Source organism: Paraburkholderia rhizosphaerae, assembly GCF_004366595.1.
Taxonomy (GTDB): Bacteria; Pseudomonadota; Gammaproteobacteria; order Burkholderiales; family Burkholderiaceae; genus Paraburkholderia; species Paraburkholderia rhizosphaerae.
This window is the reverse complement of record NZ_SORE01000001.1, coordinates 403,412-461,082: the sequence shown is the minus strand read 5'-3', so window position 1 is coordinate 461,082 and position 57,671 is coordinate 403,412. Positions and strand designations below refer to the sequence as shown.

Here is a 57,671-nt window from a genome sequence, read left to right as displayed (position 1 = left end):
TGACCGCACCGCCGACTCCGCCCGAGGCGCCGATTACCGCGATGGTCTCGCCCGCGGCAAGCTTCGCGTGTTCGACTGCACCCAACCACCCGACGACGAAATTCACGCCAATCGAAGCCGCCTGCTCGTGGCTCAAGTTCATCGGCTTGCGCGCGAGCGCCGCCACCGGAATACGAATGAACTCAGCGTGAGTGCCATCACGCGTAAAGCCGATATCGCCACCGGTGCCCCATACTGCCGCACCGATCCACTCCGCCGGACCGTCAACGACGACGCCGCTAAAGTCACGTCCCGGCACACGCGGTGGCACCGTATGTCCAAAATGCCCGGATACGTTCTTGACGTCGCTCGGGTTAACCGACGCCGCCTTCACACGCACAACTGCGTTTTCCGCATCGGCATGCGGCGTGTCAAGTTCGAGATACTCGAGTACGTCCGGCATGCCAAACGATTTGAATTGAACGGCTTTCATTCCTGCTCCTTGCATGATGGCCACAGTGGGAGTTGAACGATCAGGCGTTGATTCCCCCGTCGATGCCGAGGTTCGCGCCGGTCACGAATGCAGCCTCCGGGCTCGCCACATATGCGACCATGCCCGCGATTTCTTCCGCTGTGCCGTGACGTTGAATCGCCATCAGCCCATGAAGAACGGGTGCGAACTCGCCGGCCTCCGGGTTCATATCGGTGTTGACCGGTCCCGGGTGAACATTGTTGACCGTGATGCCCTTCGGCCCCAGATCGCGCGCGAGCCCTTGGGTCAGACCGATCAGCGCCGACTTGCTCATCGCATACACGCTACCGCCCGCAAACGGCATACGGTCCGCGTTACAACTGCCGATATTGATGATGCGGCCGCCCTCACCCATATGCGGCAATACCGCCTGGGTGCCGACAAACACCGCGCGCACATTGACAGCCAGCGTCTTGTCGAAATCCTCGAGCTTGAACTCGCCAATCGGCGCCATAAACAGCACGCCCGCGTTGTTGACAAGAATGTCAATCTTCCCCAATACGCGCGCCGCTTCGTTAACAGCGCCGGTAAGCGCGATGGGATTCGCGACGTCGGCATGCAGCGCCAGCGCGCGGCCGCCCCGTTCTTCAATGCTCGCAACGACATCCTGTGCGCTCGCAGCCGAGCTTTGATAGGTAAACGCGACCGTTGCGCCCTCGCTGGCCAGACGCCGGACAATCGCCGCGCCAATCCCTCTGGCACCGCCGGTGACAAATGCAACTCTTCCCGAAAGACGTGAATTCATGACGAAATCCTATTAATCCCAACAATGGACGGAACAGCGAAGCGGATCCTCACGCGGCCTTCTTTTCATATGAACGGATCGGTTCCAGCCATTCGAAGCGGCGCTCCGACTTCAACAGGTTTCCAAGCTTTTTCTCATAGTCCACACGATAGGACTTCTTCAGATGATGGTTCTGGAAATACTCCGCGCTGCAGGCCCACGTTTCATAGAGGACGAGCGTGTCGGGGTCGTCCGCCGAGCGATGTAGATAGGTATTAACGAAATCGGGTTCATGGGACATTTCGTCGAGCACGTTGAGAAGGCTAGAGTAAAGCGCTTCGCGGGCTTCCGGCTTCCCCGGCAGATGGACGATGAAGGAAATCTGCTGACTCATATTCGGCTCCTGCGATAAATGCGTTGGACCATGATTCGGAATATGTGTCGCCTCACGCGACATGCAGCGTATTATGTGCTGCCCGGTTCCCAATGTTGTTCGATGCCGTTCGACCTCACGTTCGATACCGTCGAACGAGTTGCCAGCGCGCGTTGGCTGACGTCGCGTTGCGCCCCCTTTGGCCTGAACCGCCAGCCCCTGAATAAACGTCAATATAAATGCGGCGGCGTCGTGACTTCGCATCGCGGGAAGAGCGAATCGGGCCTTCGTCGGCTTTCCTCTGCTTAACTGAACAAACGCTTCGGGTGGGTAGTCCCTCGCACCGCCTGAACTGTGGTTTACTTGTCGATCGTCCGTCATTGGCAAGCGGCCCACCATGAGCACCCGACTTTACAGAACCGTCTTTCGCGCGCCCGCTCGCATCCGTCAACCGTCCGAAAGCCAACTCGACGAAGCGATCGCTCAGAACGACACAGGCAACGACCTGCGTCGCGCGGGCCAGCTTCACGAGGCCGAACAGCACTACCGGAACGCACTGCGGCACTGGCCGGACTGCCCTGAGTTTCATGCGAATCTCGCTGATACGCTCGAAGCGCTTGGCCGCCTCGATGAAGCAGAAGCGGCGTATCGGAATGCGATCAGATTCAATCCGGAGCTGCATGAAGCCCGCTTCAATCTGTCGCTGCTGTTGCTCTCGCAAGGTCGATATATCGACGCGTGGCCACTTTACGAAGCGCGTGGTCCGCTGTTCCAGGAGCACGGCACGCTGCCCTTTCCCAAATGGGCGGGCGAGGCGCTAAGCGGCAAATCTCTACTGTTGCTACCCGAACAGGGGTACGGCGACACGATCCAGTTCGTTCGCTATGCTGCGCTCCTGAAGGCGCTAGGCGTCGCGCAACTGACGGTCGCATGCAAGCCTGAGCTGGGTCCGCTGCTGCGCACGGTCGAAGGCATCGATACCGTCGTCACCGATCCCAACGAATTGCGCATGCACGACTACTGGGAATCGTTGACGAGTCTGCCGCGCCATTTCGGCACGACGCCGCAATCGATTCCGGCGCGTATTCCGTATGTCGGCGTCTATACGCAGCGGATGGACCGATGGAAAGCGCGCCTTCCCGATAGCCCACTTCGAGTGGGACTTGTGTGGAAAGGCAACCCCGGACACGAGAACGACGCCGCGCGCTCGCTGCCGCACTTCGCCACACTCGCGCCATTGCTGTCAGTCGATGGCGTTTCATTCGTGAGCCTGCAGACCGGCGATGCCGAACTCGAAGTCGCGGCAAGCGGCAATCATCAACACGTCGTTTGTCTGGGCAAGGACATCCACGATTTCGCCGACACCGCTGCGATCGTTGCGCAACTGAACCTTGTCATCGCCGTCGATACCGCGATCGTCCATCTCACCGGCGCACTCGGCGTCGCGTGCTGGCTGATGCTGCCGAAGAGCGGCGTCGACTGGCGTTGGCATCGTGCAGGCGCTCAGTCGTCGTGGTATCCGCAAGACATGTACGTCTTTCGGCAAATGTCGGGTGGCTGGCCCGAACAGATCGCGTCGATTCGCAGCGCGCTCGACGAAATCGCGCATGCCCGACGCCAAGGCTAGGGAAGCGATATGAGATCGAACAACGAGAATCTATCGAGTGGAATAGGCGTATTTGCCGCGGTCGTCGACGCGGGGACGTTCGCAGCCGCATCCGAACTACTCGAGATGACGCCGCCTGGCGTGAGCCGCGCGATCGCCCGCCTCGAAAAGAGGCTGAAAATCAGGCTCTTTCATCGAACGACGCGCTCCGTTTCGCTTACCGAAGAAGGCCGGCGCTTCTACGAGCAGGTAATGCCGCACTTGCGTGGCATGGAGGAAGCCGCGGCTGCAGCGGCAGGCGGTACCACAGCCGTACGAGGCAAGCTGCGCGTCAATCTGGATGCGGTGATCTCGCGGATCATCCTCGGACCGCATCTTGACACCTTCATGGACGCGCACCCCGACCTCGATCTCGAGTTGGTCACACGCGACCATCTTGGCGATCTGGTCTCCGACGGTTTCGATCTCGCACTGCGATTCGGCGAACCGCGCAGTTCGAGTCTGGTTGCACGCAAACTGCTCGACACACCGGTCATTACGGTCGCTGCACCTGCCTATCTCGCGCGTCATGGGCGACCAACGGAACCGCAAGCGTTAAACGAACGCCACCACCGCTGCCTCGAATTTCGCAACCCGGAGACGGGCAGACCATACCCGTGGGAATTTCACCGTAAACGTAAAAAGCTCGTTATCCAAACGAATGGCCGCCTGACGGTCAACGAGCCGGGCGCGTTGCTCCACGCGTGTCTGGCTGGCTCCGGCATCGCGCAAATGCTGCTGCTCGCCGCCGAGCCGCTGATACGGGAAGGTCAATTGATCAATCTGTTTCCGGATTGGTCTGACGAGCGTTTCCCGCTGTATGCGTACCATCCGTCGAGACACCATGTGCCGGCGAGGACACGCGCATTCCTCGACTTCGTCGTCGCTTTGACGCGAAGCGAGTCAGTCTCGCGACCGTCCGCAGCCAGCCTTCGTTAGCGATTGCGAATGCGCCAGTGCTTAAAAGGTAGTCTGCTTTGCACTACCATTCTGTGAACGAGCCCGAAAGGAGAGCGACGATGGCCAATCCTCAAATTGAAGCCATTCGCGAATGGCTTGCTTCAAAGCCGCGCCCGACGGTGCTGGCTGAACGGCGTGCACGTCTGCTGTCGTTAGTGGACCGGTACACAGTTCCGTCTGACGTGCAGATCGACGCGGTCGACGCCAGTGGCGTTCCCGCCGAATGGACGCTGACACCGGTAGCCGATCCAAAGCAAGTCGTGCTGTTCCTGCATGGCGGCGCCTATATCTCCGGCGGTATCGCGACTCATCGGCACATGGTTGCGCAGATCGGCCGCGTCGCACGAACGCGCACGCTCGCACTCGACTATCGGCTTGCGCCCGAGCATCCGTTTCCCGCGGCACTGGAAGACGCGCTTACTGGCTATCGCTTTCTGCTGTCGCAAGGCTACGAGCCCGCGAACATTGTGCTCGCCGGAGAGAGTGCGGGCGGCGGACTTGCATTGGCGATGCTCGTCTCACTGCGGCAGATAGGCGCCGACCTTCCCGCGTGCGCATGGTTGAGTTCGCCGTGGACAGATCTCGACATGAGCGGTGAATCGATGGAATCGAAAGCAACCGTGGACCCGTTGATTCAGAAGCCGTATCTGCTCGAAGCGGCGGGAGCGTATCTGAACGGCGCAGCGCCGCGCACGCCGCTCGCGTCGCCGCTGTATGCGGATCTAAGCGGCCTTCCGCCGATGCTGATTCAAGTCGGCACCGCGGAAACACTGCTCGACGATTCAGTCCGGCTCGCACGCCGCGTCGCACAAGCGGATGGACGCGTGGTGCTCGATATCTGGCCGGAGATGATTCACGCGTGGAGTCTGTTTTATCAGCAACTCGATGCGGGACAGCAATCGCTTGAAGCGATGGGGGCATTTGTACGGGCGACGCTTGACGCGCAGTAGTGATTGATCAGGTCTCCCTCCGCAATACCACCGGATCGATCTCGCGCTCGGTCAAGCCAAATCGCGCCATCCGTTGCCGATGCTCCGCGGAACCTAGATAAGCCCGCAACTGCTGGTTCACCGCATCGACCAGCGCGCGATTGCCTCTTCTGAATGAAAACGCGCCCATCGGCGGTTTGTCATCGGCACGCGCATTCGATTGATGTGCAACCGCCTCGATGCGCACAACACCAACACGCTGCGCAACAATCCGATTGCCCAGCGCAGTGCTCGCATACGCATCGATCTCCCCTGACTGAAGCGCCGCGATTGCTTCGGCCTGTTGATCGAACAAGCGGATCTGCTCGTCCCGCACACCCTTTGCCCGCGCGGACAAATGCTGAACTTGCCCGGCTATGATGCCAAGCCGCGCGTTGGCATGTCGCGCGACCGACTCGTAGCTATCCAATGATTTCGGATTGCCGGCCTGCACGAGAAACCCATCTTCGATTGCCCACACCGGCACGCTGAAATCGACTTCGATATCGGCACCCTGTCGTCGATTTATCCGCGCCGGTTCAGCCGAATGGAGGTTCTTCGATGTAGGCAACGGTAATTTTCACGAGCTGGCCTCCTCGGACGATGTTACCTCACCGAGCCGTGACCCTAATCGCTGGACTAATCCCCGTCGCCGCGTGTTATCGAAAACAGGGACCGCTCCCCCGCCTCGTCGACGCTCTGTTCAAGTAAGGAGTTCCTGTCATGCAAAAAAGCCCGGCCAACCCATCCGCTTACCTATCGAATCCGCTGCAAAAACCGGCAGGTATCACGCTCGGAATCGGCGTTACGTCCCCTTCGCCCGAACTGGTGCAGATGTTCGCTCATGCGGGCTTCGACTATGTGCTGATCGATATGGAACACGGCCCGATCTCGATCGAAACGGCCTACCGAATGGTTACCGCAACAATCGGTACGCCTGCCGAAGCGTGGATTCGCGTCACGCACAACGATGCCGCGCAAATCAAGCTCGCACTCGACACCGGTGCAAAATCCATCATCGTGCCGATGATCACGTGCCTGAAAGACGCTGAAGACGCGGTGTCCTACGCGAAATATCCACCACAGGGCATTCGCGGCTGGGGCCCGTTCCGCGCGCAATATCAATGGCAAACCAATATGCTTGACTACGCAAAGCGAGCCAACGAAGAAACCAGCCTATACGTGTTGATCGAACATCCTGGCGCGGTACGCGACCTCGACGCGATCCTTGATCTCGAAGGCGTCGCCGGCGCAATTCCTGCGCCGTTCGACCTTGCGGTCAACATGGGCTTCACCGATGGTCCCAACCACCCTGAAGTGCGAAAAACGATCGAAGAAGTGATCCGCAAAATCAAGGCAAAGCGCGCGCGGATGCCGTCGTTTGCGATCACGCCCGAACAGGCGGCCGAAGCGATACGCCTCGGTGTGAACGACCTGTTCCTCGGTTTCGATCCGATGTATATCCAGGCATCGGTACAATTGTTTATGGCCACGCTCGCGAAACTGCGCGACGGCGCCTGAATTCAACCGCAAATTGCCGCGCCGTGCGGTCGGATTCGTTGTCGAAAAAGAACGCCCAGGCGCGCGCGAAACCCGCTAACAATACGCGTTGACGCCTATGAACCCGAATCTTCCAACGACGGCCGGCATCAAACTTCTGCATACGCCGGGGCCCACTCATGTGCCGGACCTCGTGCGCAACGCGATGAGCGCGCAGCCGTTCGATCTGAACGACCCGCGCCTGACCGCGGTGGTCGAAAACTGCGAGCGCGGCCTGCAACGGCTGCTCAACACGAAGCACGCCGACGTGATCATGTACACCGCAAACGGCCACGGCGCGTGGGAAGCCGCGATCGTCAACCTGCTGCCGCCAGGCGGCAAGGTGCTGGTCGCGGGTACCGGCCACTTCAGCGAAACGTGGGCGCAAGCGGCGGAAGGCTGCGGCGCACACGCGATTCGCACCGAAGCGCGCGCCGGCTCGCCGATCGACCCGAGCCTGATCGAAGCCGCGCTGCGCGAGGACAAGGCGCACGAGATCATCGCGGTGTTCGCGGTTCAGACCGATACGTCGACTGGTGTAACGAGCGATATCCGGAAGGTGAGGCAAGCGATGGACCGCGCGCAACACCCTGCGCTGCTGGTCGTCGACGTAGTCGCGTCGCTTGCCGCGACACCGTTCGAGATGGATGCGTGGGGCGTGAACGTCGCGATCGGCGCGTCGCAAAAAGCGTTGATGCTGCCGCCAGGCATGTCGTTTACCGCCGTCGACGAAAAAGCGCTGAACGTCGCGCGCGATAACCGCACCCCTCGCGTGTACTGGGACTGGATTACGCGCAAGAGCCCGATCGGCTACCGCAAATTTGGCGGCACGCCGCCCGAAAGCCATCTGATGGGACTTGAAGTGGCACTCAGGCTAATCGAAAGCGAAGGCTACGAAGCGGTGTTCGCACGGCACGCGCGTATCGCGCGCGCGGTCCACGCGGCCGTCGAACGATGGAGCGAGCATGGCGCGCTTTGGCTGATGGTGAAGGACCCGTCCGCACGCTCGACGTCGATCACCGCGATCGGCGTGCGGGAAAACATCGATCCGGCTGAAATCTATACGGTCGCACGCGAGCGCTTCCATATCGGCCTCGCGGGCGGCCTCGGACCGCATGCGGGCAAGCTCTTTCGCATCGGGCATCTGGGCGACATCAACGAGGCGATGATTCTCGGCTGTCTATCCGGCGTTGACGCGACGCTTCGTCTGCTGAACGTGCCGATCGGCAATGGTGCAATCGAAAGCGCGATCGCGGTGCTTAACGAGCACCTGTTGCCCGCGCGATAACGGCTGATTTCAGGTTCGCAACGAAAGCCGACGATGAACTCAGACGATCTTGAACTCTTCGCGCACGTCGCCAAGGCGGGCAGCATTTCACGCGCGGCGATGGAGATGGGCGCCAACCAGTCGACAATCAGCCGCCGCATCGGCATGCTCGAAGCGGAGCTTGGCGTGCGCCTGTTCAGACGCAGTGGCCGCGGTGTATGGCTGACCGAACACGGCGAACAACTGCTCGGCTACGCGACCACACTGGAGCGCACGCTACTCGAAGCGCGCAATGCGATGCGCAACACGGTCGGCTTGGGCCCCTCGCGCTTTTGCATCGCTGCACAGCCTACTATCGCGCGAATCATGTTCGGCAGTCTTGGCCATACGCTGAAGGCGCATTATCCGCACACCCGTGTGCGCTTTGTTGAAGGTTTAGCGAGCCATATTCTCGGCTGGCTTGCGGACGGCGAAGTGGATCTCGCGATCATGTATGTGCCCGAGTATCCGGGCGCGATGCAGTTCGACCCTCTGCTATCGGAGCAGGTCTGCCTTGTCACGCCGCCTGATTTCCCGCAACCCGAAGGCCCGATCGATGTGCGTACGCTCGCCACGGTCCCACTGATTCTGCCGAGCACGCATCACGGCTTGCGCGTGCTGGTCGAATCGATTGCGGCGAAGCACGGTTTTACGCCGGACATCGCGCTCGAATGCGACGGTTCGATTTCGATTACGAAGCGCCTCGTGCTTGCGAATTGCGGATGCACGGTGTTGCCATCCGCATCGGTGATCGAAGAGGTCGCGGCGAAGCGGCTCAAGTGTTATCCGCTGCGGAACCCGGTTATCAAGCGCGATGTCGCGCTCGCGTGGCCGCGGAACCGTGTGATGCCGGATGGACTGTGGGACGTCGCGCATCTGATTCGCGTGCAGGCCGAACAGTTGGTCGGACGTGGCGCATGGCCGGGCACAACGTTGCACGCGACGACCGGCGATCAGAATGCGCGCGAGGGATTGCATACAAGCTAACGGCCAAGGCCACAAGGAGGCGGCTAAACCAAGCCGCCTCGATTGAGCCTTGGACGTAACCTCAGCCGTTCAACCGATTGGTCGGCGTAATCTGCCGCGGGTCCACACGCAGTTCGATCAACGCGGCCACCCCTGCCCGCTGCGCACGTTCAAACGCAGCCGGAAAATCCGCCGTCCGTTCGACACGCTCCGCATGAGCGCCAAAAGCCTTTGCAAACGCAACGAAATCCGGGTTAGCGAGATCGGTGGCCGACACGCGCCCCGGATACTCACGCTCCTGATGCATCCGGATTGTGCCGAGCATGCTGTTGTTCACGACGATCACAATCAACGGCGCGCCGAACTGCACGGCCGTCGCGAGTTCCTGCGGGTACATCATGAAGCAGCCATCGCCGGCGAACGCGACCACAGCCCGCGACGGGTCGCGTAGCTTCGCCGCGATCGCCGCCGGGAACCCATAGCCCATCGCGCCGTTGGTCGGCGCGAGCTCGGTGGCGGGTTGCCTATAGCGATAGAAGCGATGCACCCACACCGTGTAATTGCCCGCGCCGTTCGCGATCACCGCATCGTCGGGCAGCACGTCGTTCAGATGCGCGACCACTTGAGCGAGATCGACGCCATCAATGTCCGCGCTCGGCAGCGACGTCGAATGCGCGACATAGTCGGCACGCGCCGCTTCGGTCCATACGCGCCACGGCGCGATAATTGGATCGAGTTTGTCGAGCGCATGCGCAAATTCACGCATACCGGCATTGATCGGCAAACGCGCCTGATACGTGCGCCCCAATTCCTGCGGGTCCGGGTGAATATGAATCAGCGTCTGCACGGGCACCGGGCTTTGCACGACGGTGTAACCGGACGAAGTCGTTTCAGCGAGCCGCGATCCAACCACAAGCAGCAAATCCGCTTCGCGCGCGCGCTCCGCCAGCTTCGGCGACACCGCGAGCCCAAGCTGCCCGACGTAATGCGGATCGCGATTGTCGAACAGATCCTGACGGCGGAACGACGCGGCCACCGGCAAATTGTTCGCGACAACAAAGCGCTTGAATGCCGCGCTCGAATCCGCATCCCACCCTGTACCACCGACCACGACAAGCGGCCGCTGCGCAGCCGCGAGCAGCGCACGCAATTCCTGCATCGTGTCGGCAGCCGGCGCGGCCTGCGTGACGCGCACCGCCGGCGCATCGTTAACCGCCGCGGACCCGAACAGCACATTCTCCGGCAACGCCACCACCACCGGCCCCGGACGCCCGGACAACGCCACGCTAAACGCCTTCGAAACGATTTCCGGAATCCGCTCGATGCTGTCGATCTCGGTGACCCATTTCGCGAGCCCGCCGAACATCTGCCGGTAGTCGACTTCCTGGAACCCGCCGCGCCCGATAAACCCGCTCTCGACCTGGCCGACGAACAGAATCATCGGCGTCGAATCCTCGCGCGCGGTATGCACGCCGTTGCTCGCATGCGTCGCACCCGGCCCGCGCGTGACGAAGCAGATGCCGGGACGGCCGGTCAGCTTGCCGTACGCGTCGGCCATATTCGATGCGGCGCCCTCGTGACGTGTAACGATCGTACGCACGCGATGGGCGTCATGCAGCGCATCGAGTACCGGCAGATAGCTCTCGCCGGGCACGCAATAAACGGTGTCCACGCCGTTGCGAACGAGCGCGTCGACGAGAATCTTGCCGCCGTTGCGCGTGACAGCTGTGTCAGACATGAACTTCAAGCTCCTTGTTACGGGTTTCCGGAAGGAAGATCGCGACGATAAACACGACCACATACGATGCAGCCGCCCATGTGCCAATCGACGGTGCGAGCCCGAGCGTCAAACTCGTCATGCCGACCGCAGCGGGCACCAGCGAGCCGATACCGCGGCCGAAGTTGTACGAGAAGCCGCCGGCCGTCGCGCGGATATGCGTGGGAAAAAGCTCAGTGAAACACGCACCCATGCCGGACACGATGCCCGACTGGAACAGCCCGAGCGGAAAGCCGAGCACGAGCAGCGCGGACATCGGCAAATGCAGGCGCGTGTACGCGAGCACGGTCAGCGTCGCGCCCGCGGCGGACAGAGCGAACGTCGCACGCCGCCCGATGCCGTCGCTCAGATACGCCATGCCGATATAGCCGCAGAACGAGCCGAAGATGTTCACCGCGAGGTACATCGTCGTCAGATTCACGGTCAGGCTTTGCGTCTCACGCAGGTACGTGACGAGCCACGTGAGGATCGTATAGTTGCCGCCGAGTGCACCGGCCGCCATCAGCGATGCAAGCATGGTGCGCGTGAACATCCCTTGCGAGAAGATCAGCCCGAACGTCTTTATCGTGTTGCTCTTCTCGCGGTAGTGCGCGGCGGCGTCGAACGCGTCGGATTCTTTGATGTTCCGGCGCATCCATAGCACCAGCAGGCCAGGCGCAAGGCCGAGCAGAAACAGCGCGCGCCATGCCAGATGCTCGGGCAGCAGCGTATACAACGCCCAGTACGCAAGCGCGGCGAGCGCGTAGCCGACTGGCCATCCGCTCTGCACCGAACCGACCGCACGGCCGCGAATGCGCTTGTCGACCACTTCGCCGATCAGAATCGCGCCGGCCGCCCACTCGCCGCCAAAACCGATGCCTTGCAAGCTGCGCGTAAACAGCAGCTGATGAAAGCTGTTCGTGAAAGCGGAAAGTCCAGTGAACAGCGAGAACCACAGAATCGCGATCTTCAACACGCGCACGCGGCCAATGCGGTCAGCCAGCAACCCGGCGATCACGCCACCAACCGCGGATGCGACAAGCGCCGAAGTGCCGATCACTCCAGCCTGCGCTTTCGACATGCCCCACGCGCCAAGCAGCGTCGGGATCACGAATGCGAACAGCTGGACATCCATCGCGTCGAGCACCCAGCCGAGAAAGCAAGCCCAGAAAGTGCGGCGCTGGGCGGGCGCCATAGTGCTGTACCACGGCTGCATCAAGTATCTCCGTTGCAAACTGGTTTGCTTATTGTTGTGGTGGGTCCCTCGACGCTACGCGTTTGCAGTTGGCCGCTGCGCGTGCGTTAAGGTGCTCGAAAGTATGACCGCGAATAGCATTCCGGCTCACGGCGCGGTACGCATAGCAGCTATGAATTCTGTGCAATAAGCGGGAAAAGGGCGCGACGGGGCCATCGGAGTGGATGGCCGCCGCGTGGAGATGAGTCGTGAGAAAAGAAAGAGACGGCGAATTCGCCTATGGCCGGATATGGTCGATCGGATTGGACCAGATCAACTCAACCGCAGGTTGACCTGCTTACTGCGCACTCGAAGAAGAAGTCGCGTTTGTCCCGCCTGCACTTGCCATCGCGTGCAGATACTTCAGCAGCGCATCGATATCGGCGTCCGATATCACTGACGATTGAAACCCGATCATGCGCTGCTCTGGCCACGTCCGTACCTTGTGCGGATCGCGAATCAACGCACGCAAGCCGGCATCCTTGAAGTACTGCGTGACGTTCATCGGTTGCCCGAGATCCGGGCCGACGTTGCCGACACCGCCACCGTTCATCTTGTGACACGCGATGCATTGCACGGCAAATACATCGTGGCCGCGCTTGACCTGAGCATCGCCCGCAAACTGCGCCGGCACCGCCAGTTGCGGCCAGCGATGATCTGGGCTTTCAACCAGCGCGATGCGCGTGACCTTATACGGCCATTGCTCGCGACTCACGCCGGAGCGCTCGGGGAATTGCCAGACCAGATAGAACGGGCCCGCCGATGCAGTCTCTTTCGGCAACGCAGGCCAAGGATGCGCAGGATCTTCGACGGCCAACCATGCAACCGCGCCGTCTTTTGCACCACGTTCGACCAGCTTCAGCGGGATCTCGCTGACAAAGCCATCGCTCGCTTGCAGTTCAACGGTATCGAAGTGCGACTCCGGACGATTGCCGAGTAACGCCAGCAGCGGCACCGCATGGTATTCGACCTTATGGTGGTAGATATCGCCGATCACCGTGCCGGTCAACGTGACGTTCCTGTTATCGGGTCTTGCCAGCAAGTCAGCGGCAGTGAAGCTGTGTTCGCCGTCACCGGCCTTCACAACGAGCGTCGGCGCATCGGCATAAGCCCGCGTGCCCATGCCGACGCTGGCCCCAACGCAACACAGCGCAAGCGCTGCAATCTTCACTATGTTTTTCATGGCATTCGGCGCATCGACTGAAAGTGGGGGTTTTGTCGCGCAGCGAGAACACGTCTTCGCGAGATCAACGCGCGTGCACCACAGCGCGGACCGCAACCGATGCACAAGACTCGCGCATCGCAGACAGACAGGCATCAAGCGTGATCGCTTTTCGCCGAGGCGTTTCTTTTAAACGCTTGATGCCAATGTTTATTCCGATGTGACAGGCAGCGCGTAACCGTTCGGCGCGCTTCACGACGCTTCGCGCACGGCCGTTGTCGAGCAGCCGCTCACGGTAGGCTATCCGCACCGTTGTTGCAGCGAACCGCTGTGACGATAGCGTCCTCACTGCCGGTCAGCGCATCGACCACCGCGTTGATACCAACCGGAGCCTCACCGGTGTCGACACGGCCGCCCCACACCTGGTCGCGCAGCGACAACGCGGACGATGCCTCGATGCGCGCGGCGCGCACTTCATGCCAAAGCGCCGCGGTGCCCGCCACCGTGAGCACGACTGCACCGGCCGCACCCCAACCAAGCAAACGCTGAATACAGGTCTTGCCCTTCTGCCGCAAAACCGGACTGACTTGATAGATCAACATTTCCCGACTCCACTGCAACGCAATTGACTGGCAGGCAACGCGCCCGCCGCCATGCATTTGCAAAAAACGGGCGAGGGGTGGCCAATTTGAACGGGTGCGTTACGCGGCGGGCGTGAGCGGCGACATGAAGGAGTTCGACCGAGGTGACAGCGACCGCAAACCGTCTTGTGTTCAACAACAGTCCGCAATGCAGTGTTGGGGCGCTGCACACACACCTGACCGTTGAGGTTAGCCCGCGTCGCCGCACGGCGATGTTCAGTTTCACCGGCCGTTGAGAAGCCCGTCCTGACATGCAATTGCGACATCCAGCCGGGGCGCGAACTGTTTCAATCCGGTGTTGAACGTCCGCGTATGACCGTGGTGAAAAACGCGAATACGGACGAATCCGCGTCAAGGAGTGCAGGGTGAACCTCAACCAGCATGCGACCGCAGCTGCAATCGCAGCAGTGCTATTCGCCGCTTTGCCCGGCCATGCATACGGTCAGGCGTCGCGCGACGACGGTGCGTCGCTACCGGAAGAACGTTCGATCGGGCACATCGAGGCGGTCCACGAGTTCTACGGCGCGATGCCGTCAGGCGTCGCGAAGGCGCCGAACGGGCGGCTCTTCGTCAACTATCCGCATTGGGGCGACGATGTGCCCTATAGCGTCGGGGAGATTGTCGGCGGTCACGTCGTGCCGTATCCGAATGAGCAGATCAATCGGCCCGACCCGACGCATCCGGCCACGAGCCTGCTGAGCGTGCAGAACATCGTCGCGGACTATCGCAACCGGCTGTGGATTCTCGATACCGCCGCGCCGAAATACACGCCGCCGGTACAAGGCGGCGCAAAGCTCGTCGCGGTCGATATGACCACCAACAAGGTTGTGAAGACAATCATCTTCAAGCCGAACGTGTTGCTGCCGATGTCGTATATCGACGACGTGCAGTTCGATTTCCGCTACGGCAAAGAAGGCTTCGCATACCTGTCCGATTCATCGCCGTCGGGCCCCGGCGGAATCATCGTTGTCGATCTCGCGAGTGGCGACGCGTGGCGCACACTCGAAGCGCATCCGTCGACCCAGGGCGACCCGTCGTTTGTTCCCGTCGTGGAAGGCATCGAGATGATGGAAGACGGCCCTGACGGCAGGCCACAACCGGTGCGTGTCGCGGCAGATGGACTTGCGCTTTCCCCGGACGGCGACATTCTCTATTTTTCGCCGATGACGAGCCGTCACCTGTATTCGGTCGCAACCAGGTTTCTGCGGGACCGCAACGCAGAAGACGGCGAAGTGGAAGCGAGCGTGCGCGACCTCGGCGAAAAAGGCGCATCGGACGGCATCACCTCCGATGCGAGCGGCGCGGTCTACGCCGGTGACTACGAGCGCAACAGCATCCGTAAGATGCTGCCCGATGGTACATGGGTGACGATCGCGCATGACCCGCGCATTCTGTGGCCGGATACGCTATCGATCGGCACCGACGGCTATTTGTATTTCACCGCGAATCAGTTGAACCGGCAGGCGCAGTTCAATCATGGCCGCGATCTGCGCAAGAAGCCGTACACGCTGTTTCGCATCAAGATCAACGCACAGCCGCTGGAACTGAAGCCTTAAAAACGCATGCTTCATTCTTCTTCAGTAGCGGTTGCGGTTTCTTTCGTCGAATCTTAGTCAGCGGGCAGCGCGCGGTCTGCTCGTCATGCTGATGCTTGAAATACCGATGCCCGCGCCGCTGGTGACATCGGCATGGCGGCCGCCTGGGCAAACCATGTTCGCGTGCCCGCAAGGCGCGTATCGATTTGTTTGTCGTCAGTCAGTGTCGGCACTTCAAAGCCCGCTGCGCATCTTTTTGGTGAATGTGGTCGGACCACGTGCACCGCCGCTTTGCGTATGCATCGCGCCAGCCGTTTGCCTCGTATGCATCGCTTGCTCATGTCGAATCGGTGAAATGCAGTCGCGGGTCCGGACTACCCAATGCCGGCTCCCCGCGCCCGCAAAGCAGAACCCTCGAATTGCAGCTGAACTTAGCCGATTCATGTGGCGAATCGGTGTCGGGTTGTGAGTACCTTTTTGTCACGCCGTTTCGCGTGCTCGCGTCACCGGCCACTACATCGCCGCATCCCGAATCGGCTCACCTTTCCATTGGCATGCCGCCATCTTTGACTGGCGCGTCATCCTTTCATCCGTTCAACAACTTCACGTTCTGACGCGTATTTCGTTTCCTCGGAATAAAGCCTCCCTTGATGCTGTTTTCGAGAAGCTGAGCATTTGCAGAGATTTGCTAGGAATGCACAGCATGTGTGTCATCCCCCGGTGCCGACGCAGTTGGTTAGGCATACATGCAAGCCATTGCGCTGCAAAAAATGGCCGTAATAATCAAAACACTTCAGAACAGGAGCATCTCGTGATCAATAAAAACACCCTTCGCGCTGCCGCCTTGGCAGCATCGTTAGCGCTTGGTCTTGCTGCGTGCGGCGGCAACGATGACCACCACGACAACAACTCGTCACAAGTGACGACCTTCAACGAAACGCTGCTCGACTCGGATGGCAGCGTCGCTAACACGAAACCGGATCCGGACCTGCAGAACGGCTGGGGCGTGACCTTCAACCCGACCGCGACGATGTGGGTCTCCGATAACAATGCTCATAAATCGTCGCTGTTCGATGGCAACGGCAACGTGCAGTCGCTGGTCGTGTCGATTCCGGACGGCGCGGCCGGCCCCGCGGGTCCGACAGGCATCATCTTCAACCCGACGACCGACTTCTCGATCACCTCGAACGGCGCAACCAGCAACGCCGTCTTTATCTGGGCCACCGATGCAGGCACGATTGCCGCGTGGTCGCCGAAGGTGCTGCCGACCGAAGCCGTGACAGCGTTTGACGATGCCGTCAACAACGGCGGCGCGAACTATAAAGGCATCACGATGGTGACCATCGGTGGTGAGAACCGGTTGTACGCAACGGACTTCCACAACGCGAAGGTCGACACGTTCGACGCGCAGTTCAACAAGATCGCACCGGCTGCCAATCAGTTCGTCGACCCCAATATGCCGGCAGGCTTCGCGCCGTTCGGTATCCAGCACATCGGCAATAGCGTGTTCGTTACTTATGCGCAGCAGAATGCAGCGAAGAATGCTCAGGTGGTCGGCGACGGCCTCGGCGTGCTTGACGAATTCGATCTGAGTGGGAACTTCGTGCGCCGCATCGTCAGTAACGGTGGCGTGCTGAATGCGCCGTGGGGCATCGTGCTCGCGCCGGCTAACTTTGGGCCGCAATCGGGCATGCTGCTGGTCGGTAACTTCGGTTCGGGCTTTATCGAAGTGTTCAACCCGACCACCGGCCAGGATATGGGCAAGCTGATGCTCGGCAATGGCCAGCCGTTCCAGCAGTCGGGTCTGTGGGGCATGAGCTTCGGCAATAACGTCGATAACCAACCGAGCAACACGATCTTCTTCGCCGCAGGACCGAGCAAGACGACCGGCGTGTTCGGCCGGATCGATCCGGTCACCACCACCCACTAAGCATCGCGCGCGGCGGCCATGCTGCCGCGCTGACGCTCAATCTGCAAATGAGTAGTTGGCGCGCAGCAGGGTCTCCAGATGTTCGCCGTATGTCTTGGGCTGCGGCTTGCAAGCGCACATCGGCTCGGTCATCGACGCGACGGGCATCACGCGTGTGTTCAGTCCGCAGTCGTAGAAGAAGCCGACCGAATAGCGTGATTTTTCTGGATGATTGATTACGCGGTGCGGCGTCGCCTTCAGTGTGCCGCCGCTCCATGCTTCCATCACTTGCCCGGTGTTCAGCACAAGTGCGTGCGGGATGATGGGCACGTCGAACCAGCTACCGTCAGCGGCCTTGATCTGCAGGCCGCCGACGTCGTCTTGCGCGATAAAGGTCAGGCAGCCGTAGTCGGTGTGCGGCGCGGAGCCGAATTGATTTGCGTCACGCGCAGCCAGCGCCGGATAGTGCAGCAAGCGCAAAATCGGGTTCGGCATTTCGTAGTAGCGGTCCAGACCGTCACGCGGCAAACCGACCATGCATGAGAAGCAGCGGACAATCGCTTCGCCGACCCGCGTCATTGCCGCGCGGTAGCGTCGCACTGCAATCTCGAACTCCTTGGGTTCCGTCGGCCATACCTGATAGCCACCCATTGCGGAACCGGACCACTGTCTCCACAAGCTCTCATCGAGTTCGTTCAGCACGATAAACGACTCGCTGTAGTTTGGCTTGCGCGCGGAACCCAATGTCGAGCGGATCAACGTCGACGTGTTAAGCGGCAAGTAGCCGCGCAGATTCGCGCCGTAGCGGTATGCGAGTTTCTTTTCGAGCGGCAGCGCGTAGAAACGCGCCGATGCCGTGAACAGATCGTCCATCATCCGCGCCGGCACGCCGTGGCCGGTCAGAATTGAAAAGCCTACCGTCGAGTGCGCGTCGTATAGCTGCTCCATCACCTGATCCCATCCGTTGGGGTCGTCTTCGTAGAGCGCTGAAATATCGATAACAGGTACCTGCATGATGACCTCCGTCCAGTGACGCTTGTCTTGGATTTAGCGTATGCGCGGAAAGTGAGGAAAGAATGAGGGATCCGTCCGATGCTTTGTAAGTTCGTGAATGCCCGACCGTGCTTCGCTTGCGCAGCCAGGCGAAGCCTTACAAGAAGGATAACTACTTGCACGCGCTTTCCAACGGTATGGCGCTTTACCGCTACGACAACCTGTCGCGGCCTGGCCAATTCAAAGGAGCATTCATGCCTGGAATTCTCAAGCACGCCGACGGCTCGATCGTTGAACTGCGGACCTTCAAGCGGTTTATCAACGCATTCGCGCGCGAAGTGCTGCTTCCGGGGGACGCGGGCTACGATTTCGCGCGCACGCTGTGGAACGCGAGTATCGATAAACGCCCGGGGTTGATCGCTCGATGTGCGTCGACGGCTGATGTCACGCGCGTTGTTACATTCGCGCGTATCAACAATCTATCGCTTGCTATCATGGGTGGCGGACACAACGTTGCAGGCCACGCGCTTTGCGACGATGGCATCGTGATCGATCTGTCGCCGATGAAGCAAGTTACCGTTGATGCGCCGTCGCGTACCGTTACTGTTCAGGCGGTGAATGTCGTCAACGTGTACACGCCGATCGGAAACGTGAAGCCCCACCAGCCCATGTTCCACGCGGGCTTGCAAACTGTACGCAAGTATTAGATGGGTCTGCCCATTCTCTTTGCAGTTGCTATGCAATGCGCGGCGCAAGCGTCGCGTTGTACGCGCTGTCGTCATCCACCTATACTGCTTCGGACAGACTCAGACTCGAGACTCGCCCGATGGAGGACACCTGATGGAACGCGAAACATTCGTCGCAGCGCTCACGCAAGAAGGATTCACCGAACTCGTCACCGTACGGCGTGACGCAGGCGCGCTCGAAGACCATGCGCATCCTTTCGAAGCGAAAGCATTGATTCTCGCCGGCGAAATTCAGATCCGTACTGGCGGTGACGAGCGGCTTTACCAGATCGGCGATGTGCTTCATCTGCCTGCTAATATGACGCACGCAGAGCGCTACGGTCCACAGGGCGTCACTTACCTGGTAGGGCGAAAATAACGCGGATTCTTTTAGAATAACGTTCGATTCAATCTCAAGGAGACCCCGGCATGGCATACGGCGAACACAAATACAAAATCACAGTGGAATGGACCGGCAACAAAGGAACCGGCACATCAGGCTACCGCGACTACAGCCGCGACCATATCATCCGCTCGGGCAGCAAACCGGACATCCCCGGTTCATCGGATGCCGCATTTCTCGGCGATGCGGCGCGGTGGAGTCCCGAAGACCTGTTCGTTGCGGCAACCTCGGCATGTCACAAGCTATGGTATCTGCACCTGTGCGCGGAAGCGGGCATCACCGTGCTCGCGTATGTCGACGAAGCGCAAGGCACGATGCTCGATAGCCGCGAAAAAGGACACTTTACGCAGATCGTGCTGCGCCCACGCGTAACCATTCGCGCCGGCGACGATCGCGAGCGCGCAGAGAGCCTGCACCACACCGCACATGAGAAATGCTATGTGGCGAACTCGGTCAACTTCGCGATTTTGTGCGAACCGACAATCGAGTTTTCTTCTTCGCGTTGAACAAGCGGGCGGCGGCAATGCGCAATCAACCTCACATTGCCGCCCTTTTCACCCGGTTGCACGAACAACCAATGGCTGGCTACCCGCCAGATCAGTCGTTCGAGTGATGCGGACCATTATGGCCATGGTCATGATGACCATGATCTTGATCATCGTCATCATCACCGCCGGTCACAAAGCTGCATGAATTGGCTTTACCGTGACCTTGACTGTTCCCATCTTCGAAGCGGTCGCGGCCAGTGAAATGCTGCGGCACAAAATCCGGCAGATCGCTCTTATCCACCGCGAACACAAAGAACTGGTTCGGATTGGCAACACCGTTCGGATGCAGGCTGTCAGTGACCGTGCCGACGAAGTCGTTGTCGTTCGCGATCAGCAACGTATGCTTGCGCACGCCCTTAACGGTAATATCCGGACCGAACGTCAGGCTCTCGAGCTTCGCCGGAATATCGTTCGCGTTGATGCCGTGCTGGTTTAGCACCGTCACTACATCGAGAAACAGCGTCTTTTGCAGCGCGAGCGCCTTCAGGTTGTCATTGCCGCTCGTGTTGCTCACATCCGCCGCATCGTCCAGATCGATGCGAAACACCTTCTTGAAAGCCGCAGCCGAACCGTCGCCGAGACCGTGCCCATCGCGTTCGTCCATCAGCAGCACATGGTCGTTGACCGCAACCACATCGCTGATCGTTGGGAAATTCGGCTTTGCCGCCGTGCCGATATTCGTGAGCGGATACGCGAACTGCTGCGCCTTGCCGGTGCGCAAATCGATACGCAGAATGCGCGTGAACCCACCATTGGTGCCGCCGTCCTGCAGCAGCGGGCTTTGCATCGCACCGAACAGCGTCTTGCCATCCGGCGAGATCGCGAGCCCTTCCATCCCCTTGTTCGCGACGCGGCCCGACATGTTCTGGCTGATCTCCGTACTGCCAACCGGGCTAAGCGTCGACACCGCAAACGCGCTCGGCACCTTGATCACGTCGACACGCTGGCCCGTCCGGCGATCGAAGCGATAGATGTATGGACCGTACTCGTCTGAAATAAACACGCTATCGCCATCGTTCGCGACGCGAATGCTCTCCGGATCGAAGCGCGCATCGAGCGGAAACGTCGACACGTGCGCCGGATCGAAGTTGTCCGAGCGGCCGGTGAAGTAATTCGTGTGATGTGTGCGATTGAGCTTCGGTGCGCCCGGCGGCACGTTTTCCGCTGCGCCGCTGCCGTACACGAGGTGGTCATCCGTATGCAACAGCGTCGTGTCGGTCAGCGTCGGCGTCAGCACGAACGGCAGATCCGCGTTGGCGGGTGCCGCCGCGAGCTGCAGCCGCAGCGTCTGGAAGCGATTGATGTACGACGCTGTGTCGTCGATCGCTGCGTTATACGAAATCGCATTCGGGCCGCGATCGGGGACCGCGACGAACGTATTGCAGCCGGCATAGCTCATGCCCGAACCGATGCCGCCCAACAGGTTGCCGGCCGCGCCATTTTCGAGCGGCGCCGCGGTTTCGCTCGACAGGTCGCCGATCAACCCGCTGATCTGGCCTTTCGCAATGAGATCGACGCCGGCGTGGGCCGTCGATGCTGCGAACAGTGAAGCGATGAGAGTGAACGCAAACGGTCTGGATTTCGACATCCGGTATCTCCTTTGGGGGTGGATCTGCTCGAGGTTGCGGCGCCGCAAAAACGGCGCCGTGCGAACGGAAGACCTTTATTGATTGCCCCGGAAATACTCAGTAACTTTCGTGTCACGAAGGTGACATTGCAGGCACGAAAAAAGCTTGTAGCGCGGGTTTTCGCACAGACCGACACCAGTTCGTCAGATCGATCAAACCGGAAACGAAGTGGTCGACAGGATTTCGCGCAACGCGATGAACGATCGTATTTGGCGCACGCCCGGCAAATAGAGCAGCTTCTCCGCATGCAGCTTGTTGAAGCTGTCGTTGTCCCGCGTGCGGATCAGCATGAAGTAGTCGAATTCACCGGTTACGACATGGCACTCCATGCAGCCGGGCACCTTCTGGGCAAGGCGCTCGAATTCCTCGAATGATTCGGGCGTTGACCGGTCAAGCACTACGCCAATCCACACCAGCATGCCCGCATCGAGCCTTTTCGGATCGAGCAGCGCTACCGTCGAACGGATGTAGCCGGTGCTCTTCAGCCGTTCGACACGGCGCAAACACGCCGGCGCACTCAGGTTCACCTTAGCCGCGAGTGCGACATTCGAGATCGACGCGTCGCGCTGCAACTGCCGCAAAATCGCGCGATCCACGCGGTCGATCTCAAGGCTTTCCTGCTGGGACGCTGCGCGGACTGACGGTTTTTTCATTGCGTGAAAGCGCCATTTGAAGAAATATAGTTAAGCTGGTTACGGCTTTCTCGCTTTAAAACTACGCAAGGCGACTCATCTTTGCAAGCTCATTTTCGAGATGATTTCCTAGCATGTAGCCCATCATCCCGAGAGGAAGGAGTCCGGCAATGGACTTGCGACGTTTCCCGCGTTATTCGCTGACCTTTGGTCCGACGCCGATCGTTCCGTTAAAGCGCCTGAGCGCGCATCTCGGCGGCAAGGTGTCGCTATACGCGAAGCGCGAGGACTGCAATAGCGGTCTCGCATTCGGCGGCAACAAGACGCGCAAGCTCGAGTACCTGATTCCGGAAGCGCTCGAACAGGGCTGCGACACACTGGTGTCGATCGGTGGCATTCAGTCGAACCAGACGCGCCAGGTGGCCGCGGTCGCCGCGCATCTGGGCATGAAGTGCGTGCTGGTGCAGGAGAACTGGGTCGACTATTCGGACGCGGTATATGACCGCGTCGGCAATATCCAGATGTCGCGCATCATGGGTGCGGATGTGCGGCTCGTGCCGGACGGTTTCGACATCGGCATTCGCAAGAGCTGGGAAGACGCGATGGACAGCGTGCGCGCCGCGGGCGGCAAGCCGTTTCCGATTCCCGCCGGCTGCTCCGAACATCCGCTCGGCGGACTCGGCTTTGTCGGTTTCGCGGAGGAGGTGCGACAGCAGGAAGAGGCGCTCGGGTTCAAGTTCGACTATATCGTCGTCTGTTCGGTGACCGGCAGCACACAGGCGGGAATGGTGGTCGGGTTCGCGGCCGACGGTCGAGCACGCCGCGTGATTGGCATTGACGCGTCGGCGACCCCTGAAAAAACGCATGCGCAGATCACACGCATTGCGAAGCATACGGCGGAGTTAGTCGGTCTCGCGCAGCCGATCCATGAAAACGACGTTATTCTGGATACACGCTTCGCGGGACCTGCGTACGGCTTGCCGAATGAAGGCACGCTGGACGCGATCCGGCTGTGCGCAAGAATGGAAGGCGTGCTCACCGATCCGGTTTACGAAGGCAAATCGATGGATGCGATGATCCAGATGGTGCGCAATGATGAATTCGCTCCAGGGTCGAAAGTGCTATACGCGCATCTGGGCGGCGTACCCGCACTGAATGCATACAGCTTTCTGTTCCGCAATGGTTAAGCCCCATCAGAACGCACTGTTTAACAGCACCAACTTTCGTTTTTCTTGCATTTAAAGGCCGGCTTGACGAATCAAGCCGGCCTTTGGTGTATCGATAGCCGTCAATCACGTCTTAACGTGACAACACCAACGTATCCCTCCCCCATACGTCGTTTCGCACCTGTCGGGACGTTTGTATAGCTATTCCGCGGTTATCCCGTGCTGTATCGTCAATTGGTCTTTTGCACCGGGTTCACGCGCGCCAGTCAGCCGGTCAATCGCGCGTTGCGATCGCGCACTCAGCAGTCGCTTCATCCGGTCTTCCCACCCGACAGCCAATTTCCGTTGAAAGGAGCTAGACGATGAGCAACGTTCGAACCGAGTCTGACAGCATGGGCGAAGTCGCCGTGCCGGCCGACAAGCTATGGGGCGCGCAAACGCAGCGCTCGCTCGAACATTTTCATATTGGCCACGATCTGATTCCGCGCGAAATGATCACCGCGTACGCGACGCTGAAAAAAGCGGCCGCGAATGCGAATCTCGCCGGCAAGCGGCTCGACCCGGCCGCACACAAGCTGATTGCACAGGCATGCGACGAAATTCTGGACGGACAGCATCACGACATGTTCCCGCTGCACGTGTGGATGACCGGCAGCGGCACGCAGTTCAACATGAACGTCAACGAGGTGATTTCGAACCGCTGCTGCCAGCTCGCCGGCACGCCGCTCGCCAGCAAGCATCCGGTGCATCCGAACGATCACGTGAACATGTCGCAGTCGTCGAACGACTCGTTTCCATCGGCGATGTACATTGCCGCAGCCGTCAATACGACGGAGCGGCTGATCCCCGCGGTTCGTCAACTGCACGATGCGATCGACGCGAAGGCCACGGAATGGGTCGACATCGTGAAGATCGGCCGCACGCATATGCAGGATGCAACACCGCTGACGCTCGGGCAGGAATGGTCCGGCTATGCGGGCATGTTGCAGGACAATATCGACAGGCTCGATGCTGCGCTGCAAAGCGTCTATCACCTCGCGCTCGGCGGCACCGCAGTGGGCACCGGCATCAACGCCGCGCCGGGTTTTGCGGAAGCGGTGGCCGACGAGATCGCGAAGCTCACCGGGCTGCCGTTCGTCAGCGCGCCGAACAAGTTCACCGTTCAGGGCGCGCACGATGCACTTATCCATCTTTCCGGCGCGCTGCGAACGCTAGCCGCATCGCTGTACAAGATCGCGAACGATATCCGGCTGATGTCGTGCGGTCCGCGCGCGGGCTTTGCGGAACTGCTGATTCCGGAGAACGAACCCGGCTCGTCGATCATGCCGGGCAAAGTGAATCCGACCCAGGCAGAAGCATTGACGATGATCGCCGTGCAGGTGATGGCGAACGACGTCGCAGTCGGCTTCGGCGGCGCAGGCGGCTACCTCGAGATGAACGTGTACAAGCCGCTGATGATCTACAACATCGCGCAATCGATCACGCTACTCACCGACGGATGCACGAACTTCCGGCGCTTCCTTGTCGAAGGCACGCAGCCGAACCTGAAGAAGATCGGCGAATACGTCGAACGCTCGCTGATGCTCGTCACCGCGCTCGCGCCGGTGATCGGCTACGACAAGGCCTCGAAGATCGCGCACCACGCGATGGATCACGACCAGACGCTCAGGCAAGCGGCGCTTGAACTCGGTTTCGTGACCGAGGAGGAATTCGACCGCATTGTCGATGCGCGCAAGATGGTCAAACCTTATGTCGCTACTGAACAATAAGGAGACTTCGATGAGCACCCAGCAAAGTACGCTTACCGGTTACGACCTTCTGCACTCGCCTCACTTGAACAAGGGCACCGCGTTCACCGACGAAGAGCGGCGCACGCATCACCTGGAAGGACTATTGCCGCCGGGGCATCGCACACTGGAATTGCAGACCGCGCGCGTGCATTCGGAGCTCGCACACCTTGAAACCGACCTGCAGAAGTACCTCTATCTGTCCGATCTTCAGGCGCGCAACGAAACGATGTTCTATGCGACGTTGATGTCGGACCCATCGCGCTTTATGCCCATCGTCTATACGCCGACGGTCGGCGAGGCGTGCCAGAAGTTTGATCACATTTATCGCGGCTCGCGCGGTATGTATCTGCCGATCTCCGCGCGGGGTCGCATCAAGGAACTGCTGCAAAACTGGCCGGAGAAAGATGTGCGGTTTATCGTCGTGACCGACGGCGAACGCATTCTCGGCCTCGGCGACCTTGGCGTCGGCGGGATGGGCATTCCAATCGGCAAGCTGTCGCTTTACACCGCTTGCGCGGGCGTGCCGCCGCAATACTGCATGCCGGTGACGCTGGATGTCGGCACGAACAACCACGAATTGCTCGAAGACCCGCTTTATCTCGGCCTGCGGCATGAGCGCGTGCGCGGTGACCCGTATCACGCGTTCGTCGGCGAATTTATCGATGCGGTGCAGGAGCTATTTCCGAAATGCTGCGTGCAGTGGGAAGACTTCGCGAACTTCAACGCGGTGCCGCTACTTGCGCGCTACAAGGACAAGCTGTGCACGTATAACGACGACATCCAGGGCACAGCCGCAGTCGCGTTGGCCGGCATATTCGGTGCGCTGCGAATTTCCGGTCAGAAGCTGACGGACCAACGCTTCCTGTTCCTGGGCGGCGGATCGGCGGCAACCGGCATTGCCGAATTGATCAGCGAAGCGATGACGCTTGAAGGATTGACGATCGACGAAGCGCGCGCTCGCCACGCGCTATTCGACGTAAACGGGCTGATGGTCAAATCGCGCAGCGACCTTGCCGATTTCCAGAAACCGTTTGCGATTGAACATGCGCCGGTGAATGTTTTCGCCGAAGCGATCAAGACGCTAAAGCCCACCGGCATCATCGGCGTCAGCACGGTGCCCAAGCTGTTCAACCAGCAAGTGATCGAAGCGATGACGGAGATCAACGAACGACCGATCATCTTCCCGTATTCGAACCCGACTTCGCGCTCCGAGTGCACTGCGGAAGAAGCGTACGCGTGGTCGAACGGCAGCGCGATTTTCGCGAGCGGCAGCCCGTTTCCGCCGGTGACGCTTCACGACGGCCGCACATTCGTGCCTGGGCAGGGAAACAATGTCTATATCTTCCCGGCAATGGGCATGGCGGTGTACGCGACCGAAGCGACCCGCGTCACCGAGGAGATGTTTATCGTCGCGGCCAAGGCAGTAGCGGAGCAGGTCTCGGAGGAAAGCCTTGAGACCGGGTTGATCTATCCGCCTCAGGCGAAGATTCTCGATGCGTCGCTGCACGTCGCCGCACGGGTCGCCGAACACATCTTTGACAAAGATCTGGCCCGCGTTCCGCGCCCCGCGGACATCGAAGCGTATATCCGCGAGCGCGCCTATAAATCCGCGTATACAGCGTGATAAAAGCGGCGCCCCTGAGGCGCCGCCGCCGTTTTTCGGATTATTGAAGCGACAGTGAAACGTTAAATATCCTGATAAAAGTCACTGTTGCTTCTCCACATGCTATTTGGGCAATTCATATCCCGCCCTTGAAGTATTCGACTTCATCTACCAGAATGATTTACGAACACTTCGTCTCCGATGGCAACAATTGCTGGCAAGCAGGATCGCGATAGCCAGGGTCCGGCGCTCTACTTCTGTCAGCCCGTCTCTCTTATTTAGCATACGGAAATAACTAGCTGAATTGCACATGTCCTGGTGCAGGTTCTGCGTCCAAGCAATGCCCATAAGGCAAGGGGTCGACGCGGAACCCGCATGCGCGAGCCGCAGGGAGGAGACATGAATGAAGCAACGGGCGTCACTCACGCCGAGCCCACCACGCATAAGCTGCGGCTCGGTGCACTCACTGCGCTGGTTATCGGATCGATGGTCGGCGGAGGCATTTTCTCTTTGCCGCAGAACATGGCCAATAGCGCCGATGTCGGCGCCGTGCTGATCGGATGGGTGATCACCGGCATTGGCATGCTGATGCTGGCTTTCGTTTTCCAGACACTCGCGATTCGCAAACCCGACCTCGATGGCGGCGTCTACGCGTATGCGCAGGCCGGCTTCGGCGATTACATGGGTTTTTCATCCGCGTGGGGTTACTGGATCAGTGCGTGGCTCGGCAATGTTGGCTACTTCGTTTTGCTGTTCAGCACGCTGGGCTACTTCTTCCCGGTATTCGGCGAAGGCAATACGGTCATTGCGATCGTCTGCGCATCGGTGCTGCTGTGGTGCGTACATGCGCTCGTGTTGCGCGGCATCAGGGAAGCGACCTTCGTCAATCAGATCACGACCGTCGCGAAGATCGTACCGATCGTGCTGTTTATCGTGATCTGCTTCTTCGCATTCAGGCTCGACATTTTCACCGCGGACGTCTGGGGGAAATCCAATCCGCAGTTGGGCAGCGTGATGAATCAGGTCCGCAACATGATGCTGGTGACAGTGTGGGTATTCGTCGGCATCGAAGGCGCGAGCATTTTTTCCGCGCGTGCGGAAAGACGCAGCGACGTCGGTCGCGCAACCGTGATCGGCTTCCTGACCGTGCTGCTCGTGCTGGTGCTGGTCAACGTGCTGTCGCTCGGCATCATGACGCAACCCGATCTGGCCAAGCTGCAGAATCCGTCGATGGCCGGGGTGCTCGAACACGTGGTCGGCCACTGGGGCGCGATTCTGATCAGCGTCGGGCTTGCGATTTCGCTAGCGGGTGCGCTGTTGTCATGGGTGCTGCTCTGTGCGGAGATTCTGTTCTCCGCCGCCAAAGACCATACGATGCCCGCGTTTCTGCGCAGGGAGAACGCGAACAACGTGCCGGCCAACGCGTTGTGGCTGACCAATGCGATGGTGCAGGTTTTTCTGGTCATAACACTGTTTTCAAAGGGCACGTATCTGTCGCTGATCTACCTCGCGACATCGATGATCCTCGTGCCCTACCTCTGGTCTGTCGCCTACGCGTTTCTGATCGCGATACGCGGTGACGGCTACCAGAAGCTCGCCGCATCGGTGCGCACCAAAGACATGATCATCTCGGGCATCGCGGTGATCTATGCGGTGTGGCTGCTCTACGCGGGCGGCGTGAAATACCTGTTGCTGTCGGCGTTGCTCTACGCACCGGGTGCCATTCTGTTTGCGAAAGCCAAGCGCGAAAACGGCCGCCCTGTTTTTACATCGATCGAGAAAGTGGTGTTTGCCGCCGTCGTGATTGCAGCGGTCGTTGCGGCATTCGGACTGTACAAGGGCTTCCTGACGCTTTGATTCCGTAATGGGAGAAATGCGATGAGTACCGAGGTCAACAAGCTTGGAGCTTATTCCGAGGTCGGCAAGCTGCGCAAGGTAATGGTGTCGTCGCCAGGACTCGCACATCAACGGCTGACACCGAGCAATTGCGACGAATTGTTGTTCGACGACGTGATGTGGGTCAGCCAGGCCAAGCGCGACCATTTCGACTTCGTGACCAAGATGCGCGAACGCGGTGTCGAAGTGCTCGACGTGCACAACCTGCTGACGCAGACGCTGGACAACCCGGAAGCACGCAAGTGGGTGCTGGATCGCAGGATCAACGACGATACCGTCGGCATCGGCTTGAGCAATGAAGTACGCGCGTGGATGAACGAACTCGAGTCGCGCAAGCTTGCCGAGTTTCTGATCGGCGGCGTGTCGATCGACGATATCCCGGCTAGCGATGCGCCGGTTATCAAACTGTTTCGCGAATACATCGGGTATTCGAGTTTTCTGTTGTCACCGCTGCCGAACATGGTGTTTACCCGCGATACGACCTGCTGGATCTACGGCGGTGTCACGCTTAACCCGATGTATTGGCCGGCGCGCCGCAAGGAAACGCTCCTCGCCGCCGCAATCTACAAGTTCCACCCGAGCTTCGTGGGTCAGGACTTCGAGATCTGGTACGGTGACCCCGACAAAGATCACGGTGCGTCGACGCTGGAAGGTGGCGACGTGATGCCAATCGGCAAAGGCATCGTGTTGATCGGCATGGGCGAGCGTACGTCGCGCCAGGCGATTGGCCAGGTCGCGCGCTCGCTGTTCGCGAAGGGCGCCGCTGAACAGGTGGTGGTCGCGGGGCTGCCAAAGTCACGGGCCGCGATGCACCTCGATACGGTGTTCAGCTTCTGCGATCGCGATCTCGTCACGATCTTCCCCGAAGTGGTCCATCAGATCGTCACGTTCACGCTCCGGCCCGATGAGAAGAGCGCATACGGGATGAGCGTGCAGCGCGAGGACAAGCCGTTCGTCAAGGCAGTCGGCGATGCACTGGGCCTGAAGGAACTACGCGTCGTCGAAACCGGCGGCAACTCGTTTGCCGCGGAACGCGAGCAATGGGACGACGGCAACAACATGGTCTGCGTCGAACCGGGCGTAGTGATCGGCTACGACCGCAATACGTTTACCAACACGCTGCTCCGCAAGGCAGGCATCGAAGTGATCACGATCACCGCCGGCGAACTGGGCCGCGGACGCGGCGGCGGTCACTGCATGACCTGCCCGGTTCAGCGCGACGCGGTCGATTATTGAAGCAAGCGTTAGCGCGTTAACTCATTCGACGGAGACGACTCATGGCCTTCAATCTGCGAAATCGTAGCTTTTTGAGCCTGATGCATCACAGCACCCGTGAGCTGCGCTATATGCTCGATCTATCGCGCGACCTTAAGCGCGCGAAATACGCGGGCACCGAGCAGCAGCATCTGAAGCACAAAAACATCGCGCTAATTTTCGAAAAGACATCGACACGCACGCGTTGTGCGTTTGAAGTCGCCGCGCACGATCAGGGCGCGAACGTCACATACATCGACCCGACATCGTCGCAGATCGGGCACAAGGAGAGCATGAAGGATACGGCTCGCGTGCTCGGCCGCATGTACGACGCGATCGAGTACCGCGGTTTTAGCCAGGAGATTGTCGAGGAGCTCGCACGCTTTGCCGGCGTGCCGGTGTTCAATGGTCTGACTGACGAATACCACCCAACGCAAATGCTCGCCGACGTGCTGACGATGCGCGAAAACGCGGACAAACCGCTGCATGACATCAGCTATGCGTATCTCGGCGATGCGCGCAACAACATGGGCAATTCGTTGCTGCTGATCGGCGCGAAGCTGGGCATGGATGTGCGTATCGGCGCACCGAAGTCGCTCTGGCCGAACGCCGAACATCTGGCGGCCTGCGAGCGGTTCGCGAAGGAAAGCGGCGCGCGGATGAAACTGACTGAAGACCCGAAAGAAGCGGTCAAGGGTGTCGATTTTATTCACACCGACGTGTGGGTCTCGATGGGCGAGCCGGTCGAAGCATGGGACGAGCGCATCAAGGAACTGCTGCCGTACCAGGTGAACATGGCCTTGATCCAATCGACCGGCAATCCGCGCACGAAATTCATGCACTGCCTGCCCGCGTTCCACAATAGCGAGACCAAGGTTGGCAAACAGATCTCCGAACGTTATCCGCACCTCGCGAATGGCATCGAAGTGACAGAGGACGTATTCGAATCCGACTACAACATCGCATTCGAACAGGCGGAAAACCGGATGCATACGATCAAGGCGATTCTCGTCTCGACGCTGGCCGACATCTGATCGCGTCGGCGCCGCCGGGGCGTCGCTCCAGTCTGTGCAGCCGCACGGCGCTCCGGCACCCGCGGCTGCGCGTTATTTGGGAGGATCTATCGTGCGCCTAGTGATTGCTTTAGGCGGCAACGCGCTACTGCAGCGTGGCCAGCCGATGACGGATAGCCAGCAGCGCGAAAATGTAAAAATCGCCGCGGCGCAAATCGCAAAAGTCGCAATTGGCAATGAGCTCGTGATTGCGCACGGCAATGGCCCGCAAGTCGGTCTGCTTGCGCTGCAAAGTGCGGCTTACAAGGAAGTCACGCCGTATCCACTCGATGTGCTCGGCGCGCAGACCGAGGGCATGATCGGTTACATGATCGAGCAGGAATTGGGCAACCTTCTGCCCTTCGAGATACCGTTCGCGACGATCCTGACGCAAGTCGAAGTCGATCCCGACGACCCGGCGTTCAATCATCCGACCAAGCCGATCGGACCGGTTTACACGAAGGAAGAAGCGGAACGCTTCGCGAAGGAGAAAGGCTGGAGCATCGCACCGGACGGCGATAAATATCGTCGCGTGGTGGCCAGTCCGCGGCCGCAACGGATCTTCGAAATCCGGCCGGTCAAATGGCTGCTCGAGAAAGGCACGATTGTGATCTGCGCGGGCGGCGGCGGCATTCCGACGTCGTATGGGCCGAATCGCCAGTTGCACGGCGTGGAGGCGGTGATCGACAAGGACCTGTGCTCCGCGCTGCTCGCGCAGGAGCTTGAGGCCGATCTGCTGATCATTGCCACCGATGTCAACGCCGCGTATGTCGACTGGGGCAAGCCGACGCAGAAAGCCATTTCGCGCGCGCACCCCGATGAGCTAGAAAGGCTCGGTTTCGCGTCCGGATCAATGGGGCCGAAGGTGCAGGCGGCCATCGAGTTCGTGCGCAACACGGGAAATGACGCGGTGATCGGCGCGCTGCCCGATATCGTTGCGATTGTCGATCGCGCCGCCGGCACGCGCGTCAGCACGCGTGAACATGGGATGCAGTTTTATCCGCCTGCATAGCGTTCTGGTACGCCATGCGCCATACGCCCGCCCGGCTCGCTCGCGGCGCCTAACGTCCCGGTGCCCCGCCGGGCGGCTGCGCGGACGCCGGTGACGGCGCCGCGGGCCGCGCTTCGGACGGTGCCGGGTCGCCAGCCTGAGTCTTCGCCTGTTCGCCGGACTGCAGAATGCTGATCAACAGAATGTAGTCGCGCCCCGGGTCCGGCATCGACAGAATCGCGTGCATCGTCACGCGCGTGACCCAGCACGCGTCGCTGGGCGTGGCCTGCGCAGGATGCGCCGAATAGTGCTGAAAGCGCGTGATATCCGACTGGTCCCCGCTCAGCTGCACAAATAGCGCATCGGCAAACTGCTGTTTCGCCGCCGTGTACTGCTCGCGCGTCGGCAGAACGATCGGCGCATCGACCGCGTCGCTCACCAGCACCTTGGAAAGCAGGTTGAAATATTGCGCGACGTCCGAGTCCGACATCTCGCGCAGCGAGATCCGGCTCATCACGTCGTTCATGTTCAACAGGCCGAAGCAATCGACTGGAACCAGTTCGTCGAGAAACTTCGATAGAAGCTGCACGTAGCTGAGCCGGTCCGCCGCGGAAAGCCGCACCAGCCCATTCAGCAACAGGCTTTCGCGCGTCTGGGTATCGAGAAACAGCCGGCCGATGCCTTTTGCGCCGCCCGGCACCGCGGCCGCGATAATCGGGTCCTGCCGGATTTTATTGATCCACGCGCGGACGATTTGCGCCTTGTTCGAGTCAGGTTCGATGCCCTGCTCACGAAACATCTGATCGAAGTAGCGCTGCTCGGATTCCCGCGATAGTTTCGGAAACACAGCGGCTTGCGGGAGTAAAACCTCGTCCCAGTCGTAGCGCAGCGCCGCGTTAGCGAACGTCGCGGCGAATAGCGTAACGATGACCGAGCCAACGCAAACGGCGAACCGGTTCATGTTGCCTCCCCGATACGAACGAGGCGACACAGAGGCCTGTCGCCGCGCGCCGTTCGCATCAAGGCGAGACTTTCGCCCAACCCGGTCCGGGATCGAACGACTTCATCGCGCTGGCGATGGCCGCGCCATCCGGGCCCAGGTCCCGTTCGTAGACCTGCCCTGCATGACTCACCATAAAGGTCTTGATGCCGGTTTCGTCGTATTTCACCGGCCATGCGATCACCGCGAAGCCACCGAACAGCCGGCCATGCGTCATGTAGTCGTAGGCACCGCCCGGTGCGTGTGAGCCCTGCGACGTGAGCAGCTTGTAGTGGTAACCGTGATATCCGGAGCCGTCCATTTTGGGCGAGCCGGCCTTGATAAACGCGGGACCTAGTGGACTGGGCGCTTCGTCCGGCGCCGTCGGCCAGTACAGGCCGTCCTGCTTGCCCGGCGTGCTGCGTAGCTTCGATGCGTACGCATACAAACCGTCCGCGCTGTGAGTGGTCGATGCGTATTCGCGCTGCGCGTCGTAGATCGCGAGCATCGTCTGGATCACCGCGAGCTCGTTACGTCCGATGCGGCGTACCCGCATTTCCTCGGCGCCCGCGCGCATATCGAAGTGCCACCCCTGCGCGGATTTCACGAGCGGAATCGGAAACGTCCATCCGTCGTTGCCGACCGCAATTCGCGCATGCGTGTCGTCTACAGGCTGCACCGTGTGCGATACGCCCCATTCGTCGACAAAGCGATTGCGTACGTCCGCGCCGACCGGCGGAATCAACTGACGGAAGTCGCGGCCGAAGATCGCCTGCAGCGCGCTTTCCTCATTGTTGGCAACCGCCTCGCCCAACGCGTCCATCGCGGCTTGCGGCGTACTGAAGTCCTTTTCCGCGTGAGCGTTGGGCAGTGCCGCGGCGCCAAACACGCAGACGGCGGCGACGGCTCGAAGGGCGCCGGCGAGCGAGACGGAGGGGAACCGTAACCAGAGCTTCATACTGTCGTCTCCTAGCGTCTGCCACCGCCGCGCATGCCACCACCACCGCCCCGCATGCCACCACCGCTCGGACGGCTGAAGCCCGAGCTTTGCATGCTGGAACGTCCGCGATCCGCGCTGCGTTGAGTCGCACCGCCGGCGCCTACGCCCGAGAACGCACTGTCGCGCCCGCCGCCTCCATAACCGCCACCGAAACCGCCGCCGCCTACCTGGTCGCTGGCGCGGCTGATGTTGCCTGTGCCTCCACGGTTCGATGCACCACCGCGATCGCCGATGTTGCCGCGGTCCGCTGTCGTCGCGCGATTGCCCGCGCCTGCACCGCCACGGTCCGCTGTCGTCGCGCGATTGCCGACACCTGCACCGCCACGGTCCGCTGTTGTCGCACGATTGCCCGCGCCTGCGCCTCCACGGTCCGCCGTTGTTGCGCGATTACCGGCATTTGCACCGGCGCCTCCGCGGTCCGCCGTTGCCGCACGATTACCAGCACCAGCCCGATCGGCCGCAGCAGCGCGATTGCCCGCTCCCGCACGATCCGCGACGCTCGCCCCCTGATTCGCACCGTTATTGCGCCCGCGGAAATCGGATCGGCCCTCCGCGCCAGGAACATTGCCCGCATACTTGTTGCGCGTCGCATTGTCGCGATACGCGACGCCCTGCCGATGGCTCGCATCATGCTGCCAGCGGTTGCCGTTGCCTTGCACCTTCGCGCTATTGAAGTTGCGGTCGATATTGGCCGCCTTGTTGACGTTGATATTGACGTCGCTGCCACCCCAGTTGCAGTTGCTGAAAATCGCACCGGCAGCGGCAAGGCCGACGCCCCACGCAAAGCCAGTCGCGAGCGCCGCACCCGGATAATAAGCGGGCGGTGGCGGCCAGTAGTACGGCGGGTAAGTCGGATAGCTCCACGCGCCATAGACAACCGTCGGGTTATACGCGGGAACGTAGATCACCTGCGGATTCGCGGGCTCGATGCGCACAATGGTCTGCGTCGCGGGCTGACCTCCACCTGCGGGAGGCGGCGCCGGCTCGACGACCACGTTTTGCTGTTCGTTTGACTTAAGATTGCCCGCCTGTTGCGCACGCGCGCGCAACCGCTGGATCGCGGCAAATACGTCTTTTTCCTGTGATAAAAATGCGTCGCCCAGCTTTTGCGTCCAGTCGAGCTTGTCATTCATCGGCTCAAGGATTTGCGGGAAAGCAACGAGCGATTTCACGCTGACGTCCCACGGCTCATTCTCGACAGCCTTGATTGCCGCATCGCCCGTCACTTTCGGGTTGGCCTTGACCCAGCGCGCCGCATGCACAATTTCAAGCGGATACGTCGAAGCCATCAGCACTTGCGATAGAACGGAGTCCGGATAAAGCGCGATCGGCGCGACCAGCGCTTCGATTTCTTCGGGCTTGAACGGGACAGGCGGAGCAGGTTGAGCGGCCTGGGGAGGCTGCGGCTGCGCGGCGGGATCGGTTTGGGCACGCGCGAAACCCGCGGCTGACGTCAGCATGACGAACAGCCCCACGCGCACGGCTCTGGCCCATCGTTCATTTCGCGAGGACATGGCCGCTCCTTGATGGAAGCGTCAACTCACTATGATGTTAGGTCATTCACACTGGTTTTGTAGCACCGTACTTGCAAGCAACACGCTCAATGCATCGGTAAAAGCCCTCAGGGAAAACCAGCGTCACTCGCATTTGCGCTTGAAACCCCGGTGCAAGCCGCAGTGGACTAACGCCTATTTCGGCGTGCACGCACCGAACATCACGAACGTGCTGTCGCGGTTCACGATCGTCGAGGTCATCTCGCCGGTGGCCGAGTCGATCACCATCGTCCAGCCAAAACCCAACTCGTTGCCCTGCATCAGGACTTGTCCCGGCGTCTTGTCGATGGACTGGATCGGAGTCGTGCGCGACGTGCCTTCGATCGTCTTCTTCGCGAAGTCGACTCGCATGAACTGCGGCAAGCCGATATCGCCAGGCAACGCGCGCTCGCATAGCACGCCGGGGTCGCACGAATGCGCATCGTAGGTAGCACAGATCAGCGGCGTTTTGCCGTCGAAATCCGCAGCAACGCTCCACGTCGGCACAAGCGCGCTGGCAACGGCGCAAGAGATTGCTGTTAGTGTTCTCTTCACGGTCGTCACCTCCGCTAGCGTGGAAGCTAGTTGATTGTGTAGCCTCGTCCACTCATGCACGCCGATAGCGCGCGGTTGAAAACAGCCAGTTGCTGCGATGTATCTTGCGCGACAGCCTGTTGTTGCTGCGCGGCGGCGGACGCATTGCGGCGTTGGCGAATGCCGCCTCCCACCGTGCCGGTCACCGCGCCGATCGCCGCGCCCTTACCCGCGTCGCCCGCGATCGCACCAATCGCCGCACCCATCGCTGCGCCGCCCGCGGCGCCTCGCACCCGTTCGCCTTGCGGCCCGGGTGGCGGAGGCTGGTTCGCCGCGCGCTGAGCAAGCGCCGCAGGGTCGACGCCGGTCGTTTGTTTCGCCCACGCCTGGCATTGGCCCATATCGCTCGCCTGCTGCTGCGGGCTCTGGCCCTTCGCGGGGTAAATGATCGGTTGCTGCGCATGCGCACTGCCGATCAGCAGCATGATCGCCAGTGCCGGCGCAAGTCGTATCGTTCGAGTCATGGATCGAGAACCTTTTGACAACCCGCTTCACGCATTGCGGGCGTTTCCTGTAATAGCCGCGGCGCGTGTCGATTGGTAACGTTGTTTGAAAAAGTTGCGGTATGCCGCCATCGCGCGGCGCGCCCGTTTTCAATCGATGTGCCGCCACGATCGAGTATCGGACGCCGACGCGCAAAACGATATTGGACCTTGATCCAATACCGGGGGCGATATCGGTGTAATAAGCTTGTTGGTCACTCGTGAGTCGGCATCAGGTCGGCCTATTCCATCGGGATACTGAGTACTCTGACACGACCCGACGCAGCCCGCCGCGACCGCCGAAGGGAGAACGATGATGAGCAGGCGTTTCGCCTGGCTGCGTGCTTGCGCGTTAATTCTGGTGATATCCGCGTGTGCGCAGCCGCATCAGCAAATCCAGCCTGGCGCCGATGAAGCGTCGGTCATCGCACGACTGGGTCCGCCGCGCGAAACCTACAATCTGCCGGATGGCGGCCGGCGGCTGATGTGGCCGACGCAGCCGATGGGCACGACTACCACGGCGGTCGACATCGATGCATCCGGCAAGGTCGTCAGCGCGAGGCAAGTCCTCCAGGCGAGTGAGTTTGCTCGCGCGCAGGTCGGCGTGTGGACGCGCGACGACGTGCTGGTCAATTTCGGCCGTCCGTTCGAGACGTCCTACTTCAGGCGCATGCAGCGCGAGGTCTGGTCGTATCGCTATCAGGAAAACAACATCACCAACCTGATATTCAGCTTCTACTTCGACGACCAGGGAATTCTGCGGCTCACGCAGAAGACGCCGGATACCACGCGCGATCCGAGCATGCGCGGCAGGTTCTAGAAACGTTAGAGGCAGCGATGAAGAAATCCGAAAGACGAGTGGCGATTGCGCTGGTGGGCGTCATGGTCTGGCTCGGCGGACTTTATTCGACGATTCACGGGTTGCTATACGACCGGATCACTGAGTTTCGCTACGGCGCCCTCGCCATATTTGTCGGCGTCGCGATAGCGGTGATCGCGCTGAACCTGATCTCGTTTCGACGATCGTCGGAGAAGAAAAACAAAAGCGCGCTGTAATAAGTGTCACTAACGTGACGAGGCCGGCGCATCGCGGCAACTTCGATTGCGGTGGGAGAGCCTGACGCTACGACGTGCATTCAATGCGCATCGGAGGCCGGCGCGGGCGGCGACATTTCCTTTTGCAGTTTCGTCTGATTTTGCGCGGCGCCGTTTGCGGTACCGCTTGCAGCCCCACTTGCAGCCCCACTTGCACCTCTTGCTGCACGAGCCTTTTCGTGCGCGGACCGTTGCGCATTCTGCATATGCCTCGTTACGCCGCCACCCGTTTGCGCGGACGCGTAATCGACTGGCGCGATGCTCAGCGCAACGCAAGTTGCGACAGCTAAAACGGCTGAGAACGAGTTGTTCATAACGTGTCTCCTGAAGCCGGCTAGCAAGCGCGACGCACGCGCAAACGGGCCGGAATCGCGCCTTGCTTTCTACGAATAGTAACGTATGCTGCGTTGTGGTACGCCCTTGGGGCTAGCGAACGTAAATGGCATCGAGCGTGTCCGCCGGCAGGCGCGACGCGGCCCGGCGAAACCGGAACAGCGCCTGCGCGGCATACAGTCCGCGCTCGGGAAAACGCTGCAACAACAGCAGACGTCGGCATCATCAGGCATCCCCAAACGGGCTCTCAGCAAGCCGCGCTTCGGCGGCAACGAACGCCGGTTTATTCCGCGCATACGCGCGATCACGCGCATGCAATGACCTGTCGGTCGGCACGATCTACCTGCTCGACAGCAAGGACAAGGACTGCCCATGGACGAAGCCCTCTCCCTCACGTCAGCGCCCAGCGCGGAGCCCGCTCGCAGTGGTCTTGGCATTGATGCGCTAAAACGCGACATTGTCGATAACCTGATCTGTCTGCAAGCGCGCTATCCGGAGATTGCGACGACGTACGACTGGTATATGGCGCTCGCGTATGCGGTACGCGACCGGATGATGGCTCGCCGAGTCGCCAGCATGTACACCTACGTCACGCGCAATGCGAAGGTAGCGTGCTATCTGTCCGCCGAATTTCTGATCGGACCGCAGCTCGGCAACAACCTGATCAACCTTGGCATTGAAAGTAATGCGCGCGACGCATTGCAGGCGCTCGGCATCAATCTTGAAGCGCTGCTCGCAATCGAGGAAGAACCCGGGCTTGGCAACGGTGGGCTGGGGCGCCTGGCGGCTTGCTATCTCGACTCATTGGCGACGCTTGAAGTTCCCGCTATCGGTTATGGCATCCGCTATGAATTCGGCATCTTCGACCAGAAAATTTGTGACGGCTGGCAAGTCGAAGTCACCGATAAGTGGCTTCAAAAAGGTAACCCGTGGGAAATCCTGCTTCCTGATGTCGCGTTCTATGTGAACTTTGGCGGCCGTACGGAACAGCAAACCGATGCACAGGGGCGCCTTCGGGTACGCTGGATTCCGGCATACACAGTCAAGGGCGTAGCTTGCGATACCCCGATACCGGGCTATCGCGTCAACACATGCAACACGTTAAGGCTTTGGAAAAGCGAGGCTGTCGAATCGTTTGACTTGCAGGACTTCAATGCTGGCGATTACTACGAAGCCGTACACGAAAAGGTCAAATCCGAAACGCTGTCGAAGGTGCTCTATCCGAACGACGAACCAGATGCCGGCAAGCGCCTGCGGCTCGCTCAGCAGTACTTCTTCGTCTCGTGTTCGCTACAGGACATCCTACGTTTGCTCGAGCTTAAAGGCGAGCCGGTCGGCCGCCTTGCTGATGTATTTACCGCGCAGCTGAACGACACGCATCCGTCGATCGCGGTCGCAGAGATGATGCGTCTGCTGGTCGACGAAAAGCTCATGCCATGGGACGAGGCATGGGAAATCACGCGGCGCGCACTCGCCTACACGAATCACACGCTATTGCCCGAAGCGCTCGAAACCTGGGGTTTGCCGCTGTTTCAAAACTTGCTGCCACGGTTGCTTGAAATCGTCTACGAGATCAACCGGCGGTTTCTCGATGAAGTCCGCCTGCGCTATCCTGGCGATGACGCACGTCTCGCGCGTATGTCGCTAATCGATGAGAGCGGCGCAAAGCGCGTGCGCATGGCGCATCTGGCCACCGTCGGCAGCCACGCGGTCAACGGGGTGGCCGCGCTCCATACGCAACTGCTCGAACAAACCGTGCTGCGCGATTTCGCCGACCTGTGGCCCGAGCGCTTTCATAACGTTACCAACGGCGTTACGCCGCGCCGCTTTATGGCGCTCAGCAATCCGTCTCTCACGAAGCTGCTGGACGAAACCGTCGGCGACGGCTGGATCACCGATCTCACCCGACTGCGCAAACTCGACACCTGTGTCGACGATGCGGCGTTCCAGGACCGCTGGCGCCGCGTCAAGCGCACCAACAAGGAGCTGCTTGCCGCCAATATTCGCAACGCGACAGGCATTGTGGTCGACCCGGCCGCGCTATTTGACATACAAGTCAAACGCATTCACGAGTACAAGCGGCAACACCTGAACGCGCTGTACATCATCACGTTGTACCAGCGCCTGCGGCGCGATCCGCATCTGACAGTTCCGCCGCGTTGCTTCGTGTTCGGCGGCAAGGCAGCGCCTGGTTACGCGATGGCGAAGCTGATCATCCGCCTGATCAACGGCGTGGCCGAAGTCGTGAACAACGATCCGGCCGTCAACGGGCAGTTGAAGGTCGTGTACTTTCCGGATTTCAACGTCAAGAACGCGCAATTCATCTATCCGGCCGCGGACCTGTCCGAACAGATTTCAACAGCCGGCAAGGAAGCATCCGGCACCGGCAACATGAAATTCATGATGAACGGGGCGCTGACCATCGGCACGCTCGACGGCGCGAACATCGAGATTCGCGAGGAAGTCGGAGACGAAAACTTCTTTTTGTTCGGCCTCACCGCAGACGATGTCGAGCGCGTGAAGCGCGAAGGCTATCGGCCCGCCGACTACGCGCGTGCCAACGAGGAACTGCATGGCGTGATCGAATTAATCAGCAGCGGCCATTTCTCGCGCGGCGATCGCGAGATGTTCCGCCCGCTGGTCGACAACCTGGTGAATCACGACCCGTTCCTCGTACTGGCCGACTATGCCGCCTATGTCGCGCGCCAGCAGGACGTCAGCGTCGCGTGGCAGGACTCGCGGCGCTGGACCCGCATGTCGATCTTCAACACCGCGCATTCGGGCAAGTTCTCGTCGGACCGCGCAATTCGTGAATACTGCGCGCAGATCTGGAACATCAAGCCGGTGAGGATCGCTCTTGAGCGCCGGCTTTGAAGACCTTCCGGCGAGCGGCTATCGGAATAGCGCCGCGTCACGCTTTCCGCCCGGCGCGACGGTCGTGCCCGAACGGGTCAACTTCAGCATCTTTTGCAGGCATGCGACGCATGCCGAGCTGCTTTTATACGCGGCGCCCGATAGCCGCGAACCATTCCAGGTGATCACACTGTCACCCGAGCACAATCGCACTTTTTTCTACTGGCATGTGCTGGCCGAAGATCTGCCACCGCATACGTGTTACACGCGGCGGATGGGCGGACCGCGCGACACCCAGTTCACCGGTCGCACGTTCGACCCCGCCAACGAGCTGCTCGACCCGTACACGCGCGCAGTCGCGACCGACCTGTGGCTCCGGCGCCCCGCCGACGATCGCACGCGCGCGCGGCACACGACAAACCGTGCGATCGTCACAAACCCGCTACCCGCATTCGCGATGCGGCCGTGGCGCGACCTGAATGACGCGGTGATCTACGAACTGCACGTCGGCGGCTTCACGCGCGATCGCTCGAGCGCGGACGCGGCTGGCGGCGCATCGTCGATACGTCGCTCGATAGTCCGCGCGACATCGCCGCGGCCGGAGAATGGATTGCGATCGAGCATGACCAAGGTCACGTGGATGCGCGCAGCGTGGTGGTCTTCGAAGAAAACTAAAGCGCGCCATCAACGGGCAGTGTGAACAGGAACACCGCGCCACGCGGCTCATTCGCGTAAGCCCACAGGCTACCGCCATGCGCCTCGACAATCGAGCGGCAGATCGCGAGCCCCATGCCCATTCCGCTCGCCTTGGTCGAGTAGAACGTTTCGAATAGCAGATCCACACGCTCGAGATCCAACCCCGGCCCGGTATCGCGCACCTCGACGTGCACCCCGTCGAAATCGTCCGCGTGGCGCGTCGTGATCGACAGGTGCCGCGCGCCGTCCGCCACGCCGCTCATCGCTTCAATCGCATTCACGATCAGATTCAGCAACACCTGCTGCAGCTGCACGCGATCGCCGTAAATCACCGGCAAGCCCGCGGAGAGCTCGGTGCGCACCAGCACATCGTTTTTCACGATCTCGCCGCGCACGAGTTCGAACACATCCCGAATCGCATCGTTGATGCTCACGCGGTCCTTCACCGGCGGCGCCTTCTTGATCAGCGCGCGAATCCGGCCGATCACATCGGCCGCGCGATGGCCCTCCTTGACGATGCGCTCGGTCGCTTCGCGCACCTCCTTCAGATCGGGCGGCTGCCGGTTCAGCCAGCGCAGCGCGGCCTCCGCATTAGAGACCGTCGCGGCGATCGGCTGGTTCACCTCGTGCGCGATCGACGCGGTCAGCTGTCCCATCGTCGCGACGCGGTTCACATGCGCAAGCTCGGACTGCATCACACGCAACGTCTCTTCGGCGCGCTTGCTTTCCGTCAGATCGAGCACGAACGACACGCCCTGATTGCGCGATTCGTCGAACGTGGTCGAGCCGACCAGCACCGGCACGCGTGTACCGTCCTTGCGGAAATACTCCTTCTCATACGGTTGCACGTTGCCGGTCATCTTCAGTTCCGGCGTCCACTTGCTGTCATGATGCACGCGCCATTCCGGCGGCGTCAGATCGGTCCAGCGCAGCCGGCCCGCGGCGAGGTCTTCGCGGTCATAGCCGACAATCTGCAGGAACGCGTCGTTGGCCGAGTGGATCGGCCCTTCGAGGTCCCAGAACGAAATGCCAATGATGTTCGCATCGACGATGCGCCGGATCTTCGCTTCGCGTTCCGCGAGATCACGATACAGCCGCGTGTTCTCGAGTGCGATCGCCGCCTGCGACGCGATCAGATGCAGCACCGTGATGCGCGTCGGCGTGAACGCGCGCGCGGTCAGGTTGTTCTCGAGGTACAACGCGCCGACGGTCTTGCTCTGATTGACGAGCGGCACGCAGAGTACCGAGCGCACCACGCGTTCGCGGATGTACGGATCGGCGGCATAGACGGAATCGACCGTCGCATCGTCGAGAATCAACGCTTCATGCGTACGCAACACCTTCTGTACGATGGCTTCGGATAACGCGTGCGCATTCAACGGTTCATCGAGCCGCCGTACGGTTATCGCGTCGCCGACGGTGACCGCCTCGGCCGCCATGCGCTGCTGATTGCCCTGCGTCAGAATCAGCAGGCCTCGCACGGCGCCCGCATGCTCGATCGTGATTCGCATCAGTGTGTCGATCAGCTTGTCGAGCACGATCTCGCCGGACACCGCTTGCGACACCCGCAGCACGGTCGCGAGATCCAGATGTTCGACCGGCGCGCGGATCGTGCGGGTCGGCCCCGGCGCGGACCCTTCCGCGGTCAGTTGCGCATAGCGCTGATCGAGCTGCCGCACCTTGTTGTCGGCGCCCCAGCTCAGGTAACAGCGCCGCGCATTGCGCAGGAATGCGTCGGCCATCGACCGCAAGCCGTGCGCCTCGCAAAACCGCGCGGCGCGCTCGTTGGCCAACGCCTCGTTATGAATGAAGCCGCGATCGCGTGCGAGCGCGATCGCGGCTTCGTAGAGCCGCAACGCTTCGATATCGCGTCCGTCGATGCGCGCGATTTCCGCGCCGACCAACGCGACGCGATCCGCGAAAGTGACCGCGCAATTCGACGCCCACACAGCCAGCCGTTCATGATGTTCGGCGATCGATTGCCGCAACCGGCTGCGCTCGACGGATGTCACCGAATCGCAATGCGCGGCACGTGCCAGCGCCGCGTAGAAATGGAATTCCGCGCATTCGAACTGCGTCGGCGTGGTCCACAGGAACGGCAGCGCCTTGGCCACTGCGGCAATGGCGGCCGCATCGTCGCCGAAGTAGACGCCCAGATGCAGCTTGCGAATCCAGTAATACGACGCCGCGATCGCCAGTTGCGGCGTGTTCTCAAGACGCTGCTCGAAGCTGCGCGCATCGAACCCGGCGTCGGCATCCGCAACCTGCGGCGATACTGGGCCGCGCAACGTTCGCGTCAGCATCAGCTGCCCGATCAGCACATCGTTGACGAGGCCAAAACCGGCCTTGCGCGCGAATTCGAGCCCATGCATCGCTTCGCGCTCGATGTCGGCAAGCGCGTCGCCGGCGGCAATCCGGTTCGTGACCAGATCGGCACATGCATAACACGCGTACGACAGATCGCCCGCTTCGAGCGCGGCTTCGAACGCGCGCCGCAAAAACGATCGCGACACGTGCAGCGGCTCCATCCAGTGCGAGATATGCACGGCGAACACGAGGTACACGCGCGCCCTGAAGCGATCGAGCCCGCGCTTCTCCACCAGTTCGAGCCCGAGGCGGCCATAGCGGTACCCCGCGTCATATTCGCCGAGATACGAGCCGAGCACGCCGCCTAGCCACGCGTACGCGAGCGACGAACCGTCGCTATGGCCATGCTCGAGACTCAGCACCGCCATCTCGCTGACCACGAGCCGGAACAGATCCGGATCGCTGAACAGCGCCGGCGAAGTCAGCACGGTCAGCACATCCATGGTGCCGGAGCGCTCGGGGTCTTTCATCATCGGCAAGTCGCGCAGCGCGTCGTTCGAGAGCGCCCCTAACCGTTGCCATAGCTGTTGATAGGTATCGAGCACGTCATCCGCAACAGGATGCGGCGACCACCGCCCACCCATCTTGCGCAGATACTCGAGGCCGACTTCGACCGCACAGTCGCTCTGATCGAGCGTCGTGAACAGATTGATGCGAATGCATGTCACCGCGGCAAGGTCGACCATCGTCTGCGCGCGGGTCGACAGCATCGCGAGGTGCGCGTTCGCAGCGGCCATTTCGCCGTTAAGGTATTCGCATTCGGCAGCGTTCAATTCAAGGTCGAACGTCAGCCGGTAGCACTGTTCCCACTCGTTTTGCGCGAGCAACGCGCGCCCCGCGCGGCAATACCGCAGCGCCGCCTGATAAGCGCTCGCCGCCTTGGCCCGTTTGCCTGCCATCAGGTTCAGCCGTGCGACCTGTTCACGCTCCGGCTCGGTGCTGATCAGCGCCGCGCCGAGATCGAACTGGTTCACGATATCGAAGATGCTGTCGTCGAGCTCGTCGGTCGGTGTGATCGCGGCCAGCGCGCGGCCGATCCGCAGATGCGCGCCGGCGCGCGCGCCCTCGGGAATCAATGCGTAAGCGGCCTCGTGGATCCGGTCGTGAAGAAACGTATAGGTGCCGTCCGAACGCAGCACGAGGCCCGCGCGCACCGCGTCCCACAGTGCCGCGTGCGTCGTTTCCTCCGCCGCGCCGTACACCACCGCGAGCGTATCGGCGCGCGCCACGTTGCCCAGGCACGCGAGCTGTCCGAGCGCCTGCTGCGTATCGCGCGACAGGCGGCCGAGCTTCGCCGCCATCAGGTCCGCGACGTTGTCGGTGAAGCCCATCATGCGGATGCGCGGCAAATCCCAGGTCCACGACACCGCGTCCGCGTCGAATGCGAGCTGCGCCTGTTCGGCGAGCGCGAGCAGGAACTGGATCGTGAAGAACGGATTGCCGCCGGTCTTCTCGAACACGAGTTCGGCCAATGGCTGCACATGCGCCGCGTCGAGATGCAGCGCATCGGCAAGCAACCGGCCAACGTCGCCAAGACCGAGCGGCGCGAGCACGATCTCGTCGACTCTGCCACGCGTGCCGCGCAGCCGCGCGAGCGTGCGCGCAAGCGGATGCGCCGGGCCGACTTCGTTGTCACGGTAAGCGCCGACCAGCAACAGGTGACGTACCTCCGGATGCGTGATCAGATGTTCGATCAGATCGAGGGTCGCCGAATCGAGCCATTGAAGGTCGTCGAGAAACAGCGTCAGTGGATGTTCGGGCTGCGCGAATACGCCGAGGAACCGCCGGAATACCGCCTGGAAGCGCGCCTGCTGGTCCTGCAGCGGCACGTCGGGCGGCGCCGGAGGCTGACCGATGATCAGCGCAAGCTGCGGCACGAGGTTGACCATCAGCCGGCCGTTCGGGCCGAGTGCTTCCTGCAACGCGGCGCGCCACCGGCCCAGTTCTTCGTCGCTCTTGCCGAGAATCCGCGAAACGAGGCACTGAAACGCCTGAGCGACCGTCGCGTACGGAACATTGCGCTTGTATTGGTCGAACTTGCCCCACGCGAACAGCCCACGCGGCGGCACCAGCACCTTGTGCAGCTCGTTGACCACCGACGACTTGCCCACTCCGGAATACCCGGACACGAGCAGCAGCCGCGGCGTTCCATCGCTAACCACATGCTCGAACGCGTCGAGCAAGACCGCGATCTCGCGCTCCCTGCCGTACAGCTTTTCGGGAATCAGCAGCCGGTCCGGGATGTCGTGTTCGCCGGGCGGAAACGGATCGATCCGGCGCCGTGCCTGCCATGCGGAAAGTGCGCGGCGCAGATCGCGCTCGAGGCCGGCCGCCGTCTGATAGCGCTCTTCAACCGTCTTCGCCAGCAGTTTCATCACAATGTGCGACACCTGCGCCGGGACGTGCCGGCTCCGTACATCGGGCGGAACCGGTTTGCGCGCGATATGGCAATGGACCCATTCCATCGGCTCCGCTGCGGTGAATGGCAGCGTGCCCGTCAGCATCTGATAGAACGTGATGCCGAGCGAATACAGGTCGCTGCGTGCATCGATCGAGCGGTTCATCCGGCCAGTCTGCTCGGGCGCCATATAGGCGAGCGTGCCGGCGATGGTCTCGGGCGGTTCGGGCGCCTGGCGTTCGCGCGGTAATAAAGTGGCCAGCCCGAAGCCGGTTAGCCGTACCGCGCCCGCTGCCTCGTCGACGAGGATATGGGCCGGTTTCAGGTCCTTGTGCACGAGGCCGCTTTGATGGAGTTCGCCGACCGCCGCTGCGATGCCAACCGCCAGCGGCAGGAAACGCGCGCTATCGAACGGCGTACCCAGCAGACGTTCGAGCGGTTCGCCGCCCGGGTCCTCGCAGACCATCACGGTCTGGTCGCCTTGCCGCACGAGTTCGAGCGGACGCACTGCCCACGCGCTGTGCAGCTGGTCTTTCAAACCATATTCGTGCGACACGCGATCGAGACTGGCCGCGCTCGGCGGCTCGCCGGCGGGCCGCACGGTGAGCACGGACGTTTGCGTGCCATCGGGATTGGTGCGCGTGGTCCGGCAAAACGCACGGTCGCCGTCGTTTGCAAGGACTTCGAAGCTACTGTCCACCACTGCAAAGACCCCATAAGTCAGGTTCGACTGCTGGTCTCCGCCATCGAGAGGGTTGCCGCGCCGCGGAAAGAACCACCTTGACCGCATCGGCGGGCGAGCGCGGGAACCTAGTCTGCCACAGATGACAAAAAAAGGAGGTGGGACTGTTCCGTCTAGGGAGCGTCGTTGTTTGCCTTCAGAAAATCGACGAACGCGCGTAACGGCGCGGGCAGATGACGGCGTCCTGGATAGTAGAGAAACGGCCCGGAAAATGGCTGCCACCATCGCTCGAGAATCGGCTCGAGCGCCCCGCTATCCAGATGCGGGCGCAACAGATCTTCATACAGATGAATCACGCCCAGACCGGCCAGCGCCGCATTGATCGCCAGTTCGACTGCGATGCCGGGCCGCACGACCAGCGGCCCCGGCGGATCGACGCGCAACACTTCGCCGTCGCGCTCGAAGTCCCAGGTCGGCATCGCGCCGCCGGCGAACTGGCCACGCAGGCACGCATGCGCGAGCAGTTCGCGCGGGTGCGTGGGCCGGCCGTGCGCGTCGAGGTACGCCGGTGTGGCGGCGGTCGCGAAGCGCTGCACGCGCGGCCCGATTGGAATCGCGATCATGTCCTGCTCGAGCCTTTCGTCGTACCGAATGCCGGCATCGCAGCCGATTGAAAGCACGTCGACAAAACTGTCTTCGACCACCACTTCGACACGAATGCCGGGGTAGGTCTTCAGAAACCGCGTGACGATATCCGGCAACACAATGCGCGCGACACCCGATGGCACATTGAGCCGCAGCGTGCCGGTCGGTTTGTCGCGGAACACGTTCAGCACATCGAGCGCGGCCTCCATTTCGCTGAACAGCGGCGTCAGCTTTTCGATCAGCCGCTCGCCCGCTTCGGTCGGGGCGACGCTGCGCGTCGTGCGGTTCAGCAGCCGCAGACCGAGCTTCGCTTCAAGGCGGCGCACCGCCGTGCTGAGGCTCGACGCGGACACGCCATTGATGCGCGCGGCGTCGCGAAACCCGCCGGCGCGCGCGACCGACACAAACGCGGCGAGGTCATTCATCTCGGTGGCCATTGTTCACCTTTTTGCACAGCCCGTTCGATCTGGATGGGATTATCTAACAATAAGATCGCTCCCATACTGGCGCCCAACGTCAACGCCGAGGTCAGCGCTGACTTCCACAACCCGCCACGGAGATCACGGTCATGTCGAACTTCACCCCCAAGCCCACGTTTTCGCTCGCCGGACGCGCGGTGCGCCGCATGGGCTACGGCGCGATGCAGCTGGCCGGTCCGAACGTGTTCGGGCCGCCTAAGGATCGCGGCGCCGCAATCGCGGTGCTGCGCGAAGCGGTGGCCGCCGGCATCGATCACATCGATACCAGCGACTTTTACGGTCCGCACATCACCAATCTGCTGATCCGCGAGGCGCTTCACCCGTACCCGGACGACCTGACAATCGTCACGAAGATCGGCGCGCGCCGCGACCACGCCGCCGCATGGTTGCCCGCGTCCGAGCCGGAAGAACTGCGGCAGCAGGTCCACGATAATCTGCGCAACCTGCGCGTCGACGCGCTCGATGTGGTCAACCTGCGGGTCATCGGTAATTTGCATGCACCGTCGGAAGGCTCGATCGAACGACAGGTGACCGCGCTCGCCGAACTGCAGCGCGAAGGGCTCGTGCGTCACATCGGGCTGAGCAACGTGACGTCGGCGCAGGTCGCCGAGGCGCGCAGCATCGTCGAAATCGTCTGCGTGCAGAACCTGTACAACGTGGTTCAGCGCGAAGACGATGCATTGGTCGACGAACTCGCGGCCAAAGGGATCGCGTTCGTGCCGTTTTTCCCGCTCGGTGGTTTCACGCCGATCCAGTCGTCGGTGCTCGCGAAGGTCGCGCAGACCATCGGCGCGACGCCGCGGCAGGTCGCCCTTGCGTGGCTGCTTTATCGATCGCCCAATATTCTGCCGATACCGGGCACATCGTCGGTCGCGCACCTGCGCGAAAATGTCGATGCGGCGACGCTTGAATTGCCGGATACGGCGCTCGCCGAACTCGATGCGATGAGTGTGTCGCAGGCGAACGGATGATCAATAGCGGCTGCGCTTAACCGGTGACATCGGCCTCTTTCGCCGGGGCCGGCATGCGCCGCGTCAGTTCATCGCTCTTGCGGCGAAATTCCTGCGCGACGAACGCGTCATAGCCAGCCGCTTCCAGTGCGCGCAAATGCGGCGCCTGCTCGACAGCGACGATCGAGCGCACCGCCGCGAGCGCCGACGATAGCGCAAACAGCACCCCTTGCCCGCTGCGCGGATCGAGCATCGCGGCGGCATCGCCAACGATCCGGTACGCCGCGCCACCGGCCGGGCGCACAAGGCGCCAGCTCACGTCGAAGCCGCGCGCGGTGACGGCATCGTCTGCTCCAGTCGTAAATGGGTACATCGCCGGCGGCGGCGCGTTCGCATCGCCGGCGTCACTGGCGTCACCGGCCCAGGTCCACGCCAGCGCGCCGTCGTCGAGTGACGCCTGCCATAGCCAGCCCGTGCTGGACGTGTGAAACGTCGGCATCGCCAGCGCCGTTTTCTGCTGCGCATCAGGATCGGCGACACGCTGCATCCGTGTCACGCCACGCCACGCAACCATCCGCGCGCCATGCGTGACCGTGGCCAGACCGAGCAGCCGCTGCAGCAAGCCGCTACGCCCCGATGCGTCCACCAGCCAACGCGCGCGATGACGCACCTTCGCGGTCTGCAACACAACCTCTTTCGTTGTGCACGCCGCATCGGTCACGCGGTCCCGCCGCAGCGTCAGGCCCTGTTCGAGTGCATGGTTCAGCAGCACGCGGTCGAATAGCCCGCGCTCGACGTGCCATCCCTGCTCCGTCGACAAGCCCGTCTCGCCGTAAAACCGCCGCGCCACCCCGTCGGAGACTATGCCGCTGAAACGCCCGACGATCGCGTCGGCGAACCGGTGCGCGGCAAGACCCGCTGCTTCGAGCAGCACGGGCACCAGCGGCGGCACGCTATCGATCGCGCCTCGATGGTTCGCCGGCGCCGGCGGCGCGAGCATGGTGCATCGCAAACCCGCGCGCGCGAGGGTCAAGCCGGCCATGCAACCGGCGGGACCATCGCCCACGACCAGCACATCACATGTTGCTTCGTTCATCGCGTTCCCCTTCTTGCCAGGCGCCATATGCGCCGATCGTTTCGTCATAAGACGCATAGCGGACTGCGCGCGGCACGAGATCGTCGACGCCGTCGAAACGGCACTCGGCCTTGATCCGTTTGCTGACGGGCCGCCATAGCCGCCAGTAGCCCGCGGCAGCGGCACTCGATACGATGTCTGACATGACCGGCTGCACGTGGTCGTTATCCGGTACGCACAACTCGAACGTATAGTGCGTGGCGTCCGCCTCGGCATTTCGAACGACGCTCGCACGGACAATCCAGTACTGCGTGAGCGACGGCATCTCCGATCCGGCCTTCGGGATCACGCCGATGCACGCGCGCAACGCCTCCATCCGCCGAATCAGTTCCTCGCTCGACAGATCGAATACACGTGACGCGAACGTGTGCTGCGTCGCGTTGTACACATAGTCCGAGCGGCGAATATCCGCTGAATTGACACCCGCCACGCCGTCGCGCATCTGAAAGAACGGACCGAATTCGCCATCCCAACCGGGTTTTGAGTCGGGCGCGCCGTGCGGACTGTCCGGATGGAAGCCCAGTTCGTCGTCAAGCATCGGGATCGCGCTCGGAATGCCGGGCCGCTCGAACGTGCGCGCGGCATCCGGCGACGCAGCGGGCCAGTACGCGTTGGCCGACGCGCAGAACTTCACATCCTCCGGAAACGGCGAACCGAGCCCATGTGTCGTGTAGTAGTAGGTGCCATTCAGTTCGTCGTATGACACATCCCAACCCGGCGCGAACTCGTTCGATGCGCTGTCGGCAAGAAAACCGCCAGCACGCCGCGGGAAATGCGCGGCCTTCGGAGCATCGCTTGCGTCGTCGGCGGACTTCACCGGACGCGACACCAGTGCCGCCACCGTGTTATCCGTGCTTGCGAACAGCGGTTCGCCGCTCCACGGGTCCTTCAGTAGCAGGTTCGGTACGAAGCGCCCGGCCGATAGCGGCGCCGGCCCGCCTTCCTTGAATCGATGCGACGCCGCGCGCAATGGCAGCGTTTGACTCCATACCTGAAGGTCTTCCTCATCGGCACGCGGGAAGAAATCGGGAGCGGTAACGAGCACGAAGGCCGCCGAACTGGGCACCCCATCGATCACCGCCCAGACCGCGCCATCCATGACACCGTCGTCGAACATCGCTGCCTCGAAGCCGCCGGCGTCGAGCACCGCTTCATATTCGCCAGCCGGCAATGTATTGCCGAGCACTGTAATGCGGCCATCGGGCTCGACGCGGTGCCGGATGTTCGCGTATTCCGGCGCGGCGCGAGGCCGCACCTTGGGCAGCGGATCGAGCACGTCCGGCAACACGTGCTCGAGCTGCGCAAACGCGGTTTCGAGCACAAGACGTGTCTTGCTCGATGGCACCTGCAACGACGTGTAGTGCCGGTTCAAGCTCAGATTGCCCGCATCGATCCCGTGCCCTCTCAATAGCGACGGCGGCCATTCGCGCGGCGGGACCGTGAACCGTGCGATCTGCTCTTCCTGCATCGCGATCGACACCAGTTGCGCGCGCGGCCGCGGACCGACGATGCATGCGCCATCGAATACATCGAGTTCGATACCGGCATCGCCACCGCTCGCACCGGTCGGCACTTCGATGCGCGCTTCGTTGACGAACGGCGCGCGCGTCACATCCAGCGTCGGTGGCACGCTTGCGCCGCTGACGTCGATTACGCGCTTGAGTTTGTCGCCGAGAAAGTAGCCGCGAAAGCGGATCGAACGCACCGGAGAAGCGCTGCCGGGAACGCGCGCGCCTTCGAACAGCTTGCGAACCGGCAATACAAAACTGCGGCGCGCATCGCCGTGCACGGTGTCGAGGACCGACACGTGAGCGGGCACGCCATCGACGATGCGGCACAGAAACAGGCCGACGCGTGCGCGCGTGACGCGAAAGCCATCACCCGCCCACGACTCCCAGGTTTGCTCCGCGGGAACGAATCGGGCGTCGCGCGTGCCGACACGGGTAATCGCCACGCGCGAGTAGACCATGTCCGCGTGACGTCGATGCGCGGTCGCGGCGCGATTGCGGTACGCATAGGCCAGCACCATCGGCACCAGCGGACCGTCGGGCGCCGGCTCGCGTTCGCCAAGCAGATAGATGTAATTTTCGATGACATCGAGTGCGTCGAGCGACGGGCGCTCGAGGCCACGCGTCGGATGGGCACCGGCCCACACGTGATAAATAATGCTTTTGGCCGGGTCGTTCGGGCAAAGCGCCGCATGCGCATCGGGGGCGAGATCGCTGACGAGCGGATCGTCGCGATCTATCCGGGCAAGCGTGGCGACAGGCTGCAGCAATGAATCGCGCAGCACGTCGAGCGGCGCGTTGAAGTCCGGCTCGATGTTAAAGCGTGCGAACACCGGCGCCCAGCCGGCCGCAAACCACTTTCGCAAAACATCGAGCGCACGAGTTTCAATGTCGATCATGTCGAAGGCCTCTGGTTGCGGCTCGCGATGTATCGCGATCACCGGCTTGTTTCCAGAACACCGCCCGCGCGTCGACTATTCCGTAGATGAATTGAACGCGGTTAAGTCCATGGTTGGCAGGCGCCACGCAAAACGCGAGCGCCTGCCAACCTGCATGCATCAGAAATTCGCGTGCACGTTCACAACAGCACTCAACGATTCGCCGACAAATGCACCCGCCGCATTCGCGGCAACGTAGTAACGCCGATCAAACAGATTGTGCACATTCAGGTCGATGCCCCACCGCGACGCTTCATAGCCGAATGCGGCGTTCGTAATCACATACGACGGAATCGAGTTCACATTGGTGATGTCGCTGTAAGTCTTCGCGACGTAGTTCACACCCGCGCCCACATGAAAACCCGGGATGCCATCGATCGAAAAGTCGTAAGTTGACCAGAGGTTGCCGATATAAGCCGGCGCACCTTGCGGACGATTGCCGACCGACGCAATCCCTTGCGGGTTGTCAGTGATGACCGGGTCCTGCGCGGTGAAGTTCGCGATCACATGCCAGTGGCTCGTCAGCGCCGCATCGATCGACGCCTCGGCGCCGCGCGTCTTCTGGCTGTCAAAGACGACTGATTCGACACCGTTGACGGTTTGCAACGCCGCGACGTTGTCGCGTTTGACATCGAACAGCGCGGTGTTGAGGATCAGCCGCTCGTTGAGCAGCGAGAACTTCACGCCGACTTCATATTGAAGCGCGGATTCCGGCGCCCCGATGCCGTTCTGCGTGTTCTCCGAATTGAAGTTCGCGAAGTGGCTCTTCGAAATGCCGAAGTAAGGCGACATCCATGGCAGCAGCTTGTACAGCGCACCGATATTCCAGCTGACCGGCGCATCGTTGCGTGAATCCGTCACACCGGCGAGCAACGGCTGACCATTCGTGCCGAACCGCCCAGGCACCGAGATATTCGGCGTCAACGACGTGTCCCACCAGTCCTGGCGGACGCCAGCGCGCACTTTCAGTTTGTCGGTTACGTCGATCTGATCGGTCGCATACACGCTGTAATAGTTGGCGACCAGGTTGTCGTTGTCGCATGAATGCTTCGCGTCGCACAGGAATGCGAGTTGGCCGAGACTGGTTTCCGGCGGCACCGGATTGAACGCGTCCGGAATATTCGGCAGATCGGCAGTCGTGCGTTCGGTATCGATCGTCTGATGCTGATACTCGAAGCCGGTCAGCAGCGTATGTCCGACACTGCCCGTCGCGAACTTCCATACCGGTTCGAGCTGATAGTCGAAGCTGTTGTCGCTGTCGTCCTGCTGCCGCAACTGCCGGCCGACCACTTCGCCATCGCTGATCTTCGTGCTGGTGCTATCGCCGTTGGTCAGCGCGTCGAGCGAGCGGTGCAGATACGAGAAGCGGTTATTGATCGTCAGGATGTCGTTCACGCGCCACTGGTCGCTAATTGTCGGGCGCACGTAGGTTTGCTTTGCGGTCGCGAACGGCGTCGAGAATTTCGCGTCCCGCGACACGGTCGAAAGCGGCGAACCGTGGAAGTAGATAATGCCGTACGAGTCCGGCGTTTCGTGTATATCGCGCAGGTCCAGCGAGAACTGAATCGTGTGTTTGCCGAGTTGCCATTGCAGTTCCGGCCTGACTTCATAGTCGCGGCTCGCGAGATCGCGAAAACCGTCGGTGCGCGAGAAGGTCCCATCGATCCGGTAATTCAGGCCGGAGATGCCGGTCGGGCCGGTGATGTACGCGGTGTTGGTCACCGTGCCGAATGAGCCCGCCTGAACGCTGCCGCCATAGTGCAAGTCGGGCGACGGCGTGTAGTGCACGATATTGAGCGTGCCACCCGGAGGCCCGCTGCCAAATAGCGCCGACCCTGGTCCTTCGACTACCTCGACGCGCTCGACGCCGTTCAGCGAATGCGAAATGCCGCTGAGCTCGTCGCCGTCGGAGAAACCATCTTCGTAAACTTGCGCGTTCAGGCCGCGAATCAGAAAGTGATCGTAATAGCCCTTCGAATCCTGCCCGCCATAGTTGACGCCGCTCGCGTTCGTGATCGCATCGCGCAGCATCGTGCCGCCCTGTTCGTTCACCAGTTGACGCGGAATGACCTGAACACTGGCCGGCAGATCTTCAAGCCGCGTGCCGGTTTTACTCGACGCCGCGCGTTGCCGCGGATCGTTCACACGGTCGGTTTCGACGAGCGGTCCATAACCGGTCGGCGCGCTTCCTTGCACATGAATCGCAGGCAGTGTCGCATCGGGCAGCGTGGCGCCGGATGAGGTTGCGGATGGAGTTGCCGATGGCGCGACGGACGGCGCTTGTTCTTGTGACTGCGCCCAGCCGGACTGCGCGAACGCGATGCCCATGCATAGCGCCGCAAGCCGGACGTCGGCCGCATCGCGCACACAAGCACAAGCGAGGCGTGCCGCGCTGCGCGCATTTCTGATACTCATGAATCGATCCCCTTTCGAACGCACTTCAGTTATGTGCCGTTTCGCTGCGTGTGTGCGGATGACGAATAACGCCAACCACGCGTAGTGCACGAACGGCATGCGGCAGCCGCGCGCGGCGATGCGCGCGGCTGAACGAGCACGAAAGTGGGGACCTGATCGGATGCGAACGCTACTTCGGCGATCGCTAAAACGGCGTGTGCGCGCGAAAAGATACGCGCCGTGGTGAGAACGCGGGCTTCTCGAGGTTTATTCCCGTGCGTTGAAAATATTTTTGACGGGGGTGTCGATCATGCTTACGGATCGAAAGTTTCGGATGCTGATGCGCGTGATTCCGGCAATGCAGATGACCGAAAGGTGAGCGCGAAATTCAAAGTTGGGCACCGATTCCCAGCCCCCGAAAAAGCTCACCTCTGCCGCGATGCCGGTGTGCGATCAAGCGCGAGCACATCACGTGAGTCCGCGAGTCGGCGGTTGAACGTAACGCCACGCAGATCGAAATTCGCGTGTCGATGCAACACCGACCCGGGTACACCACTCACGGGCAACGCTGACTAGAAGGTACCGAACAGCGACCCCAGCACGATCACAACAGCCAGCGCAAGCAGCGCACCGATCACAGCGACCATCACAATGTCGCGATAGCTTTGCTTGTGCGTCGTGCCGCACACCGCCAGCAAGGTCACGACCGCGCCGTTGTGCGGCAGACTATCGAGCGTGCCCGACGACATCACGGCAACGCGATGCAATAGCGCCGGATCGATATGATGCGCGGCGGCCAGTTCCAGATAAGTGCGCCCTAACGCGTCAAGCGCGATCGTCAAACCACCGGACGCCGAACCCGTCAGCGCGGCGAGCAGATTCGTCGCAACCGCGAGCGACACGAGCGGCCCGCCGCCGATGCCGAGCACCCATTCGCGCACGGTTTCGAACGCGGGCAACGCCGCAATCACCGCGCCATAGCCGACCAGACTGCCGACACTCAACACCGGCAGCACCGACGCATTCGCGCCCGCGTCGACACTTGCGCGTAGCGCGGGCAGCCGCGAACGATTGAGGAAAACCAGCACCACGATCGCGACCGCCAGCGCGACCAGCACGCCCCATACGCCGCTGACCGCGGCAAGCGTCGTGTTGCCCCAACGCGGCTCGCTGAGATACGACGCGTCGATGCGCGGCAGAATCAGAACGTTCATCGCGAAGTTCAGCCCCACCACAACGATCAGCGGCACGATCGCGACACCGAACGGCGGTCGATTGGCGCTCACGCTGCCGTTCGCAATCTCGGCGGGGTCGAACGCTTGCGACACGGTCGCGCGCTCACGCACCAGTTCTTCGTCATTCGCGGTCAGCGGTTCGCCGCCGAAGCCTTCGCCCGCCCGGCGCGCCGCCGATTCCTCACGCGCGAGCCACCACAATCCGAACGCCACCATTACCGCGCTCGCAATCACGCCGAGGCCCGGCGCCGCGAACGGCGTGGTGCCGAAGAATGGCATCGGAATCGCGTTTTGTATCGCAGGTGTGCCGGGCAGCGCGGACATCGTAAACGTCGACGTGCCGAGCGCGATTGCAGCGGGCATCAACCGGCGCGGCACGTTAGCGGAGCGAAACAGCGCTTCGGCCATCGGCGCCAGCACGAAGAACGCGACAAACAGACTCACGCCGCCATACGTGACGATCGCCCCGCCGATTACTACCGCCAGCACCGCGCGGCGCGCGCCAAGCTTTCGCATCATGTACTGCGCGATCGCATCGACCGATCCGCTGTCTTCCATCAGCTTGCCGAACAGCGCGCCAAGCAGGAACAGCGGAAAGAACTGCGCGACGAAGCGCGACGCGCTGCCCATAAAAGTCAGCGTCCAATGCGCAAGCACCGGTTCGGCGGACACCAGCGCGGCGAGCATCGCGGCCAGCGGCGCGAGCAGCAGCACACTCCAGCCGCGATACGCGAACCAGATCAGCGCGGCAAGACTCACCAGCATGCCGGCAAGGCCGACCAGCGTCATCGCGGTCATTGGAGCACTCCGTCGAGCAGCGCATCGAGGTCGAGCGACGAGCGCACGCCAAGATCGATGCCATGCAGATCGAGAAACGCTTCTGCGCTCTTGCGCCCTTCGTCGCGCAGCATCGTCAGGAAGCGCCATTCGGCATTGAGCTTCGATGAGTAGCCGAGCGTGTTCATCACCGGACTTGAAATGCGGTGGATGCGCATCGCCGCCCAACGACGACCTTCAGCGCAGCCGGCATCCGCTGCCTTGTGCAGCAGCGCCATCATGCGCAGTTCCTTGATAAGCGGCGCGTTGAACGCAACCTCGTTCAGGCGACTGACGATATCGCGGGCCGAACGCGGCGTCTCCGTGCGTTCGACCGGATTGACCTGCACCAGCACCGTGTCGCTCGATTCGCATTCGCGAATTAGCGGCGTAATGGTCGGATTGCCGGCATAGCCGCCATCCCAGTACGTTTCGCCGTCAATCTCGATAGCCTGAAAGAGGGTCGGCAAACAGGCGGACGCCAGCAGCACGTCCGGTGTCAGATCCGCGTTGCGGAAGATGCGCCCCTGTCCGGTGCGCACGCGCGTCGCGGTAATGAAGAGCTTGACGCGCGAAGCGCGCAGCGCGTCGAAGTCGATACTTTCGGCAAGGATGCGCCGCAACGGATTGACTGGCGTCGGGCTCAGGTC

The 57,671-nt window shown here is 61.4% G+C and carries 46 protein-coding genes (2 of these 46 running past the window's edge); 23 read left to right on the top strand and 23 right to left on the bottom strand.

The annotated features are described in order from the left end of the window. The 3 genes in view from BX592_RS01960 to BX592_RS01950 are tightly spaced (at most 49 nt apart) and all read right to left on the bottom strand, a layout consistent with a single transcriptional unit that may run on beyond the window. A protein-coding gene (locus tag BX592_RS01960) for a quinone oxidoreductase family protein (RefSeq protein WP_134189944.1) crosses the window boundary here: on the bottom strand, positions 1 to 472 show its beginning. The gene continues 491 nt to the left of window position 1, outside the view; 472 of the gene's 963 nt are visible here — the first part of the coding sequence; its start codon is at positions 470 to 472; its stop codon lies off the left edge, out of view. A gap of 40 nt (positions 473 to 512) precedes the next feature. Continuing rightward, entirely contained in the window at positions 513 to 1,256 is a 744-nt protein-coding gene (locus BX592_RS01955) for an SDR family oxidoreductase (protein ID WP_134189943.1), read from the bottom strand. 49 nt (positions 1,257 to 1,305) lie between these two features. Beyond that, complete coding sequence (locus tag BX592_RS01950) at positions 1,306 to 1,629, bottom strand: putative quinol monooxygenase (RefSeq protein ID WP_134190013.1); 324 nt, start codon at positions 1,627 to 1,629, stop codon at positions 1,306 to 1,308. A 376-nt stretch (positions 1,630 to 2,005) separates the two neighbouring features. Here BX592_RS01950 and BX592_RS01940 point away from each other — a divergent pair, with 376 nt between their 5' ends. From BX592_RS01940 to BX592_RS01930, 3 genes are all read left to right on the top strand, one after another. Next, positions 2,006 to 3,235, top strand: coding sequence for a tetratricopeptide repeat protein (locus BX592_RS01940; protein ID WP_134189942.1), 1,230 nt, complete (start codon positions 2,006 to 2,008; stop codon positions 3,233 to 3,235). A gap of 9 nt (positions 3,236 to 3,244) precedes the next feature. After that, positions 3,245 to 4,192, top strand: a complete 948-nt coding sequence (locus BX592_RS01935; protein ID WP_134189941.1) for a LysR family transcriptional regulator — start codon at positions 3,245 to 3,247, stop codon at positions 4,190 to 4,192. An 80-nt stretch (positions 4,193 to 4,272) separates the two neighbouring features. Then, positions 4,273 to 5,163: an alpha/beta hydrolase gene (locus tag BX592_RS01930; protein WP_134189940.1), complete on the top strand. Its 891-nt coding sequence runs from the start codon at positions 4,273 to 4,275 to the stop codon at positions 5,161 to 5,163. A 7-nt stretch (positions 5,164 to 5,170) separates the two neighbouring features. On the opposite strand, the gene BX592_RS01925 is transcribed toward BX592_RS01930, so the two are convergent. Next, positions 5,171 to 5,752: a type 2 periplasmic-binding domain-containing protein gene (locus BX592_RS01925; RefSeq protein WP_377681576.1), complete on the bottom strand. Its 582-nt coding sequence runs from the start codon at positions 5,750 to 5,752 to the stop codon at positions 5,171 to 5,173. Positions 5,753 to 5,904: 152 nt separating this feature from the next. On the opposite strand from BX592_RS01925, the gene BX592_RS01920 reads away from it, so the two are divergent. From BX592_RS01920 to BX592_RS01910, 3 genes are all read left to right on the top strand, one after another. After that, on the top strand, positions 5,905 to 6,702 hold the full coding sequence (locus BX592_RS01920) for an HpcH/HpaI aldolase family protein (RefSeq protein WP_134189939.1): 798 nt from the start codon (positions 5,905 to 5,907) through the stop codon (positions 6,700 to 6,702). A 97-nt stretch (positions 6,703 to 6,799) separates the two neighbouring features. Continuing rightward, positions 6,800 to 8,008 carry a pyridoxal-phosphate-dependent aminotransferase family protein gene (locus tag BX592_RS01915; protein ID WP_134189938.1) on the top strand — a complete coding sequence of 403 codons (1,209 nt, stop codon included), beginning with the start codon at positions 6,800 to 6,802 and terminating at the stop codon, positions 8,006 to 8,008. A gap of 33 nt (positions 8,009 to 8,041) precedes the next feature. Then, on the top strand, positions 8,042 to 9,013 hold the full coding sequence (locus BX592_RS01910) for a LysR family transcriptional regulator (protein ID WP_134189937.1): 972 nt from the start codon (positions 8,042 to 8,044) through the stop codon (positions 9,011 to 9,013). A gap of 61 nt (positions 9,014 to 9,074) precedes the next feature. Here BX592_RS01910 and BX592_RS01905 read toward each other — a convergent pair whose 3' ends face one another. From BX592_RS01905 to BX592_RS01890, 4 genes are all read right to left on the bottom strand, one after another. After that, positions 9,075 to 10,730 (bottom strand): thiamine pyrophosphate-binding protein, encoded by a 1,656-nt coding sequence (locus BX592_RS01905; protein WP_134189936.1) that lies wholly within the window; start codon positions 10,728 to 10,730, stop codon positions 9,075 to 9,077. After that, positions 10,723 to 11,964: an MFS transporter gene (locus BX592_RS01900; protein ID WP_134189935.1), complete on the bottom strand. Its 1,242-nt coding sequence runs from the start codon at positions 11,962 to 11,964 to the stop codon at positions 10,723 to 10,725. Before BX592_RS01900 ends, BX592_RS01905 begins: the two co-directional genes overlap by 8 nt. Before the next feature lie 316 nt (positions 11,965 to 12,280). Further along, positions 12,281 to 13,165, bottom strand: coding sequence for a c-type cytochrome (locus BX592_RS01895; RefSeq protein ID WP_166676293.1), 885 nt, complete (start codon positions 13,163 to 13,165; stop codon positions 12,281 to 12,283). A gap of 269 nt (positions 13,166 to 13,434) precedes the next feature. Continuing rightward, the gene (locus tag BX592_RS01890; protein ID WP_134189933.1) at positions 13,435 to 13,746 is read right to left on the bottom strand and encodes a hypothetical protein; all 312 of its coding nucleotides are present in this window, start codon (positions 13,744 to 13,746) and stop codon (positions 13,435 to 13,437) included. Between the two features lie 404 nt (positions 13,747 to 14,150). On the opposite strand from BX592_RS01890, the gene BX592_RS01885 reads away from it, so the two are divergent. After that, entirely contained in the window at positions 14,151 to 15,341 is a 1,191-nt protein-coding gene (locus tag BX592_RS01885) for a major royal jelly family protein (protein ID WP_243849242.1), read from the top strand. An 823-nt stretch (positions 15,342 to 16,164) separates the two neighbouring features. Continuing rightward, positions 16,165 to 17,250, top strand: a complete 1,086-nt coding sequence (locus tag BX592_RS01875) for a TIGR03118 family protein (protein WP_243849241.1) — start codon at positions 16,165 to 16,167, stop codon at positions 17,248 to 17,250. Between the two features lie 36 nt (positions 17,251 to 17,286). Here BX592_RS01875 and BX592_RS01870 read toward each other — a convergent pair whose 3' ends face one another. Further along, positions 17,287 to 18,243 (bottom strand): isopenicillin N synthase family dioxygenase, encoded by a 957-nt coding sequence (locus tag BX592_RS01870; RefSeq protein ID WP_134189930.1) that lies wholly within the window; start codon positions 18,241 to 18,243, stop codon positions 17,287 to 17,289. A gap of 233 nt (positions 18,244 to 18,476) precedes the next feature. Between BX592_RS01870 and BX592_RS01865 the strand changes: the two genes are divergently transcribed. The 3 genes from BX592_RS01865 to BX592_RS01855 all read left to right on the top strand — a co-directional run bounded on the left by BX592_RS01865 (position 18,477) and on the right by BX592_RS01855 (position 19,856). Further along, positions 18,477 to 18,929: an FAD-binding oxidoreductase gene (locus BX592_RS01865; RefSeq protein WP_134189929.1), complete on the top strand. Its 453-nt coding sequence runs from the start codon at positions 18,477 to 18,479 to the stop codon at positions 18,927 to 18,929. A gap of 133 nt (positions 18,930 to 19,062) precedes the next feature. After that, positions 19,063 to 19,326: a cupin domain-containing protein gene (locus BX592_RS01860; RefSeq protein ID WP_134189928.1), complete on the top strand. Its 264-nt coding sequence runs from the start codon at positions 19,063 to 19,065 to the stop codon at positions 19,324 to 19,326. Positions 19,327 to 19,376: 50 nt separating this feature from the next. Then, positions 19,377 to 19,856, top strand: a complete 480-nt coding sequence (locus BX592_RS01855; protein ID WP_134189927.1) for an OsmC family protein — start codon at positions 19,377 to 19,379, stop codon at positions 19,854 to 19,856. A gap of 91 nt (positions 19,857 to 19,947) precedes the next feature. On the opposite strand, the gene BX592_RS01850 is transcribed toward BX592_RS01855, so the two are convergent. Further along, on the bottom strand, positions 19,948 to 21,486 hold the full coding sequence (locus BX592_RS01850; RefSeq protein ID WP_134189926.1) for an esterase-like activity of phytase family protein: 1,539 nt from the start codon (positions 21,484 to 21,486) through the stop codon (positions 19,948 to 19,950). Positions 21,487 to 21,678: 192 nt separating this feature from the next. After that, a complete protein-coding gene (locus BX592_RS01845) occupies positions 21,679 to 22,179 on the bottom strand; it encodes an Lrp/AsnC family transcriptional regulator (RefSeq protein WP_134189925.1) in 501 nt (166 codons plus the stop codon). Between the two features lie 149 nt (positions 22,180 to 22,328). On the opposite strand from BX592_RS01845, the gene BX592_RS01840 reads away from it, so the two are divergent. The 7 genes from BX592_RS01840 to arcC all read left to right on the top strand — a co-directional run bounded on the left by BX592_RS01840 (position 22,329) and on the right by arcC (position 31,931). Then, positions 22,329 to 23,345 (top strand): 1-aminocyclopropane-1-carboxylate deaminase, encoded by a 1,017-nt coding sequence (locus BX592_RS01840; protein WP_134189924.1) that lies wholly within the window; start codon positions 22,329 to 22,331, stop codon positions 23,343 to 23,345. A 341-nt stretch (positions 23,346 to 23,686) separates the two neighbouring features. After that, positions 23,687 to 25,093: a class II fumarate hydratase gene (fumC, locus tag BX592_RS01835; RefSeq protein WP_134189923.1), complete on the top strand. Its 1,407-nt coding sequence runs from the start codon at positions 23,687 to 23,689 to the stop codon at positions 25,091 to 25,093. 10 nt (positions 25,094 to 25,103) lie between these two features. After that, positions 25,104 to 26,738 (top strand): NAD-dependent malic enzyme, encoded by a 1,635-nt coding sequence (locus tag BX592_RS01830; protein WP_134189922.1) that lies wholly within the window; start codon positions 25,104 to 25,106, stop codon positions 26,736 to 26,738. A 378-nt stretch (positions 26,739 to 27,116) separates the two neighbouring features. Then, positions 27,117 to 28,574 (top strand): arginine-ornithine antiporter, encoded by a 1,458-nt coding sequence (gene arcD, locus BX592_RS01825; protein ID WP_134189921.1) that lies wholly within the window; start codon positions 27,117 to 27,119, stop codon positions 28,572 to 28,574. 21 nt (positions 28,575 to 28,595) lie between these two features. Beyond that, complete coding sequence (arcA, locus tag BX592_RS01820) at positions 28,596 to 29,849, top strand: arginine deiminase (RefSeq protein ID WP_134189920.1); 1,254 nt, start codon at positions 28,596 to 28,598, stop codon at positions 29,847 to 29,849. Between the two features lie 41 nt (positions 29,850 to 29,890). Then, complete coding sequence (locus BX592_RS01815; RefSeq protein ID WP_134189919.1) at positions 29,891 to 30,901, top strand: ornithine carbamoyltransferase; 1,011 nt, start codon at positions 29,891 to 29,893, stop codon at positions 30,899 to 30,901. An 88-nt stretch (positions 30,902 to 30,989) separates the two neighbouring features. Next, positions 30,990 to 31,931, top strand: coding sequence for a carbamate kinase (gene arcC, locus BX592_RS01810; protein WP_208327832.1), 942 nt, complete (start codon positions 30,990 to 30,992; stop codon positions 31,929 to 31,931). A 49-nt stretch (positions 31,932 to 31,980) separates the two neighbouring features. Here the strand turns inward: arcC and BX592_RS01805 are convergent, their stop codons facing one another. The 5 genes from BX592_RS01805 to BX592_RS01785 form a co-directional block, all read right to left on the bottom strand. Next, positions 31,981 to 32,871, bottom strand: a complete 891-nt coding sequence (locus BX592_RS01805; protein ID WP_134189917.1) for a hypothetical protein — start codon at positions 32,869 to 32,871, stop codon at positions 31,981 to 31,983. A gap of 58 nt (positions 32,872 to 32,929) precedes the next feature. Further along, positions 32,930 to 33,847, bottom strand: a complete 918-nt coding sequence (locus BX592_RS01800) for a DUF2950 domain-containing protein (RefSeq protein ID WP_134189916.1) — start codon at positions 33,845 to 33,847, stop codon at positions 32,930 to 32,932. A gap of 11 nt (positions 33,848 to 33,858) precedes the next feature. Beyond that, entirely contained in the window at positions 33,859 to 35,403 is a 1,545-nt protein-coding gene (locus tag BX592_RS01795) for a DUF3300 domain-containing protein (RefSeq protein ID WP_134189915.1), read from the bottom strand. 174 nt (positions 35,404 to 35,577) lie between these two features. After that, the gene (locus BX592_RS01790) at positions 35,578 to 35,976 is read right to left on the bottom strand and encodes a hypothetical protein (RefSeq protein WP_134189914.1); all 399 of its coding nucleotides are present in this window, start codon (positions 35,974 to 35,976) and stop codon (positions 35,578 to 35,580) included. A gap of 26 nt (positions 35,977 to 36,002) precedes the next feature. Continuing rightward, positions 36,003 to 36,479 carry a YMGG-like glycine zipper-containing protein gene (locus BX592_RS01785; RefSeq protein WP_134189913.1) on the bottom strand — a complete coding sequence of 159 codons (477 nt, stop codon included), beginning with the start codon at positions 36,477 to 36,479 and terminating at the stop codon, positions 36,003 to 36,005. Positions 36,480 to 36,813: 334 nt separating this feature from the next. On the opposite strand from BX592_RS01785, the gene BX592_RS01780 reads away from it, so the two are divergent. The 4 genes from BX592_RS01780 to BX592_RS01765 all read left to right on the top strand — a co-directional run bounded on the left by BX592_RS01780 (position 36,814) and on the right by BX592_RS01765 (position 41,478). Next, positions 36,814 to 37,317, top strand: a complete 504-nt coding sequence (locus BX592_RS01780; RefSeq protein WP_134190012.1) for a hypothetical protein — start codon at positions 36,814 to 36,816, stop codon at positions 37,315 to 37,317. Positions 37,318 to 37,334: 17 nt separating this feature from the next. After that, a complete protein-coding gene (locus tag BX592_RS01775) occupies positions 37,335 to 37,553 on the top strand; it encodes a DUF2964 family protein (protein ID WP_134189912.1) in 219 nt (72 codons plus the stop codon). A gap of 744 nt (positions 37,554 to 38,297) precedes the next feature. Next, on the top strand, positions 38,298 to 40,799 hold the full coding sequence (locus BX592_RS01770; RefSeq protein ID WP_134189911.1) for a glycogen/starch/alpha-glucan phosphorylase: 2,502 nt from the start codon (positions 38,298 to 38,300) through the stop codon (positions 40,797 to 40,799). Then, a complete protein-coding gene (locus tag BX592_RS01765) occupies positions 40,783 to 41,478 on the top strand; it encodes a hypothetical protein (RefSeq protein WP_243849239.1) in 696 nt (231 codons plus the stop codon). Before BX592_RS01770 ends, BX592_RS01765 begins: the two co-directional genes overlap by 17 nt. Here BX592_RS01765 and BX592_RS01760 read toward each other — a convergent pair. Continuing rightward, positions 41,450 to 46,942: a trifunctional serine/threonine-protein kinase/ATP-binding protein/sensor histidine kinase gene (locus BX592_RS01760; RefSeq protein ID WP_243849238.1), complete on the bottom strand. Its 5,493-nt coding sequence runs from the start codon at positions 46,940 to 46,942 to the stop codon at positions 41,450 to 41,452. The two genes, BX592_RS01765 and BX592_RS01760, sit on opposite strands and share 29 nt — an antisense overlap. Before the next feature lie 152 nt (positions 46,943 to 47,094). Then, complete coding sequence (locus BX592_RS01755) at positions 47,095 to 48,003, bottom strand: LysR family transcriptional regulator (RefSeq protein WP_134189909.1); 909 nt, start codon at positions 48,001 to 48,003, stop codon at positions 47,095 to 47,097. 131 nt (positions 48,004 to 48,134) lie between these two features. Between BX592_RS01755 and BX592_RS01750 the strand changes: the two genes are divergently transcribed. Next, a complete protein-coding gene (locus BX592_RS01750; RefSeq protein ID WP_134189908.1) occupies positions 48,135 to 49,016 on the top strand; it encodes an aldo/keto reductase family oxidoreductase in 882 nt (293 codons plus the stop codon). Positions 49,017 to 49,032: 16 nt separating this feature from the next. Here the strand turns inward: BX592_RS01750 and BX592_RS01745 are convergent, their stop codons facing one another. From BX592_RS01745 to BX592_RS01730, 5 genes are all read right to left on the bottom strand, one after another. Continuing rightward, the gene (locus BX592_RS01745; RefSeq protein WP_166676292.1) at positions 49,033 to 50,091 is read right to left on the bottom strand and encodes an NAD(P)/FAD-dependent oxidoreductase; all 1,059 of its coding nucleotides are present in this window, start codon (positions 50,089 to 50,091) and stop codon (positions 49,033 to 49,035) included. Continuing rightward, positions 50,072 to 52,537, bottom strand: coding sequence for a hypothetical protein (locus tag BX592_RS33700; protein ID WP_166676291.1), 2,466 nt, complete (start codon positions 52,535 to 52,537; stop codon positions 50,072 to 50,074). The genes BX592_RS01745 and BX592_RS33700 overlap by 20 nt, the downstream gene beginning before the upstream one ends. Before the next feature lie 159 nt (positions 52,538 to 52,696). After that, complete coding sequence (locus tag BX592_RS01740; protein WP_134189906.1) at positions 52,697 to 54,991, bottom strand: TonB-dependent receptor; 2,295 nt, start codon at positions 54,989 to 54,991, stop codon at positions 52,697 to 52,699. 551 nt (positions 54,992 to 55,542) lie between these two features. Next, a complete protein-coding gene (locus tag BX592_RS01735) occupies positions 55,543 to 57,003 on the bottom strand; it encodes a GntP family permease (RefSeq protein WP_208327827.1) in 1,461 nt (486 codons plus the stop codon). Next, a protein-coding gene (locus BX592_RS01730) for a patatin-like phospholipase family protein (RefSeq protein ID WP_166676290.1) crosses the window boundary here: on the bottom strand, positions 57,000 to 57,671 show its 3' portion. 387 nt of this gene lie beyond the right edge of the window; the window shows 672 of its 1,059 coding nt (coding positions 388-1,059); the start codon falls outside the window, past its right edge; its stop codon occupies positions 57,000 to 57,002. The genes BX592_RS01735 and BX592_RS01730 overlap by 4 nt, the downstream gene beginning before the upstream one ends.

Bases quoted from the DNA above. Each gene is read 5' to 3' on its own strand.
- BX592_RS01955 (WP_134189943.1), bottom strand. From the start codon at position 1,256: ATGAATTCACGTCTTTCGGGAAGAGTTGCATTTGTCACCGGCGGTGCC.
- BX592_RS01950 (WP_134190013.1), bottom strand. From the start codon at position 1,629: ATGAGTCAGCAGATTTCCTTCATCGTCCATCTGCCGGGGAAGCCGGAA.
- BX592_RS01940 (WP_134189942.1), top strand. From the start codon at position 2,006: ATGAGCACCCGACTTTACAGAACCGTCTTTCGCGCGCCCGCTCGCATC.
- BX592_RS01935 (WP_134189941.1), top strand. From the start codon at position 3,245: ATGAGATCGAACAACGAGAATCTATCGAGTGGAATAGGCGTATTTGCC.
- BX592_RS01930 (WP_134189940.1), top strand. From the start codon at position 4,273: ATGGCCAATCCTCAAATTGAAGCCATTCGCGAATGGCTTGCTTCAAAG.
- BX592_RS01920 (WP_134189939.1), top strand. From the start codon at position 5,905: ATGCAAAAAAGCCCGGCCAACCCATCCGCTTACCTATCGAATCCGCTG.
- BX592_RS01915 (WP_134189938.1), top strand. From the start codon at position 6,800: ATGAACCCGAATCTTCCAACGACGGCCGGCATCAAACTTCTGCATACG.
- BX592_RS01910 (WP_134189937.1), top strand. From the start codon at position 8,042: ATGAACTCAGACGATCTTGAACTCTTCGCGCACGTCGCCAAGGCGGGC.
- BX592_RS01905 (WP_134189936.1), bottom strand. From the start codon at position 10,730: ATGTCTGACACAGCTGTCACGCGCAACGGCGGCAAGATTCTCGTCGAC.
- BX592_RS01900 (WP_134189935.1), bottom strand. From the start codon at position 11,964: ATGCAGCCGTGGTACAGCACTATGGCGCCCGCCCAGCGCCGCACTTTC.
- BX592_RS01895 (WP_166676293.1), bottom strand. From the start codon at position 13,165: ATGAAAAACATAGTGAAGATTGCAGCGCTTGCGCTGTGTTGCGTTGGG.
- BX592_RS01890 (WP_134189933.1), bottom strand. From the start codon at position 13,746: ATGTTGATCTATCAAGTCAGTCCGGTTTTGCGGCAGAAGGGCAAGACC.
- BX592_RS01870 (WP_134189930.1), bottom strand. From the start codon at position 18,243: ATGCAGGTACCTGTTATCGATATTTCAGCGCTCTACGAAGACGACCCC.
- BX592_RS01865 (WP_134189929.1), top strand. From the start codon at position 18,477: ATGCCTGGAATTCTCAAGCACGCCGACGGCTCGATCGTTGAACTGCGG.
- BX592_RS01860 (WP_134189928.1), top strand. From the start codon at position 19,063: ATGGAACGCGAAACATTCGTCGCAGCGCTCACGCAAGAAGGATTCACC.
- BX592_RS01855 (WP_134189927.1), top strand. From the start codon at position 19,377: ATGGCATACGGCGAACACAAATACAAAATCACAGTGGAATGGACCGGC.
- BX592_RS01850 (WP_134189926.1), bottom strand. From the start codon at position 21,486: ATGTCGAAATCCAGACCGTTTGCGTTCACTCTCATCGCTTCACTGTTC.
- BX592_RS01845 (WP_134189925.1), bottom strand. From the start codon at position 22,179: ATGAAAAAACCGTCAGTCCGCGCAGCGTCCCAGCAGGAAAGCCTTGAG.
- BX592_RS01840 (WP_134189924.1), top strand. From the start codon at position 22,329: ATGGACTTGCGACGTTTCCCGCGTTATTCGCTGACCTTTGGTCCGACG.
- fumC (WP_134189923.1), top strand. From the start codon at position 23,687: ATGAGCAACGTTCGAACCGAGTCTGACAGCATGGGCGAAGTCGCCGTG.
- BX592_RS01830 (WP_134189922.1), top strand. From the start codon at position 25,104: ATGAGCACCCAGCAAAGTACGCTTACCGGTTACGACCTTCTGCACTCG.
- arcD (WP_134189921.1), top strand. From the start codon at position 27,117: ATGAATGAAGCAACGGGCGTCACTCACGCCGAGCCCACCACGCATAAG.
- arcA (WP_134189920.1), top strand. From the start codon at position 28,596: ATGAGTACCGAGGTCAACAAGCTTGGAGCTTATTCCGAGGTCGGCAAG.
- BX592_RS01815 (WP_134189919.1), top strand. From the start codon at position 29,891: ATGGCCTTCAATCTGCGAAATCGTAGCTTTTTGAGCCTGATGCATCAC.
- BX592_RS01805 (WP_134189917.1), bottom strand. From the start codon at position 32,871: ATGAACCGGTTCGCCGTTTGCGTTGGCTCGGTCATCGTTACGCTATTC.
- BX592_RS01800 (WP_134189916.1), bottom strand. From the start codon at position 33,847: ATGAAGCTCTGGTTACGGTTCCCCTCCGTCTCGCTCGCCGGCGCCCTT.
- BX592_RS01795 (WP_134189915.1), bottom strand. From the start codon at position 35,403: ATGTCCTCGCGAAATGAACGATGGGCCAGAGCCGTGCGCGTGGGGCTG.
- BX592_RS01785 (WP_134189913.1), bottom strand. From the start codon at position 36,479: ATGACTCGAACGATACGACTTGCGCCGGCACTGGCGATCATGCTGCTG.
- BX592_RS01780 (WP_134190012.1), top strand. From the start codon at position 36,814: ATGAGCAGGCGTTTCGCCTGGCTGCGTGCTTGCGCGTTAATTCTGGTG.
- BX592_RS01775 (WP_134189912.1), top strand. From the start codon at position 37,335: ATGAAGAAATCCGAAAGACGAGTGGCGATTGCGCTGGTGGGCGTCATG.
- BX592_RS01770 (WP_134189911.1), top strand. From the start codon at position 38,298: ATGGACGAAGCCCTCTCCCTCACGTCAGCGCCCAGCGCGGAGCCCGCT.
- BX592_RS01755 (WP_134189909.1), bottom strand. From the start codon at position 48,003: ATGGCCACCGAGATGAATGACCTCGCCGCGTTTGTGTCGGTCGCGCGC.
- BX592_RS01750 (WP_134189908.1), top strand. From the start codon at position 48,135: ATGTCGAACTTCACCCCCAAGCCCACGTTTTCGCTCGCCGGACGCGCG.
- BX592_RS01745 (WP_166676292.1), bottom strand. From the start codon at position 50,091: ATGAACGAAGCAACATGTGATGTGCTGGTCGTGGGCGATGGTCCCGCC.
- BX592_RS33700 (WP_166676291.1), bottom strand. From the start codon at position 52,537: ATGATCGACATTGAAACTCGTGCGCTCGATGTTTTGCGAAAGTGGTTT.
- BX592_RS01740 (WP_134189906.1), bottom strand. From the start codon at position 54,991: ATGAGTATCAGAAATGCGCGCAGCGCGGCACGCCTCGCTTGTGCTTGT.
- BX592_RS01735 (WP_208327827.1), bottom strand. From the start codon at position 57,003: ATGACCGCGATGACGCTGGTCGGCCTTGCCGGCATGCTGGTGAGTCTT.